This is a genomic window from Dawidia cretensis, assembly GCF_018598175.1.
In the GTDB taxonomy this organism is placed as follows: domain Bacteria; phylum Bacteroidota; class Bacteroidia; order Cytophagales; family Cyclobacteriaceae; genus Ohtaekwangia; species Ohtaekwangia cretensis.
The window spans coordinates 115,343-173,013 of sequence record NZ_JAHESE010000009.1; the positions used below are offsets into that span (position 1 = coordinate 115,343).

Genomic DNA, 57,671 nt, shown 5'->3' on the forward strand with positions numbered 1-57,671 from the left:
ATCGACGCTGCCAGCGTCCAACCGGCGCCGTCGATCGGATCGCGCTACAAGTCCGGGTTTATCAGCGGCATGGTCAAACATCATGACCAGTTTATCATGCTGCTCCACATCGGTCTGGTCTTCAGCACCGAAGAGCTCTCTATTTTACAAAACACCTCCGACCAGGAGTCAATCACTCACTCGTAACCTCCATCACTCATGAAACTCACCGTAAAAGCCCGCCTGATTACCGCCTTCGTCGTCTTGATCGGCCTGTCGGGCGCTATCTACTATATGGGTCTGAATAACATCGGCATGCTGAACGACCGTATCAACACGCTCGTAGACCTCAACGTAAAACGGATCATGCTTGCCTCGAAGGCAGCGGAAGACATTCAGCTTATTACAAAACGGGAAAAAGAGCTTATCATCACCAAGAGCCCCGAAGAAATACAAGAGTACGTCAGTGTGATTGAAGATCGCACCACCGAAATGTTGGGCCGCATGGATGATCTTAAAAGCATATCCGACGAGACCGGTATTGAGATCATGGAAGAGTTCACGACCAAGTGGAACGAATACGCCAAGATCTATGGCCGCATCAAATCACTGGCCATGCGCAATACCGACTCGACTTCTGCCGAAGCGTACAAGCTCTCCTCCGGTGACGGGCGCGCGGCAGCACTGGCCGCCATCAGCACGTTGGCAAAAATCTCGCGTAAAAATGAAAATGCCCTGGCCTTGGCCAAGACCGAAACCGACAAGTTGTATAACGAAGCCAAAACACAAATGGCCTTCCTTCTTATTACGGCAGTATTGATCTCCATCGGTATTTCGATCTGGATCATCACAGCTATTACGCGATCGATCGGCTATGCCAAGGCTGCCATCAAGAGCGTTTCTGAAGGTGACCTCACGGTGAATATCGAGAACACGTCGCATGACGAGCTGGGCGAGCTGATTGACTATATCAAAGCCATGGTGGACAAACTCCGCGAAGTCCTCACGTTTGTTTCGACCGCGTCTGACCACATCGCCACCGCCAGCGCGCAGATGAGCGCTACATCGCAGCAGATGTCGCAAGGCTCGCAAGAGCAGGCTGCGTCGGCGGAACAGATTTCGTCATCGATGGAAGAAATGGCGGCAAACATCCAGCAAAACACCGACAATGCACAGCAGACCGAAAAGATCGCTCTGAAAGCAGCCGACGATATTCAAGATGGTAGCCGATCCGTTAACCATACCGTTGAGTCCATGAAAAAAATTGCCGAGAAGATCTCCATCATCGGCGAGATTGCCCGTCAGACCAACTTGCTGGCGCTGAACGCCGCCGTAGAGGCAGCCCGTGCCGGCGACCATGGCAAAGGCTTTGCGGTTGTCGCCGCCGAAGTACGCAAGCTGGCCGAGCGTAGCCAGGTGGCTGCCGCGGAAATCAATGAGCTTTCCTCCGCGAGCGTGGCGATTGCCGATCGCTCCGGCAAAGTACTCGACCAGATCGTGCCGAACATCCAAAGCACAGCCAAGCTGGTACAAGAGATCTCTGCCGCCAGTCTCGAGCAGAATACCGGTGCCGAGCAGGTAAACAACGCCATCCAGCAATTCAACCAGGTGATCCAACAAAACGCGTCGGCGTCAGAAGAAATGGCCAGTGGTGCCGAAGAGCTGTCAAGCCAGGCCGACCACCTGCGCGAAACCGTATCGTTCTTCCGCCTCGATAAAAACGCACAACGCGCCGCTGCCACGACGCTCTATAAATCGCGTCCCGCACAAGCCGGCGCCGGCGCACCGAACCTGTACAAAAGTGCTGTGAAAAATGCCCCGTCCAAGATGGGTGGTATAAATCTCGACATGGGCAACCACGAGAACGACCAGCTCGACAAGCGCTACGAAAACTTCTAATCCATGGCCGCACTCGCGCAGCCACAAAAACTTTCCGACGCTGACTTCAGCCGGCTCAGCAGATTCATTTACAAGGAGTGTGGGATCAATCTCACACCCTTGAAAAAGATCCTGCTGGAAAGCCGGCTGCAAAAGCGACTCGAGCATCTACACATCGGCACGTTCTCGGCGTACTGCGATTACGTCATGAGCCCTGCCGGCCTGCAACAAGAGCTCGTGTATATGATCGACGCGGTCGCGACCAACAAGACCGATTTTTTCCGCGAGCCGGTACACTTCGACTTCATGCGCGAGCACCTTCTGCCCGCCTGGTATGCCAACCGTCCGTCGGGTACTTTTAAAGTATGGAGCTCCGCCTGCTCGTCGGGTGAAGAGCCGTATACGATCGCCATGGTGCTCGAAGAGTTTGGCATTGGTCATCCCCTCAGCTACCGTATTGTAGCATCCGACATCTCTACAAAAGTGTTGAAGAAAGCCATACAGGCCATCTACCCCATGCAAAGCGTCGCCCAGGTCCCCATGGCCTTGTGCAAGCGATACCTGCTACGAAGTAAAGACAAGGAAGGCGAGCGTCCCACCATTCGCATGGGCCCACGGCTACGCACCAGGGTGGAGTTTAAACGTATCAACCTGATCGAGGATATCACCGGCATTGACAACGACTTCGATCTGATCTTTTGCCGCAACGTCTTGATCTACTTCGATCGGGCCACCCAGGAAACGGTGCTTCGCAAACTGCTGTCGAAATTGCGCCGGGGCGGATATTTGTTTATCGGACACTCGGAGTCCGTGCACCATCTCAACCTGCCCGTACAACAGGTCAAGCCAACTATTTTCCGAAAACTATAATATGTCTATACCCAAAAGACTATCTTCAACCAGGAATTGAACCCTCTCGTACTTCCATGTTGAAGAAAAAGATCAGCGTACTGATCGTAGACGATTCCGCGCTCATGCGCCAGGTATTGTCCGAAATACTACAAAGCGATCCTGAGATCGAAGTCATGGCCACGGCCGCCGACCCGTACATTGCCGCCAAGAAGATCGGCGAGCAGGTGCCCGACGTCATTACCCTCGACGTCGAAATGCCGCGCATGGACGGGCTGACATTTCTGCAAAAGATCATGTCGCAGCATCCCATCCCTGTTGTGATTATTTCCAGCCTTACCACCAAAGGTGCCGACTCGGCCGTGTTGGCCATGGTATACGGCGCCGTAGAAGTGGTCCAAAAACCTGTTATGGTCGGTGGCATGGCCGCCGAAAGCAAACAACATATCATCGACGTCGTGAAGAACGCCAGCAAGGCCCGCCTCCGTCGTCGGTCCGCTGCCGCTCAGCAACAAGTACTCGCATCGGCATCGGCCATCCATGGCGGCAACACCAAAAGCCTGGTACAAACCACTGACAAGGTGATCGCGCTCGGCGCCTCGACAGGTGGCACCGAAGCTATCCTCGCCTTCCTGCGCGAAATGCCCATCGACTGTTACGGCATCATCGTCGTTCAGCATATGCCCGAGCTCTTCACCCGCTCGTTCGCACAGCGCATGGACTCGATCTGCCGCATCAGCGTTAAAGAAGCCGAGCACGGCGACAGTGTCTTGCGTGGTCGTTGCCTGATTGCTCCCGGAAACCGCCACATGGAGCTGCGGCGCAGCGGCGCACGCTACTACGTGCACCTCGACGACGGCCCCCCGGTAAATCGACACCGTCCCTCCGTCAATGTATTATTCAAATCTGTCGCCAGGTTCGCGGGCAAAAACGCCATCGGCATTATCATGACGGGCATGGGCGCCGACGGCGCCGCAGGCATGCTGGAAATGAAAAGTGCCGGCGCCCATACCATTGCCCAGGACGAAGAATCGTGCATCGTCTTCGGCATGCCCAAAGAAGCCATTAAGCTCGGCGGCGTCTCTAAAATCCTCCCGCTTTTCCGCATCGCTTCCTACGTCAGCAGCCTGCCGTAACGCTATCGTTTAACAACCTTTATCACTTTCCTCCTGGCTCCATTCTCCAACGAAACAAAATAAGTCCCCGACGGCAGCGCCACCAGCTGCAACGTAACTTCCTGACGATGCGCATCAATGACCTGCTGATGCTGCACGCGCCCTAATACATCACGCACGGATACCGTCCGAAACACAGCCGGGGGAAAGTTAACGGTAAACATATCTTGTACAGGGTTAGGCGAATATGTAATCTTTTCTTCCTCACGCAGTACGTCCGCCACTGCCGCCACGCGGCCTGTGCCATGGCTCACAAAGTTTATATAGTTGATATTAAAATCGAACCCATCCATAAAGATCCGCAGCACTTTTACCCCGGTCGTCAACGCCGGCGTCGTCACGGAGACCGTCTGATATAGCTGCCAGTTGCCGGTATTCGGCACCGCCACAGGTCCGGAGATATTAACACCGTCCAATTCTACATGAAAGATCTTCCCCGCATTGGGCGTCGCCACCCGGGCCTGCAAGGTATAGGTACCCGCGCTCATAACATTCACGGTGTACTCCAGCCACTCTCCCGTACCGATCCATCCAACATTATAACCACCTTCCGAACAAGTCTCAATATCGACACGCTCCGCAGCTCTGTATTGTCCACCGCTGTTGACTACATCCTGATCTGAGTAGGCAATACCCTGTCCTCCCGTATCATAATTTTCCGCCTCGATACGTCCCGGTATAACCGCCGGCGTGCCGGTATACGGACCCTGTCCCGGCGTACTCAACACAAAGTTGAGATCGTTCAGATTGAACCCGTCCGTATCCATCACAATGCGTACCACCTTTTGGCCCGTGCTGATCATCGGCGTCGTCACGCGCACGGTTTGGTACACCTGCCAGTCGCCTGTAGCCGGCACGGCAATGCCGCCTGATATATTCACACCATTCAATTCTACGTGAAAGCTTTTTCCCGAAGCCGGTGTCGCCACACGTGCCTCCAGGGTGTAGACACCTGCCGACGCTACATTAACCGTATATGCCAACCACTCACCCTTCGACAACCATCCCACAAAATAACCGCCCGCCGGCGTCCCGCCGATATCGATCGGCTCCGATGTACGATACTGCCCACCGTTGTTCACAACATCCGTATCATAATAAGCAACTCCTTGTCCACCGGCATCATAATTCTCTACTTCCACGCGCCCCGGTATGGCAGCCGGGCTTCCATTAAAAGGCGCGGAGGCATGAAAGGTAATGGCCGCAGTAGCCGAGCCTATTGTATATCCTGATCCGCTGGCCAGGGTCAACTGCAGCGTCTCCCCCGACGTAATCACATGATCTGTAGCAGGCGCGACAGCAACACTTACCAACGGAGCCGAAGGAGTTAACGTAACAGACCCCGTCAATGCGGGAGTGGCCGTATAATCTGCTGCCGGCGCCGTACCGCCCAGCGTATAGGCAACCGTAACAGGCGAAGTAACATTCGTCGCGGCAATAGTAAAGCTGCCCGGCAACACACCACGCACAGCCGGACTTGTCGAAGACACATACACCACCGGAACACTAAAAGAAGGAACAATCGGAATAGTGCTCGTCAACGGAGTCGAGTGGTCAAGCATCTTCTGGCTCTCGTCGGCCAACCGGAGATACCAATCGCTCGGCAACGTATAGCCGTCGGCGTCCAGCTTCACGATCGTCCCCTGCGCGGGCGCACCTCCCGCATTGGGCGCAACCTTAAACATGGCCGTACCTTCGTCGACCTCATCAAACATGGCCACATACAAAAAGCTCGATCCGGCGCTGATCGCGTTGTATGCCTGGCGCCAGTAGTTATTCCCACCGTCGCGCGGGTTGTCATTGATCCGCTCGGGATATAGCTGATCTGTCTGGTTAAACCACGAGCCTCCCGGCCAGATCACCGGCATATAATCAATGCCGTTCGCATGACAGTCGGCCAGGTCTGGCACGATCATGTTTGTCTTCCACGCATCAACGCTGGTCTTATTATAGCGTCCTACTGTCCACGGAGAGATCATATCAAACGAGCGATAAACCGCGGCCCACTGCGGCTCGGTCTTTGTATCACTCTGTGTCCGCAACGTGCGCCAGTACGATGGCACACCGCCTACTACATACGCGCGGTATTTCTCCGGGCCATTGTGAAAGAAGTCGATCACAGCCTGCGCCGTTTGATACGTCACCGGATTATGCGAAAAACCCATCCCCCAGATGGCCACCACCGGTTTACCCTCCTGCCGCGCATGTCCCGGGCGATTCAACATATCGTACGTATCGACCAGGTACTTCCAGTCGGCGATGACCTTATCGTAAAAACCTTCTTCCGGCACACCCGTCACATCGTACATCACCGCGTAATGCCTGCCGTACGTCTGCGCGGCGTTCATCACATTTTCCATAATATGATTCCGATTCTGAAAGTTTTGCTGGTTAGATGCCGCCTCGCCCAGGAAACGTTGCACATAGACACCGTGCACATTGTAGTCACGCATCCACTTAAAGTGGACATTCACCGTACTTTGATCGTATGACGAAAACAGCCGCGCCATGGAACCATTCTGATACGTCATTTCCGTAGCATACTGCTGCGGGTATTCCACCATCTCCGGCCAGAAGTCAATATTGATCTTCGTTGCATTGGGTGTCTGATCCTTAAACCAATGCCGCCATTCATTCACCGGCGACCCATCACCCGGCGTATTAAACCAGCCCTGGTATCCCATCATGACCTTATTGGTCAAATCGTTCTGAGCATACGCAGTCTGGAGAGCACTTACTGTAAGCAACAGCAACACGGTGAGTTGTACATATCTTTTCATAGTCAGTCTTTTTGCATGGTTGATTCCATGATATCGACTGAAAAGTCGTCTCTGAAAAACGGCATTAAAAGCAGTAATCGACCAGAAGTTAATACCCCCGGCAACGAGAAGCCGATGTAGTGTAAACAGCAATCGACTACACGGTCTGAATTGGAAGGTGTAACGCTTATCTGGATTCAGGGATCTTCACAGAAACCAACGCGTAACTTCTCTTGATCTTGGCATTAATCGTTCCCGCGCTAACAACTAAATGTGTTGCACGTTCAAGATCGGCTCTATTCATAGTACCGATATACATATTACGATCAGCTTTTAATCTGGTAAGCAGCGACACCTTCGTGATTTCATATACCTGACTGCAATTCAGATAAGAATCGTGATCCAGATAGGATCGACCATCAGCCGACAGTTTCAACTGAAGATTTCGCAGCTCTTGCGTACCCAGGTAGTTGATATTAATTGCAGAGTTGATCAATGCGATCAGGATCGAATCTGTATTCTCAGCCAGTATAATGTAACGTTTTACTTTGGGCGGCGTGGTCGTCCAGAGAAATTCCCTGTACACCGTGCCCGGTGCATAAATAGCCAACATCGGTATAAATTCTAGTTTGCAAAAAAGTTCTTGTTCTCAATGCCTTCTTCAATAAACTTAATCATCTCTTCATTTGCACCACCCGCACGCGCAATCTCTACGAACGACATTGTATCATTTTTAGAGGTTTGAGCTGCCTTTTCCCAGGCGGCATCATGCGATTTTTCCGTCAGCTTACCAAAGGAGAGATCTTTATTTTCTTGCACTGACAACATCAACGACGCCAACTCAGTGTCTGAAAAAATGCTTTCATCAAATTCACCTACGGGCTGAATAAAATGCTCATCTTCGACCCGCACATATTGAGTAATCGTTTCTATATCTACCTCATACGGGAGGTCCTGGCGCAAGGCCTTTAGGATGTCATAGGTCTTGGACGGCACTGGCCCCTTGGGCATAGCTACATAGGAGTCTCCTATGATAAAGGAACCATACTGCGCAATATGTTTTTGCTCAGCAAAGTACAGTATCTTAAAAACCTGGTGAAACCCAGCCTCTTTGCCGGCCAGTCTTAATTGCTCAGCAACATACAATACGGCGTTTAGCGCCTTCTCTACATCAAATGTTGATTTTTTTGGCATAGTCATAACAAGCATCATATCATATAACATTTAAAATTGACGAAAATTCCGATTATTGCTAACAAGCGATCGAGAGATTATTATTCCACAACGTCTTCAGTTGCTCACATCGGTCCATAAATAACACACCAAAGTTATCGTTTAAAACGAATCCTCCACATTCCCCGAAATACTTTACCCCAAAAAACACAGAATATTTTATTCCTTAATCCGGTTATCTTTACATCACAAGCCGCCTGCATGCAAACACTAAAGATCCTGGCATATTCCATTATCGCCCTCTATTTCCTGGTCGCCCTGCTATTATACATCTTCCAGCAAAAAATGATCTTTTACCCAGGCAAAATGGCGAAGAATACCAATCTGAACCTGGCCAGCCACCAACGCGAAGTATTTCTCGAAACACGCGACAACGAGACCATCCACGCCCTCTACTGTGCCGGCACGCGCCCGGAAGTCATACTGTACTTCCACGGCAACGCCGGCGACTTGAGCGGCTGGAAGTTTGCCGCAGAAGACTTTACCACCCTGGGCTATGCTGTATTGATGATCGACTACCGCGGTTACGGCAAAAGCACCGGGCAACTCTCCGAGCAAGGCATGTATACCGACGGCGAAGCCGCCTATGAATACCTCACGAAAGAGTTGCACATCGCACCCGTAAACATCCTGGTATATGGCCGATCCATTGGCACGGGTGTGGCCGTAGAAATTGCCACACGATACCCGGTCCGTGGATTGGTGCTGGAGTCTGCCTACACATCGCTCAGCACGTTAGCCAACGAAAAAGTGCCATTCTTTTTCCCTTCGCTCTACCTCCGCTTCCGATTCAATAACCTGCAAAAAATTGCAAACGTTACGTGCCCCGTCGTACTGCTGCACGGCACCCGGGACGAGCTTATTCCCCCCGCGCACAGCCAACGTTTGCTTGCTGCGATTAAAAGTAAAAAGAAATTAATCCTGATCGACGGCGGCGGGCACAATGATCTCGCAGGCTTCCCGGAATATGGTCGGTCTCTACAAGAGGACCTGAATAATTTCTTCTAGCATCTTCAACGTGGCGGCGCATACACATCACCTTCAGGCACGGGTCCTGGAGCCACATACCCTTTCTCTATAACAGCGCGCAGTCGTGCCTGATTGTCATCCGCCCACTGGCCCAGCGCAGAAATAAATGGCAACAAAGATTTTCCAATGTCTGTCAGACTGTACTCGACTTTCAGCGGCACTTGCGGATAGATTACCTTTGAAACAAGCTCATGTGTTTCGAGCTCTTTCAACTGCGCATTCAACACACGAAGCGAAGCCTGCGGAATCTTTCGATGTAACTCGCTCGGCCGCTTATGACCTTCGTTAATGAAGTATAATAACCGAATTTTCCACTTACCATACAGCACTTCTCCGATCAGATCTAACCCGCAATTGAGCTCGATAGGAATCTTCTTTTCGTACATACATCAAAAATAAGCCCATGGTACCGGAAATACCAGTATGGATAAATTTATCCCTATAGGCATAATTACACCATTCTTGCAACACATCTTCCTGACACGGATTTTTGTGTAAAAAAAATAATGAATACGACAGCGATACACACCGGGCACGAATTGGCAGACAAGGTAGCACTGGTGACGGGAGGAACGAAAGGCGCCGGGCGCGCCATTGCCGAACGACTAAAACGGGCCGGCGCCCGGGTCATTGTAACGGCACGGAATCCGGCGGAAGAGAACCTGGACGGAATTGACTTCATCGCCGCAGACCTCAGCAAGCGGCTGGGAACGCAAAAAGTCATCGACGAAGTCAACGCCCGGTTTGGCGGCATTGATATATTGATAGACAATCTCGGTTCATCCGAAACACCCGGTGGTGGCTTCGCCGCGCTGACGGATGAAGATTGGGAAGAGACGATCCAGGCGAACCTGCTTGCCGCTGTCAGACTCGACCGCGGGTTCTTGCCTAAAATGCTGGAAAAGAAATCGGGCGTAATCATCCACATAGGCTCGATACAAGCGAAGATGCCATTATACGAATCAACGTTGCCCTATGCAGCCGCAAAAGCAGGACTGGTGAACTACAGCAAAAGCCTGTCGAATGAAGTATCACCCCAGGGCGTCCGTGTATTGACTGTCTCACCAGGGTTTATCCAAACGACTTCCGCCACCAGGATGGTGGAAAGACTCGCCGAGAGCAGTGGGACAAGCTTTGAAGTTGCCTTGCAAGGATTGATGGAAGCGCTCGGCGGAATCCCCTACGGGCGTCCTGCATGGCCGGAAGAACTTGCCGAGTTTGTCGGCTTCCTCGTCTCACCCCGCGCCGGCTACCTGACCGGCACCGAGTATATCGTCGACGGCGGCACAGTCCCGACAATCTAGCAAACATCCACGATCACTTGTGCGGGAACCGCTCCAAACATTCCTCCAGCGTAGACAGCGCCCGTTGGTAAAGCTCGGCATTCCCCTTATCGATCAGGGCCAGGATGGCCTGACACTCCCGCACATACACCGGAGCAAAATCCGGATCGTGTTGTGTGATATCAACGGCATTGTCGATAATATCCGCATACTTCACTGTCTGTGCATCGGCGCTCACCGTAGCCAGGCGTTCCGCTTCCCGTGCCCGCCGCTCCTTTCTTTTCATGCGCGGCTGACGCTCACGCGTATACACATCGGTGAGCTCCACCACAGTCCGTAGCGTGCGCGCTACCTCAGCCCCGGGCATCAACGTCTCCAGAAACCCGCCAATAGATGCTTCCCGGACGGGTGTATCTTCCAACACATCGTGTAGCAACGCCGCACACAATGTAGCGGTGTCCTGCGTATAGGCCCGGCACGTTTCCATCACTCGTACCGGGTGTACAATGTAAGGAGCATCAACGTACCGCCGGCGCTGATCACTATGCGCCCGATTAGCAAAATCCCGAACGGCAGACAAAATCGTATCTTGAGAGTTGTTCATCGTTGTACTCGCAAGTTACAATATGCTCTCAAAACCCATACCCCAACGTCACATAATAAAATCCACCAACACTGGGACCACCTAAGAACGAATTATAATAATGATTGAACACGTTACTACCCCCGACCTTCACCGACACCTGCTTCAGTCTCTTACTCACCTGCGCATCCACCGTTTGGTAGGCCGGCACATCACCGTTAACCAGGAACGATTGCCAATAATAGCTGTCTTGCCGCCGGTAGGTGACCATAAAGCCCAAACCCTGATAGAGATCACTATTGCCGACAGAAAGGTTCACGATCCAGGCCGGTGTGTTGAAGCCATCCTCTAGTCCATCATTTCCCGATCGACGTTGTAGACGTGCATAGGTCAGGTTCCCATTCATGGCAAAGTTTTTGCCGAACAGGTACTTCAGCCCAAGCCCTGCGCCATAGTTGTAGGCTGTAGTCTTGGAGTTCGTCCACATGCGGTAACGGTCTTGTAAGGTGCGGTCAGCCAGATAGTAGGAAATCGAGTCGGCATTTGCGGTGCGGGGAATATTCATTTCCACCTGGGCAATAAAATTGTTATAGCGGTTGTAATAGAAGTCTACATCAACTTGCAAATTCTCATCAAAGAACGAACCCCTATAGCCGGCCTCGAACGAGCGGATCTCTTCCGGCTCGACATAGGTATAATCATTTTTCTTATACAGTCCCTGGTTCTCGATAATAGCTTCGCTGCGGGACACGCCGTTCTGATTGACCTCGCGCAACACCGCCGCCTGAAAGGCATCGATCGACGCACGGTTGTATGCGCGCTCAAAGACACCGGACGACATCACCGGCAAGCCTCCGACACGCTTCACACCGCCACTGTTGACATTGGAGAATGCCTCAAACACGCTTGGAAACCGGAACCCGTTCTGAAACGCAAAGCGGACGTGGTGCAACGGCGACACGGAATATACCGCTGTGAACCGTGGATTCCATTTCAGCGAGTAATATTCGTTCTTGTCTGCACGCAGTGTGGCGCCGAGCTTGAGCTTGTGACCGAACGACCTGGACACCTGCAGAAAGCCACCACTCTTGCGATACAATAAATTATGTCCGTCTCCTTCGGGATTGATAAAGTAGTTGCCGTCGGGAATGATGATATAGGTGCGATGATCAAATCCCACCAATATTTCCAATCCAGTCGATGCTTTCACATTGGCTAGCAGCTCCTCCGTTACGTTCAACTGACCTTCTACATGCAGCATTCGCGATTTTACACGCAGGGCAGCACCGTAATCCCAATTATTGATATCACCCAATGCGCTAATCAGATTGTCGAAGGCCGCTGTACCGGACTGTGGCCGCCCCGTGTCACCAACCACGCGCGCCGCCCGGTGCGCATCGGCCACGCTCATGCCCGACGCAACAGCATCCTGAAAGGCGGCCGCGTACTCGGTATACCAGGCATTGTCGGATTTAAACGTACGATCGATGTTCTCCCCCATCGACCGGGCATTGTAAGATTTACCGGTATTCTCGACATTCACGTACGCCAATGCCTGCACGGACCGCGATTTAAAAGCCAGCCCGTGTTGCTGCAGGCGGTAGTCTTCGAGTCGGAAGCGGTTCGCACGCTGATAGATATTATCGAGGTCGGCAAAGCGGTAAGTATAGATCAACTTCGTATCCGGGGTAAAGGCATAGTGCAGGGCTGCATCTGCCTTGGCATTGTGAATGCTATAGTCCACGAGCTCATTCTCATAATAGCCCGTCCGGGCGACGACATAGTTCTTACCAGCGAGCGATAATGTGCGGCGATTCGAGGATTCGTTGCCATAGCCGTTGACAGGATCGAACGCGGGGTTGTCAGCACCTAACAACCCCGTGCTGGCGTTGGCACTGCCGTTCAGATCAGCATGGCTGTTGGCAACCCAGTCGGTGCCCGTGATATAAGAGCCATTGATCTTAAAGGCGAAGTTCGAGTTGATCTTCTTTGCCCACCGCAGACTCGTTTCGGAAAATATCTTAGCGCCACCTTCGGTGTGAATGCGGTTGACACCGGTCTTTTGTTGCAGGCTGATTCCTTCTGTGGTGAAAGGATCTTTTGTCAGGAAGTTGGCCATGCCATTGATGGCATTCATACCATATAGGGCCGAGGCCGTACCCGGAATAATCTCGACGCTTTGTATATCGAGGTCGCCTGGACCGAGCATGTTGGCAATAGGAGCACCGAGGTGTGGTGCCTGGTTGTCCATGCCGTCTACCATTTGCACAAAGCGCACGTTGGTGGTATTGCCAAAGCCTCGGGTGTTGATTACTTTAAACCCTACACTGGGCACTAGCATCTGCACGCCTTTGATATTCTCTAGCGCGTCAAAAAAAGAGGGTGCTGCAGAATTGTAGATGGCTCGTGACGACAATTTTTCGACGCTTACCGGCGACCTCCCCAAATCCTCCTCCAAACGCGATGCAGTCAGTACCACATCATGCAGGATGACCACTTTCGTTGTATCCGGATCCGGCTGGCGTTGTGCCCAGCATTCGAACGAACCTATTACAAAAAGTAAAACACGTAAAATTCTATACATAGAAAAATTTACCGGCTATGGGTCGGCACAAATGAACAAAAAGTCATTCGAATTAACCGCCTGCCGCTACCGGCAGTACAAGGAAACCGCTGGAATATCAAAATATACCCCTGAAAGGCGCATTTCCCGTGACGTATGCGCTACCAAAATATCCTTTCGGACCGATATTTCCAATCGTACCTATCGGACAAACATCCAGGAGCTTCGATGAGCCATACCCGGTCCGCTACCGATACGTAACAAATTCTTTATTATACCGGCTCCGGTAGTCGAGTGGCAACAGGCCGGTGATCTTACGAAAGGTCTCGCGGAAAGCTTTGGCATCGGCGTACCCGGACTCGTACATCACTTCCTTTACCGTGCGGCGGCTGGTCTCGAGCATCTTTTTGGCCAGCTCGATCTTCAGCCGCTGCTGATATTCTAAGGGCGTATTGCCGGTGGCTTTGATAAAGCGCCGGTCAAAGTTGCGCCGGCTCAGTGTATACCGTTCGGCGACATCTTCCATCGAGATTCGTTCGCGCAGGTGCTCTTCAATAAACAACTGGGCTTTTTTGATAAGATCATCTTCATGATCCTTTTGTGCCTCAAAGATCACAAACGGCGACTGGCTGGTACGATTGATATCAACCTGAAAGATCTTCGCACAGAAAACAGCCGTAGCGCGATCGTAATATTTTTCGACCAGGTACAGCATCAGGTTCAAATATGAAAATGCGCCACCGTTCGTGTACAGACCGTTCTCGTCTGTGACCAGCTTATCGGGTAACAATGTAACCTCCGGGAACATCTGTCGAAACGCGCGCGCTGCATTCCAATGGGTGGAGCAGCCTTTGCCATCCAGCAGCCCGGTGGCGGCTAAAATGAAAGCGCCGGTGCAGATACTGGCCACCTCCGCACCGCGCTTGTATTGATGTTGTAGCCATGCAATGATTTCCTGGTTGTCGCGTACCAGTCGTTCAAAGTCATAGTGTCCCGCAGGGATAATGATCAGGTCTGTCTTTTTTACGGAATCGATGTGCGCATGCGGCGTGATGGAGAAGAGACCGTCGTATAGGTCCAGCCGCGACTGCACGCCCACCAGCTGCACGGTAAAGATCTTTTCTTCGCCGCGTTGCTCATGGTACTGGTTGGCCTTGATCAAAAATTTATAGGCCCCCACGATGCTACTCAGGTTGCTCTGCCCATTGGGGATAAGGATTGTCGCGTGCTTCATAGCGTCTTTTACTATAAAAATACGCACGCGGTCTGTCCAAATCAACCCGTCGGAATGTCCAGATTACACCCCCAGATCCGGTGCATTGCCGCATTTTGACTGGAAACGTCATTCCGCGTTGCTCTTTTTTTCATTTTTTCGTACGACTTTTTGCGTGCCACAACACTTTTTCGTACGACTTTTTGCAGTCCGTGAAGGGAGCCGATTGAGCGGGTTTATATTTCCGGCTTGGATGATTCGTGTGTAGATCCGTATTTCGTGGGGCATGAGAAATTACCAACGTCACACTTCGGCCATTCTGAAAGCATTGGGCATAGCCTTGTCGCTGAGCGCCTGTCAGACAAAAACTACTACCGAAACGGCCTCACCCTCCACGGCATTGGTACCCGCGCAAATGGACACTGTGCCGCCGAAGATGATCTGGGTGGAAGGAGGCACTTTTACCATGGGCTCTTCGGAAGCCGACTTCTGGGATGCCCATCCACAGCATCCCGTCACGCTGGATGGATTTTGGATGGATGAGCATGAAGTAACGAATGCCGAGTTTGCTGCTTTTGTAGCGGCCACAGGGTATCGTACGGTGGCCGAGATCGCGCCGGATCCGAAAGATTTTCCGAATGTGCCGGTAGAAAGCTTAGTCGCAGGCTCTGCGGTGTTTACGCCGCCTACCGAGGCTGTGTCACTGGAGAACCCGCTGCAGTGGTGGACCTATATGGCCGGTGCCGACTGGCGTCATCCGCAAGGGCCACAGACGACAATCAACGGAAGACCGAATGACCCTGTCGTACAGGTATGTTATGAAGACGCTGTGGCGTATGCCCAATGGGCAGGCAAACGTCTACCGACAGAAGCGGAATGGGAATATGCCGCCCGCGCGGGCAATGAGTCTCAACCCTACTATTGGGGAACGGAGTTGAAGCCGGGCGGTAAGTGGGTCGCGAATATTTTTCAAGGCGCTTTCCCGGAAGGAAATACCTCGGAAGATGGGTATACTACGTTGGCGCCGGTGAAGTCATTTTCAGCGAATGCGCGAGGCCTTTACGATATGGAAGGGAACGTGTGGGAGTGGTGTCAGGATTTTTACCGCCCAGACTATTACGCACAGAGCCCGGCGAAGAATCCGCAAGGGCCTAACGACAGCCTGGATCCGGATGAACCAGGAGCGGTGAAGCGCGTGCAGCGTGGGGGGTCGTTTTTGTGTAGTGATGCATATTGTATTCGGTACAAAGCAGGGAGTCGTGGGAAAGGGGAAGTGAAGAGTGCTTCAAATAATCTCGGGTTCCGGTGTGTAAAGGACAAATCTTAACGCTCTGCCACCACCAGGACAAGTTTCAAGATTTTTCGTTGCCCCTACGCGTAAGACCCTGAAAAATCCGGTATTATGTCCGTCAAATCACGGGATATAGAATAGATATCCAATAGTTAATGAAGTTATATCCAATAGATATCCAAGTATTATATAGGTATTGAATATCCCTTACTAAAGAGCTTCTGCTCATATCTTAAATTATTCAGTTAACTGGCAGTTGCTCGCACGCGTGCTTATTCTATTTCGGCACAGTTACAATTTTCAATGTCATCGTCGGCGACAAAAGCCCGCTAAAGACACTTTTGATACAAACGCTCGGCACCTTTTTCTACCTTTTAGGAGTGATCCTGCACGTATTTGTCTCACCTTTGAGAGGTATTATTTAGAAATATTCTAAATAATTATTGGAAGGAATGGGATTGCGCTTCATCTTTGAACCATCATTTAGCGATAAGTGACCCCGTTAGTACTCTCTCATAGGTTAGGTAATGAAGGGAATGCATGTGGGAATGCATTCCCCCTTTTTGAACTTGGGGAGCTCCCTGACTTGGAACATCGAATACCATTCAAGCAGGGACGCTCACCCGCCAAAAAATAAAAGAGAATAGGATCGGGACAGGCAAAACAAGCAAAACCTGTACGGTAAGCCCCTGCTCGCCATTCGTGTCTGTATGGCGGCAGGGAGCCTTACCTCCCAGCGTCTTGATGTTTTACTTTTACTATATACTCGCATGCTGTGCTCGGACATCACGTACCACCAGAATTCTTTCGGTTCCAGCAAGAAATGTACTTGTCACAATGCCGTGCACCTTACCTTTGGGAATATCTCGTTGCTGTTGAGCCGCACGCAGGTCACTGATTTTACCACGTACATTCGCGAAACCCTCACCGCGGAATGCTGCCTGTCCGATTATGACGAGCGTGCTATCTATATCCCTACACGCGACTTTTCCATGATGTTTGCTATGACGTATAACGAGCTCCGGCTTTTATATGAGATCCTCGACCATACCCTCCTGATGATTGAAGTGGAAGAAGCGTTGAAATGCGAATAAGCGCCGGGCCGTTACAAGATGCTGTGCTCGGCTAAGTAATCAAAAAACTCACTGCTATAATTCTTGCCGATGCTGAGCTCTTTGCCGGCAATGGTGATGCTGCGCTGCTGCACAAACTCCAATTGTTCAACGTTGACAATATACGACCGGTGTACCCGGAAGAACGGCGGCGACGGCAGGATGTCGGCCAGGCGTTTGAGCGACATCAGTACGATGACCGGCTTGCCACGCGTGAGGTGTATGCGCACGTATTCCTGTAGTCCCTCCACATAGAGAATCTCGTCGAGGCTCAACCGTACGGTCTTGTAATCGGATTTGACAAAGATAAATCGTCGTGGGCTATCAGGTATCTCTGCCGGAAGTATTGCTGCCGGTGAGCCGTTCGTTATGCGTTTGCCTGTGATGTATTCCTGTGCTTTTTGAATGGCAACCCGAAAACGGTCGAAAGGGAACGGCTTTAGTAAGTAGTCTACGGCGTGGGCCTGGTAGGCCTCGTAAGCATGTTCGGTGTGGGCCGTGGTAAAGATGACGCGGGCTTTGTGTTTGGCAATGGTGCGCGCAAACTGAATACCGGATATATCCGGTATATGCACGTCTAACAGCAAGATATCCAGCACATCCAGATCATGTGCTTCATAGCAGGCGATGCAGTTATCGTACTGGCCGACCAGCTCCAGTTCAGGCATTTGTGTTATATACCGAACGAGCATGTTGCGGGCGAGCGGCTCATCGTCTACTACGGCAACGGAGAGCTTAACATCCTGCGAACGATCGGTCATACCTTAAAGCTATAGCATTGTGCGTAGATTTTCTTTATGCAAATGTTAACACTCCTTGAACTTTTCAGTGCCTGACAGGCGTATTCTTTTTGCTCATTTAGATTTATAGTCCGTTGGTTGGACGCAGGCATACGCCGATTGAATATCACGGCGGGGCTCCACGACGAGGTGTACGTTTGTGTCACTATGCAAAGCGCATGGTGACACTTGTATACCTAAAACCAATTCCATGTTTAACAAGTTTACTTTTTCCCTGCGCAGCACGGCGCTCCTCTCGCTCGTGTTGTTTGCAGTTACCGCCTGCTCTGACTCCGAATTTCAACGTATCGAAGAAACCGCCGCCGATGCCCAGGGCTCTGCCGCGGCAGTAGAAGCCAACCTCGCCCTGCGTTGGGCACCAGTACACTACCAGGATACCGACGTTACCGGCACCTATAGCCTGACCGGCAAATCCGATTATATTACCGCCATCAACTTCGACGGCGACTGGAACGCTACCAACAACTGGAACAATACTGCTAACGCGGCCGCTGCTGCGCATTGTTATTACTCGGTGGTAGAGACGTCTACCCATTGGTTTATCGTCTATGCGTTCTTCCATCCACGCGACTGGTCGGACAACCCGTTTGAATATTATCTCGGTCAACACGAGAACGACCTGGAAGGCGTGTTAACATGTATACAAAAAGACGGCTCCACTTATGGCAAGCTGGTTGCGGCTGTAACCGTGGCACATTCTGACTTTTACTCATTCCTCCCTGCCGGTGGCTCGGTACAAGCCAACCAGGAGGATGTTGACGGCACGCTGTCGTTTGAAAACTACAATGGTGAAGCGCACCCGGTAACGGCCCAGGAAGCTAAAGGCCACGGCCTGAAAGCCAATCCTTACTACAAGATCAACGGCGACGGCATTGGCTACTATCCGAGCCTGACCGTGGCAGAAGTACCGTCGAACGCCAACGACCGCGACGTGAAGTATAAGCTGGTAAACATCTTCGAAGCCGGTGGCCTGTGGGACCAACGTTTTAACACGGCTCTTTTTAACGGCACCGATGGCGGAGGCTCCTTCAAGAGCAGCTTCGGCAGCGGCGGTGCGAATGCACCCTGGGCATGGGATGATGGTAACGATCTGCCAGGTTGGGGTGAGTTGGCGACGAATCCTGCGCGGTTGATTGATGTCTATTACAAGAACCTCGGCAACTTCGACCTGAACTATAGTAATAACCGTTACCGCGGTATTAGCACCTCGGGTGTTATCGCACAGAATAATTAATTCCTACCTTCTTTTCCAACGTGATGAGCCGCCGGCATTCTTGCTGGCGGTTTTTTATTGTTTTGTAAAAACAAACTTCCATTCTCCTACAATACCAGTTATACGACCCGTTGTGGAGGGTTCCGCATAGGTAAATTCGAAGATCAGGGTGGTTTCGGTTACTTCGTAGGAAATGCGTACGTCGTCTTCGCGCGTTAGGTACTTTGTGGGGTCCTGGGCGTCGAAGAAGAGGCGGCCGCCGGAGGATACGCTCCAGGGGCTCTGCCCGGGATTTTCCTCGATGATGTAGCTCATATTGGTGCCGGAGGTCAGTGATGATAGCGTAAAGACGGTTTCGGCGTAGGCATCCTGGGTGGCGCCGTCTAGTGTTACAGTTGCTACTTTCCAGCGGCCGGTGAGCTTTTCGGCTTGCTCTTCGGCAGCGGTTTGGGCGGAGCTGTCGTCATCGCTGCAGCCGGTCTGTGTCAGCGCAGCAGCGAGTAGAAGTATAAAGATTCGGATGAAGTTGGTCATGATCTTATTGTTTTAAGTAAGCCCTGCCGGGCAAAACTGCCCGACAGAACTACACTAACCTAACTAACAGTATTTTTTAGTTGCCTAAGATGCCGGCAACGGTGAAGTCAACGTTTTCATTGCTATAAAGACCGCCGATGAGGTCGAAACCACCGGCGATGTAGGGTAAGGCAAAGGTATCGTCTTCGAGGTGTTGCAGCATGGTGCGCATCTCGAAGGAGATGATGTTGGCACTTTCGTTCGAACGCACCGACGTCAGGTCGAGCGTACCATCGGCCGAAATGGTATACGAATATACCCATTGCGCAATAAGCGGGTATCGGTTAATCCCATCCTGCACTTGGGACAGGTATACATTATACGCGATCTCCTGGTTGATCGGATCAAACACAAAAAACATTTCGTGCAGACCAATGGGAGTCGAGCGTTGATCCAACTCGGCGGCGGCCATGTCGTAGATGTCAACAAAGTCGCGGGATTGTCCCGGTATTCTGTTTACGTATGGATTTGCCGGGATGGCAATCACCTTGTAGTCCCGGCCGATGACGGACGCCAGCGTCGTGGTAGGCTCCAGGATGAGCGGGTCGGTGTCATTGTATAATGCCACCGGATTGGTCAGCTGTGCTGTGTAGACGCCGTTGTCTGCATCCCAGTGCAGTGCCTGAATGCTATAGCCATCGATTTGCAACGCATCACGCAACCACACTCCATCCAGGGATATGGTGAACGGCGTTCGGAAGGTAACGATCTGGCTATTGTCGGCCGAGAGGTACTGCGTGCCAAAGATCTTGCGTGTGACTTCGAAGCCGACGGGCAATACTTTGCCATTGGGCAACTCCAGGCGCAGGCCGGTGTTGGCTGTCGCGTACGCTTTGGTGGCTTCCAGGATGGCGTTTATCTGGTCGTCGGCGATTTGCGCCTTCTCTTCCGCGGTGGCTTTTATCAACACCAGCTCATTGGCGTAGCGCAGGCCTTTCATAATGACACTATCTCCCGCCGTACGGACAAATGTGAACTCGAAATCAGACAGGAGGCCCGCGCCGTTCGTGCCGCCGCTTGTCTCGCCGTCGGGATCCGCCGGCAGGTGAATATAGGAATAGGTCTCGAAGGTGAGCGTGATCTTTTGCAATGCTTTCAACACCCACGTACTGGATTTAGACGTAGTCGCCGTCGTTTCATTGAAGTCCGAAAACATCGTCACATTACCATCTTCATTAAACTGGAAGTGATAGAAGTAGCCGCCGCCCGCGCCGGTGTAAAGCATGGCACGCCAGCCATGGGGAGCGCTTGTGAGCAGTGTATCATATTCTACCAGAGCCTCGCGGATACGGTCGTCTGTCGACTCGCCGAAGATGGTTTCATAGTCCCGATCGCAGGCTGCCATAGACAGTGCGGCCGCTGCGATCACCAGGACATGAAGTATAGTGCGATAAGAAGGTATGAATTTATATAAAAACATAGTCATTGTCAGTTAGCAAGGATACCAAATGTGGAACCATTGTTCGGTTCGTTGACAGGGTACAATCCAACCCAACCACTGCCCGGGCAGGATGTACGTTCCCATTCGAACTTGAACTGGTTGAGAAAGAAGTAGTCGACCAGGTGGTAGGCTTCGTGCTCTTGCAGCCACTGTCCGGCTTCGTTGGGTGAATAGTCATAGAACAGTGAATAGGATCCGTTATCCTGGGGAACGATCTCGAAGTTGAACGTTGCCATGACATATTCGCGCTCGCCGGCAGCATTGGTACGGCGATAGTATCGTTGCAGTTGAAGGTGCGTTTCGTCGGTGAAGACGAGGCGGAAGTATAATTCCAGTTGATAGCCCTTCTGTTCTGCCACGGCGTTATAGTCCAGTACAAACGCTTCGCCGAAGCCTTGCGGATAGGTATATCGTGACAGGTCGAACTCCAGGGCGACGGAGTCTTTACCAAAGCCCCAAACATCGAACACAGGGGGCAGCTCGGGTTCCGGTGTGGCGGGTGCCAGCTCCTCCAGGGCTTCCTGAACACGCGTCTGTAGCGTTGTGAAATTGATATTGAATTTCTCCTGGAAGTAGTCTATCACCATTTGCTCTTTGCGGCGAATGAGGGCGCGGGAGGCGCCGCTTGTTTCACACGACAGAATGCGTTCGTAGCCTTCCTTGCCTTCGATCAGCATGGTGGCCACCATTTCCACAAAGTCTTCGTTGGGCGACAGCATCGCATACGAGGTAATATAACCGCGCAAGCGCGCTTCGGCTGTCGGTATAGTTGCCCAGTTCGCGGTATAGCTGCCGGCCGTCACTTCTTTAAACTCGGCCTGGTAGTTAATGGTTTGGTTCAGAATGTGACCGAACTCGTGCTCTACCGTGTGCATGAGGTCCTTTATTCCTTCGCGATCGTCGGCTTGAAATTCGTTTACCACAAACAATACGACTTTGCGCCCGCCTTCGGCTGTGCCGATGGTACGGGAGCCGTCCTGGTTATAGTTGGCGCTGCCGACAAGCAGGAATTGCTTGGGACAATATTCTTTCATGAACTCCGGATCGGCAACCTGGTTGTAGGTGTCGATCCATACCCGCCTGACGACATCCATGACGTTGCGCACTTTTGCGACGTCGGGAGGCGTAAGCGTTTTATAGGGGTCGAGCTCGGAGTTGTCCCAGCGGTATTTTACCTGAATGTTGTAAGGCTCGGTAAAGGTGTTACGGATCCACGTATCGAGCTCGGTTTCCGGGCGATTGTTGTCGCCGGTAACATAGTCGATGTCGCTTTCCTTTACATCGTTGTACGGGTCACTGCACGACGCGCCCAGTAGCGCGATCGTGAGGAGGCAGGTGAAGATCTGTTTATGTGCCATACGTTTATGCCGTTTCATGTTGATTATCGGGGATTGGGCTCAAGACCGGCCAGCGTGATCGCTTCTGCCGGCAGCTGTAGCGCACGACGTGGGTCGCCAGGCTTCAGCTCGTAGCGTTCGCCGTCACGCGTGGTATGTACCACGGTGATGTTGTGACGGCGGATGTCGAACCAGCGCATGCCTTCGTGTATAAACTCCGCACGACGCAAGTCGAGCACCGCGCGCAGTGTTGCTTTCTGGTTGTTGGTCTCGCCATAAAAATTATACAGTCTGTTAGCGGACAGGTTGTGATATTGCGGCACGTAACCGCTCACGCGCTTGCTTACCCAGAGGTTCATATCGGCCAGCGCCTCTTCGGTGCGCTCCAGTTGGGCATAGGCCTCCGCGCGGCTCAGCAATGCTTCCTCCGCAGTGAATAACGGAATGAAGGTATACGAGAAACCTGTATTCGCGTTTGTGCTCGTCCGTACAAAATGCTCGCGGTATTTGGGTACGGCATAGATTTGGTTGGAGTTGGAGATGAGCGAGTAGGCATAGTTGCCCCCCGTGGGGTTGGGTGCCATAATCTCACGCATGCGGTTGATGCCCGTGCTATACCGCAGGATGCGGAAGCTGACAAACCAGTTGGATATACAGCCTGTCAGCAACAGGTTGGCTTTTTCCGTCGAGCGTGTATAGGCTGCCATCATTTGTTCGGCCGAATAGGTACCATAGGTCGAATTCCACGGACGCAGGTTGGCGGCAAAGTCGCCATTGTTGAAAACTTTGCCGGCGTGCTCGATCACTTTATTCCAGTCGCGTTTGAACAGATAGAAACGCGCGGCAAACGTCTGGGCGGCAGCACGGGTAAAGTGATAGTGCGGCACGCCGGAAGCGTCGGCATCCTCCGTTACATATTCTTCGTCGTTGATCAGGGGAAGCGCCTCCACGAGGTCTTTCTCGATCATCTCATATACCGACTGTACGGTGCCACGGGTATAACCTTTCAGCGATTCCGTTTCGGGCTCCGTTACATACGGTATACCCGGCAGATAGGCCGCCGTAAGAGGATCGTACTGTTGCGAAAAGAGGTTTACCAGCATGAAGTGCGCATAGGCACGACAAATAAGCCCCTCTCCTCTTTCGGCGTTATATTCTGCGGAGCTGCCAGCTTGCTCGATCGCCTGCAAAGCATGGTTCGCCGCCGCAATGGCGGAGTAACACGTGTTCCAATAGTTCTCGGGCGAGTCTTGCGACGAGGCCGTGATGTCGCGCCAGAAGTAGGCGTCGGTATTGATTACGTCTTGTGACTGGCTGAGGTTATCTTCAACGTTGTCGGACATCGCCTCGCAGAACGGCATGTAGTTACCGTCGGGGTAGGCCGTAACCAACACTTCGGAGATCTTCTCCTTGGAGTCGAGCTGGGTGCGGTTGTCGGGAATCTTTGATAGAAAGTCCTCGCAGCCCGCCAGGACGATGCCTGTTACCAGTAGTATAGAGCGATATAGTTTCATCGTGCGTATGGTAAAAGGTTAGAGGGTCAGTTTTAACGTGGCCGTGATCTGTTTTGGCACGGGCATGGCCACACCGCCGGAGCTATAGAACTCGGGGTCCTGGCCATAAAGCCGTTTGTCTGCGTACAACAGCAACAGGTTCGTGCCGGTGACGGTAAGTGACGCTGCCTTCAGGCCGGTCGTTGACAACAACGTGGCCGGAAGGTTGTAGGCCAACGACACCGTACGCATGCGGACGAACCCCCCGTCGGCTACGCGGGCCGTAGAGTAGTTGTAGCTGTTATATGGGTAGCCCGCCGTGAGGTTGGCCAGCGACGTGCGGTCGAGAATAGACGGTATGTTGGTAAACCGTTCGTCACCCGGCAACACCCAGCGGTCGAGGAACTCGCGCGGCATGGCATCAAGGTCGGAGTACGCCGTTTTGAAGACTGGATTGAGGCGTATCTTATTACCAGCCTGGTACGTCAGGAATACGTTTAGCGTAAAGGCTTTATATCGGAAGGTATTCGACACACCGCCGGTCACGGTAGGATCAATCGCGCCTTCGTACTTCAGGTATTGCACATTGGGGTCCTGTAGAAACACATCGGAACTGAGGTTGCCTTCGTGATCGATGAACCGCGGCATGCCCGACTCCGGATCGAGCCCCTGGAAATCGACGGAAAATAACCCGCGTACCGGGTATCCATTCATCGCCCCCCCGTCGGGGAAGACCAGGTTGAAGATACGAGGCTCGTTCTTCAGCGAGGTGATCTCCGTCTTGTTGTAGCTGAACACATAGTTGGCATTCCAGCCCCAATCGCCGCGGTTCAAGAGTGTTGCACCCAACGTCAGGTCTACACCGTGCGACTTCATGTCGGCATAGTTGATGGCCTTGTATGGCTCACCCCCGATGCCCGATGTTTTGATGATGCTGATCAGGTCGAACTGGTTGCGCTTGTATACGTCGGCCGTCAGGACGAAGGTATTCAGGAAGCCCACGTTGACACCTACGTTTAGCTCGTACTGTTTCTCCCACGTCAGGTCGGAGTTCTTGAGACTTTCGATACCGATAAGCGACTCTGTGTCGGTAAGGTACGGGCGGCGGGTGGTGCCGCTGCGGAAAACAACAGTAGCATTGTTGGCATTGCCCGTGTTGGCAGTCAGGCCGTAACCAGCTTTGACGGTAAGGAAATCGATGGCACGAAGATTCTGCATAAACTTCTCCGTGTCGACGTTCCACGCGGCGCTGACGTTCCAGGTGGGCAGCCAGCGGGCCGTGGACGATTCGCCGAGGCGATTGGAGCCGTCCATGCGGACCGTGGCGTTTAATACATATTTACTGTTGTATGAATAGGTGGCCCCGCCATAGAAGCTGGCGTAGCGTTCGTAACCATAGCCCATGCCGAAGTAGTTGAAGTTGGCTTCCAGCATTTGCTTCAGGATAAGATAGTCCGTATACGGCACGCCGCCACGGCTGTACTGGTAACCAAAGCCGTTGTTAAACGATGTCCGACGGTCGACCTGCCGCAGCTCCTGCCCCACCACGAGGTTGGCGTTGTGAATACCAAACGTGTGGTTCCAGGTGAGCTGATTCTTGAGGTAGTAGCTGATCATCTTATCGTCTGTGCGGTTGTAGAAACCACCTTGCGGCAGTACCACCACGGGGTCGACGTTCGGATACTCGGGGTTCCAGTATAAGAACTTGTTTCCCTGACGGATGAGCTGTGTGCCATTGGCACGGTATGCCTCGGCCATATTGGAACCCTCCTCTACTTTGTGCTCGGTCACGGTGTTTACTGAACGGGCCGAGCCGACAAAGTCATACTTCAGACCTTTCAGAATCTGGTAATTGAGCTCTCCCTGCAGCTTGAAGTCGAGCTGGTCGAGGTCGATGTAGTTTTTATCTACTTCGTTGAGAATGTTGAACGGCGCATAGTTGCGGGTAAAATATTCGCGGCTGCCGTCTTCATTATACGCGGTGAGCGCCCGGCTGGTGTTGATAGCGTAACTGAAGGGGTTGATATCGAAGTCGCGATCATACCCACCTTCTACTACGTTGGCTTGTCGCGAAACGGTGCCGGGGGCGCGTTGGTCGCGTACGGAGCCGGTGGCAATGATACCAAAGCTGATCTTGTCGGACACCCGGAAGTTACCGCGCGCATTGGCGGTATAACGCTTGACGTTGTCGGCAATGGACCAGCCGTTGTCGTTGTAGTAGCTGGTGGAGAAGTATAGTTGCGACGACTCCGTGCCCGACGACACTCCCAGGGAGTGTTCTTGTACGAACGAGTTATCAAAGAGCTCGTCGAACCAATCGGTGTTGGCCAGTGCGTAGCGATTCAGGTAGGCCCGGCGGGCGGCGTCGGTATTGTCCAGCTGGAAGCCATCCTCGCCGTCGTAGGTACCGTTGATGAGGTCGTACATCTTGGTATAGATGCCCCCGTCGCGCAGGTTGGAGACATCGGCGTGGTTGAGCAGACCTTTGCGCTCCATTTCCGTATAGACCGACATCTGGTCTACCGAATTGAGAATGTTATAGCTGTTGTAGCTGGGCTTGAGGTATGATGAGAAGTTACCGGTATAGGTAACGAGCGGCTTACCCACACGGCCTTTTTTGGTGGAGATCACGATCACACCGTCTTTCGCGCGGGCACCGTACAATGCCGTGGCCGAAGCGTCTTTCAGAATGGTGATCTTCTCGATGTCGTCGGCATTCAAGCCGGCCACGGAGGACCCGATCAGGGTGCTGGGGTCGCCGGTGGTGAGTTGCTCCGCCGATACATTGACGACGTCTTCCAACACCACGCCGTCGATTACCCAGAGTGGCTTGTTGTCGCCGGTAATAGACGTTGCGCCACGAATGCGGATCTTGGGTGCGGCACCAAAGGTACCGGATACGTTTTGTACGGACACACCCGCAGCCCGGCCTTGCAGCATGCGGCTGACGTCGACGGTACCTTCTGTCTTGATGTCTTTCGCATCGAGGCTGACGACGGAACCGGTAAACAGACGCTTGTCAACTTCCTGGTAACCGGTGGATACCACGGTGACTTCGCTCAACGTAGCGATGTCTTCTTTCATCGGTACGTCTACCGTTGTTTGCGACTGAATCAATATCTCTACCGGTGAGTAGCCGATAAACGTAAAGACGAGTATGGAGCCACTTTCCACTTCCAGGGTATACTCGCCGTTGGCGTTGGTAATAGTGCCTTTACCCGAGCCTTTGACGGTGACGTTCACACCGGGCAATGGTTGACTGTCGGCAGCCCCTGTAACACGGCCGCGTACGATGACGGGCGGGGCATTGCGCGGGGCGATGACGATGAGCTTTTCATCCAGCATTTTATAGGTCAGACTGGTGGGCGCAAGCAGGCGTGACAGCACGCTTGCCAGCGGTTCGTTCTTCGCCGTGACCGACACGCGTTTGTTTAAATCCGTAAAGGCGTCATTGAAAAAGAACGAATACTCACTTTCCTTTTCAATGGCCCGGAAAGCTTCGCGCAGGGTTACATTGTTTAGCTCCAGGCTAAGGTTTTGCGAATGGGCGTTGCTTGCCACGGCAACCCCTATCGGAATCATGAGTAAAAGCCAGATTTTCATAACCACCGTTATTTTATTCAATACCGACCAGGCACAGGCTTGGCCGTATCTTAAATTTTTCATAGAATTAAGATGGGTTTTGGTTAACAAAAAGAAGGTAGGCCTTCGCCCGAAAGGACGAGGCAGACTGTTTTCCAGCCCTTCAGGATCAGAAGATGTGACAGCATCTTTTGGTCCCTTTTTTTGAGCTCTGGGACTATGTGTGGTGGCTGTACAGATGGTTCATAGTTGGTGTTTTAGGTTCGTTATGATAAAATGGTTTTACGGATTTTGCAGCGACCGATACTTCGAGGTCGATGACTTGTCTTCGCGCAACGTCACTTTTTTCTCATCGATGGTGAAGGCCACCGGCGATGTAAGCGACAGGGCTTTCAGCACCTGCTCGAGGCTTAGTTGCCGTAGGCGACCGGTGTACCGGTAGTTCTCCAGCGTCTTCCCCTCAAAGTTTATTTTGATATCATACAGGCGCTCCAGCTTGCGGGCCAGTTCGAGCAGCGACTCGCCTTGTACGGACAACCAGCCATCTTTCCAGGCTGTTTCCATTTCAGCATCGACTCCCCGATCCACGGTATAGCGGTAGTTGCCGGAGAAGGCCGGCCCGCTGTTTGTCGTGCGGAATGCCGTTACTTTTTCGTTAGGCTTGAGCATAATCACTTCGGTAGCGCCGGTGTCACTCTTGCGTTCGATGCGAACAGAACCATGCACCAGCGTGGTAATGACACGATCATCATCGGCATAGGCCCTGACGTTAAAGGCCGTACCGAGCACGGCTACATCGTAGAGCGGCGTGCGTACGCGAAAGGGCATGGTGCTTTTCACAACGTCGAAGAAGGCTTCTCCTTCGAGAGCCAGGTTGCGATTGTCTATACCAAAACTTTCATCAAACGATAGGCGGCTTTTGGCATTGAGCCATACCGTCGAGCTGTCGGGCAGGGTGATGCGCGTCTTCGAGCCGGGTGGCGCTTCAATGACCGTTAACGCAACGGCAGCGCCTGTGCCCGATGCCGGGCTGCTCAACTTCCAGCCGGTGAAGAATGCGACGCCTACACATATGGCAATGATGGCGGCATACCGAAACCACGGTGCCACCAGGCGCCTGGATTTACTGTCGGCAGGTACCTGATGTTGAATACGGTTCCAGACGGTCTGCCAGTCCTGGCCGGTGTCGATCTGGCCATACGGCAGCCCTTCGAGCTGCTGCCAGTATTTTTTTACCTGGGCATACTCCAACTGGAACTGGCTGTCGGCCTGTAACGCTTCCCAGGCCAGCTGTTCTTCCGGATCGAGGCTGCTGCCGCTGAGGACTTTGGCCGCCAGGTGCCACTTGCGCTCGTGTTCATCGTGCTCTTGCATAACTTATAAGAATGGTTGCTCTGTTTTCTCTAAGGGGATCAATGTGTTATGATCAGCTTGCGCGTAGCGCTCGTACCGTAGCCATCGGCTTGCAGTATATACATACCAGCCCGTGCCTGCGAAACGTCCAGCGACACGCGGCGTTTGCCGGCCCCGACGGTATATTCCTGCGCCTGCACCGTGTGACCCAGCAGGTCGCGCAGGTATACTTGCACCGTTCCTGGTCGACCGGTCGCCAGGTCAAATGATACTGTATTGGACGTTGGATTGGGGAATGGTTCCGACAGTTGCAGCAAGGCTTTTTCTTCTTCCGTGCCGACGGGGCGACCATACGTAAAGTCCATAATCACGACGCCGGTGCCATCATATTGGTTGTCATTGTCTTCGCCGCTGCCCAGATCGCTTACGCGGATATAGATTTTGCGGCCGGCCGTGACGGGAAAGTCGGCGATGATGGAACGTGTCTGGCCGTCGTCGATGTCGTCACTACACGCCAGTTGTTTCATATTTTCATCGACAATGGCGGCGATTGTATTAAACCGCGAGTTGGTGAGATCGACGGTGATGATACCATCCTGGGACGGCACAAAATAATACCATACCGAGTGGATCCGTCTGTGGCCGAAGTTATGACAATATACCACGGAGTCATATTGGGGTTCATACGAGGCCATCATCGTAGAGGTGCCATAGCGGGCCGACACCTGCGAGAGCTCTGCGGCATCAGCGAAGTTATCGTTGGGGACGACCGGCGGCACAATATCAACGGTTCCAAAATACGACGACACCGAGGGTGTGTATTCCACACCATTCACGACGTAGCGGAGGACGCTAATGTCGAACTCAGGATACGGATATGTCAGCTGGCGCGTTTCGTCCACCTTGAATCGGATATACATATACGGGTCGCCTCCCAGGGGGATATTCATGTCGCCCGTAATGGTAAAGGTTTGCCCGGGATTTTCGATCGAGCCAAAGCGTGGCACCAATTCGTTTATGAAATCGTCATTGGTTACAAGCTCGTAGGGTGTTTGGTAGAAAATGATCTCTTTAATAAACGAAAGATCGGTTGTGCCGTCGAGCGAAAAAGTCATCTCCGTAAGGTGGGCTTCATCATAGTCGCCGGCCATAACCAGCTCTGCCGCGCCACCGATAATTACTTCACGGCCTTGTACGACGGGTGGCTGCGGTGGCGTCGTGGCCTGACGCAGAATAGCATCTTTAATGTATACACGCTGCATGGGGCGCACCTCTACGTCGTCAATCAGCCAAATGCCGGACGTGCCTTCGGGCCCAACATTCGCCGAATGCACAAAGGCAAAGTGTATTGGCACGCCTTCATACGCTGATAAGTCGATGCGTAGTTTGTATTCGTCGCCGGCGGATGGCGGCATTTCAGCCTCTGTATAGGCCTTTAAAATTTCTGTAAAAGACTCCGGCGCACGTGCGTCGGTACGCGAGATCCGTACATAAAACATATCACCCGTCTCAAAGTAAGAGCGGCGCGCATTAAACATCAGGTAATCGCCGGCGACGGGTGTGATCTGCGGCGACATCAGCCAATCTTCGTCGACCATGCCTTCTTTGGTAGCCTCTTGCGGCGAGAGTACATATTGATTGATGCCCAGGCCCGGCCGGTCTACAAACCAGGAAGGCGACGGGTCGCCAATACCGCCCCCATTTTGCCAGACGGCCCAACCGGGAGGCAAGGAGTAAGCATAGTCGCGATTATTAAAGTCCTCGAAGAAAGTTTGCTGCGCATGTACCGCGGAGCCTGCCATCATGAGCAGGAGCCATGCGAGGCGGGAAATGTTGTTATACCACGGACGACAGGTATGCGGGCCAGAGTAGAGTTGCTGCATAGAAGTTCTTAGGCTTAGGAATACGATAAACTGTCCCCAAGACAGGAAATTTTGCAGCACCCCCTAAAGACCTCCAGAAAATTTTCCTATTTCTTTTTTAACCCCACGAAACGAGCATCAGGAAAAGCGATATCAATATCTCCCGTAAACGTTTTAGTGCGATCGAGATCTGGGCTTCGACGGTTTTGACGGATAGTTGCAGGCGATCGGCGATGGCCTGGTTGGAAAGTTTCTCCATGCGGCTGAAGTAAAAGATCTGCCGGCATTTGTCGGGCAGGCGGTCGATGGCCTGCATGAGCAAGTGCTCTTGTTCGGCCACGAGCATCAGCTCGAGGGCGTTGTCGTTGGATACTTCGGACACGGTATAATCACGCAGTTTGCGTTGTGCTACTTTGGACGATGCGAGCACATTGAGACACGCGTTGCGCACGCCCGCGTATAAGTATGTCTTGAGGGAGAAGCGGATGGTGACGTCGTGACGTTTGGACCAAAAACGCACAAAGAACTCTTGCACGATCTCTTTCGCCTCTTCGACGTCGCCGCCGGTATACTTCATGGCAAACAGGGTCAGCGGTCTATAATAGGTATCGAATATGACCTTAAAAGCCTGCTCGTGCCCTTCGCGTAAATGCCTGATCAGATCCTCTTCAGAATACTCTTTCACCGTGCTGTTCGCGTTTGTCTTTAGGAGGGTGGGGTCATCCAAACGATAAAATTATCAATCTTACTCTTTAAACCGTAGAAAAATTTTGTAAAAGACTTGCCGGCGAAATTAAAAGGCGCTGCAATTCCTTTTCTGCTAACGTTGTTATGACATCTGTTTCCGCGAACAGGCTTGTTATTCCAATTTGGAGACCAGACTCATGCCAGGGGTTAAAGAGCTGCGCCAGCAAACAGGTGAGCACGTGCCAGCAGATAAAAAGACTGGTGTAAACGGTGTATTTGCAGTATTATGCAGCAACATTAACCAAACTCTTTTCGAGCAACGACATGAATCTCATCAAAATCCCATTGTTCTTCTGCTGCCTGCTGGCAGCGACGTTGGCGGCATTTGCCCAGCAATCTTCGCCGTACGATCAGCACCAGGCCTTTGCGCCTTTTTTCTACCCCAGCTATGGTGATAAAGTGCGTGCGGCCGACGGCACGCCCGGCCCCGAATACTGGCAGAACCGCGCCGATTATAAAATAGACGCCACGCTGAACGATGCCATTCACAGCATTACGGGCAGTGTAACGATTACGTATACCAACAACAGCCCGCAGGCGCTGTCGTTTGTGTGGCTGCAACTGGACCAAAACATCTACAACCCCAAGTCGCGGGGTGTAGCGACTACCGCGATAAGCGGCGGCCGTTGGGCTAACCGCAACTTTGACGGTGGCTATACGCTGCAGGCTGTGAAAGTAGAGCAGGATGGCAAAGAGACGGAAGCCAATTATACCGTAGAGGATACACGCATGCAGATCAAGCTGGCCAGGCCCATCAAGGCGCAGGGCGGCAAACAGGTCTTTAAGATCAACTTCTCGTTCTCCATTCCGGAATATGGCACCGACCGCATGGGCCGCCTGCAGACACAGAACGGCTGGATCTATGAGATCGCACAGTGGTATCCGCGTATGTGTGTTTACGACAACGTAAATGGTTGGAACACGCTGCCCTACCTGGGCCAGGGCGAGTTCTACCTGGAGTATGGCGACATTACCTATAACATCGACGCACCGGTGGGTCACATTGTGGTAGGCTCGGGTGAGCTGCTGAACCCCAAGGAAGTTTTGACCGCCGAACAGCTGAAACGTTGGGCACAAGCCCAGGGCAGCGACAAGACCGTCGCGTTGCGCACCGCCGCCGAAGTAACGGACCCGGCTACACGCCCCAGTGGCAAGACCCGCCTGACCTGGAAGTTTAAGTGCTCCACCACCCGCGACGTAGCATGGGCAGCTTCGAAGTCTTTTGTATGGGATGCTGCCCGCATCAACCTGCCGCAAGGCAAGAAGGCGCTGGCCATGTCGGTATACCCTGTAGAGAGTGCACAAGACACTGCCTGGAACCGCTCAACGGAATATGTGAAGCATTCCATCGAATTTTACTCGAAGTATCTTTACCCGTATACCTACCCGGTTGCCGTGAACGTAGCCGGAGTTGTGGGCGGTATGGAGTATCCGGGCATCGTGTTCTGCGGGGCCCGCGCTGTAAAAGGACAGCTCTGGGGCGTGACCTCGCACGAGTTTGGCCATAACTGGTTCCCGATGATTGTCGGCAGCAACGAGCGCAAGTTTGCATGGATGGATGAAGGCTTCAACACCTATATCAATACGCTGGCGGACGAGCAGTTTAACAACGGTGAGTACAGACGGAATGTTTTCCCGATGCAGTTCCAGACCAACTATGTGTTTCACGACAGCATGGAAACGATCCTGAATATACCGGACGTGGTAGCGGGTCGCAACCTGGGCGGCGTGGCGTACCTCAAGCCGGGTCTCGGTCTGACGCTGTTGCGCACGCAGGTATTGGGCTCGGAGCGTTTTGATAGCGCGATGCGTTATTATACGCACCAGTGGGCATTCAAACATCCTACCCCCTGGGACTTCTTCCACTGCATTGAGAACTACACCGGCGAAACACTGGATTGGTTCTGGCGTGGATGGTATATGTATGACTGGAAGATCGACCAGGCAGTGACCCGCGTGGAGTATGTGGACAACGACCCGGCAAAAGGGGCGATCATTACTATCGCAAACCAACAGAAGATGCCAATGCCGGTGACAGCAGAGATCGTGGAGAGCAATGGTAAGACCAGTCAGGTGAAACTGCCCGTGGAAATTTGGCAGCATGGAAGTATATGGAAGTTCGTCCACAAATCCACAAGCAAGTTGACAAGCGTAACGTTGGATCCGGCGGTGAAGATGCCGGATGTGAATCGGAAGAATAATCAGTGGAAAGGACAGTAGGCAGATAATGAAAGCACCCATGCTGCTATAGGGCAACATGGGTGCTTTGCGGTGTGCTCTTGTGTGTACCCGTTATTTTTTAGGCTGCGGTTTCGCGTTGGGTTGCGGGCTGGTATTGGGGTTCGCGCTGGGTTGTTGTTGAGGTTGCGTCGATGGCGTTGTGCGTTGAGACTCGGGGGTCGGGCTCTGCATCTGTGAGCCTGCAGGCGGGTCTATTTTTGTGCCGCTCTTATCGAAATAGAAGCTACGGGTGTCAGCACCTTCGCCCATGCGCAGCATGTAGCCGTTGTCTGTACGGTTGCGATACAGCATGCCGTTTTCCCAGCCGCTATAATCGTTACCTTTCAGCGTCGAGCGGAGTGAAGACGGTGCTTCGTTTGCGCGAATCTGCATGTAATCACGCTGGTTGTACTGATTGCCAGGCTGCGTGGGTGGATTGTAGGTTGGATCTGTTTGTTTAACACGTGTGGTATCTGTCACCTGTGCTTGTGCCGAAGCCAGGCCCAGGGCCGCCACAGCAACGAATGTAATCATGAAAGTTTTCATAGCATCTTTTTTTGAGTAGAAGAGATATTGTTGTTATTACTGCTGGTAAGTGTAACAAAAGCATGCCACTACCCGCCAGCCATACCGCTTTCCCCACCCGCCGGATGAGCCGGCATTTTTCCCCTAACTGACCGCTATCTTCCACACCTATCATGTTCCACAGTATAATGTGTCGTTCGATTGCATCCACCGTCTCGACGAGTGTTGGCTGTTTTCGTTCAGATGTATGAAAAGCGGACCAATTGACGGAACTCCTCCGCGAGAAAACGGTTATCTTATTTAGAAAATAACTGGAATCATTTTTCAGTTAAGTAATTATCACCATCAGAAAAAACAGCGCATGAGAAGTATTGTATTGCTAGTGGTCGCCGTCTGCTGTCTTGATCTGTGTCCGCAGACCTACGCACAGGATACCACCCAAACGCCTCCTCCCACATTGACGCCCACGTCGCTGCCGTCACCCAGGGTTCTACAGGATACATCCAAGCGCGACTCGCTGGAGCAGCTTACGTCTGCGTCAGTACCGGCGGGTAACTCGCAGTCGATGGCACCGCGTAGCTCAAGTTATTACAGCATTGTCAAGCCAGGTACCATTACCCGCAAAGGGCTTTTCAGCGTGCATAAGCTAGAGGACAAATATTATTTTGAAATACCCGATAGTCTGCTGGGTCGGGACTTGCTGATCGTAAGCCGTATTGCGCAAGGTGCTGCGGGCATTCGCCCGGAATATATCGGCTATGCGGGCGACCAGATCAACTCGCTTATTATACGTTTCGAGAAAGGTCCTAATCATAAGTTATTTCTGCGCCGCATTACCTATGAAGACAACGCCGGCGATAGCAGCACGTCGATGTACACTGCTGTGGTCCGCTCAAATCTGCAACCGCTGACAGCGGCGTTTGGTATCGGTGCGTATGCACCCGGTGGCAAGGGCAGCCTGATCGATGTCACCGAGTACCTGAACGGCAGCAACGATATTTTCTTTTTTAACGCTGCTTCCCGACGGACGATGAAGATCGGCGACGTGCTTTCGAATATGTCCTATATCAAGTCGGTAAATGCTTTCCCGATGAACGTCGAGATCCGTACGATCAAGACGTATAGTCAATCTTCCGGCGATGCCACCTTTACGCTCGAGCTCAATACTTCCATCGTACTGCTGCCGAAGAAGCCCATGCGCAAGCGCTTTGCGGATAAACGCGTTGGTTATTTTACAGAGCGTTATACCGATTACGACGCCAACCCACAAGGTGTCAAGGTGGTGAACTACATTAAGCGTTGGCGTTTAGAACCCAAGCCCGAGGATGTAGAGCGATACGAACGCGGCGAGCTCGTGGAACCACAAAAGCCGATTATATACTACATCGACCCGGCCACGCCGAAGAAGTGGGTGCCTTACCTGATCCAGGGTGTGGAAGACTGGCAGGCCGCTTTTGAGCGGGCGGGATTTAAGAATGCGATCCAGGCGAAAGAGGCACCGAGTGCAGAAGCTAATCCAAATTGGAGTCTCCAGGACGCACGGCATTCGGCCATTGTCTATAAACCTTCATCGTTTGCCAACGCGGCAGGACCGATCATTACCGACCCGCGCAGTGGTGAGATCCTGGAAAGCCACATCAACTGGTATCACAACCTGATGTCTATTCTGCACGACTGGTATATGATACAATGCGGCACGACCGACAAGCGCGCGCAGAAGATGAACTTTGACGATGCGCTGATGGGGCAACTGATTCGCTCGGTTGCCTCGCACGAAGTGGGCCACTCGTTGGGACTTACCCACAACTTCGGCGCCAGCTCTACCGTACCGGTGGCCAGGCTGCGCGACCGGAAGTGGTTGGAAGTAAATGGCCATACCCCCTCCATCATGGACTATTCGCGTTTTAACTATGTAGCGCAGCCCGAAGACAGCGTGACGGAAGCGGGCCTCATTGCCCGCATTGGCGAGTATGACCACTGGGCGATTGAATATGGCTATCGACTCTTTCCCGACATCTCTACATCCGAACGGGAAATTCCTTTTCTCAACGGCCGGATCATTGAACAGATGAAGCAGCCCCAGATGTGGTTTGCGTCGGAATTTTCTACGGACGACCCGCGGGTGCAGACCGAAGATCTTGGGGACAATGCTATGCAAGCCGGCGACCTTGGCATTAAGAATCTCAAGCGGATCGTGCCCCGGCTGGTGGCGTGGACCTATCAGCCGAACGAAGGGTATAAGAATCTGTCGCAGCTATACGGCGGCCTAACGGGGCAGTTTACATACTATATCAGCCACGTGCTGCGTTATGTCGGCGGCACGTACGAAACGATCAAGTCGGCGGAGCAGATTGGTCCCATCTATCGTATTGTACCCGCCGCTGTGCAGCGCGACGCCATGGCTTTTCTCGGACGGCACGTGTTTACGCCCCCAACGTGGTTGCTTGACACGGCTATTCTGGCGCGTACGGGACAAAGCCCAACACAGATCATCACCACCAACCAGGAAATGGTACTCAACACGCTGCTGAGTCAGAATACACTGACCAAGCTTGCGGAATCAGAGGCACTCTACCCTACGCGGGCGTATACGCTGAATGAGTTCATGGACGACCTGGACCGCACGATGTGGACGGAACTGGCAACCTTCTCTACGATCAGTCCGTACCGGCGTGCCTTGCAGCGCTACTACGTCGACAAGCTGGTCGAGCTCAGTAAGAACTCACGAGATATATACGATGCCGACGTGGTGATCCGCAACAAAAAGAGCGAGGTCTTGATTCGTATCAAAAAAGCTTTGACACGCACCAAGGACGCCATGACGGTATATCACCTGCGGTATCTGCAGGACCGGTTGGAAGCGAAATAACATTTCCCTTTATTCGACCGGCAGCGGTACTTCGCGTTCGAACGCGATGAAATGTGTAACGATGTTTTTAGATGTGCTGACGGGCAGGATGTCTACTTCGCAGAGGTACTCGGTACCGTCTTTGCGGTAGTTCATCAGAGCGGCGCGTATGGGTTTCCGTTCGGCTACGGCCTGCCGGATGGCAGCGCGGGTTGCGGTACTGGTGTTGCGCCCTTGTAAGAAGGAGGGACGTTTGTTTTTGGCGAAGGTGGGCGTGTAGCCGGTCATGGATAAGAAGCCCGGACTGGCCCAATGGATGCGCTGTTGCAGATCGGTCACGACAATGGCCTCGTACGGTTTTTTTATAAGATGAGGGATGTCGATCGTCCAGTCAAACCTGGTAGCCAGCGTTGTCAGCATGCGGATCTCCTGGTTTGTATAAAGCTTTTGCATGCCCTGCGCTGCAATATCCCAGCAAAGCAGGGGAAACATCTTGGGTAGCTGTTTCTTTTTTCGCTTCATCACCTTGTACCGTGACTGTTGTGGCTTAGTTGTCAGCCTTATAAAACATGCCCACTATTTTCCTGAGCTTTCTTCTAAACTGCCCTGCATGATACTCTTTTTTTAACTCTTCCATGCATGCGGCACACAGACAATCCGTATACTCCTGACGGAAGTAGGCCAGCTCTTCGTCATTTACGTTTACGGCACTGCATTGGCAAAGCAGGATCGATCCCACTTTACACTCAAACGTTGTCCGGCATCGCGGACAGGATTTTGGCTCATGTTTTACTGCCTCCTGCATTGGTTGGGCAAACATACAGAATTACCTGGAGCCATTACAAAAAGACTCGCCAGCCACCCCTGCCGGGCGTTACACAGCAGGGAATCATGCGCTATAGACCACGGACTTTTCTGTATCTTTGGACACTTTTTTTGTATCATGAGCCTTCGATTTGCAGCCTTAGTCTTTACCTTCTCGTTCTTCACTTTTTCATCTTCCGCCCAGATTGCCCGCGACTTTATGGCAGGTGGCGCCGTTGACCTGATCAAAACCGACAACAACAAGTTTTTGGAGAAGACCCAGGTGAGCCTGGAGTGTAATTACTTTGTGACGCAGCAGTTTACAGGCTCGGCGGGGTTTGAGATCTGGACGAACCAGGGGGTGAGCTTTGCTGTAGGGGGCCGTTGGTTTCCGGTGGAGGAAGCGTTTGTACGGTTTCGGGGGCTCATTGGCGAGAACGACCTGTCGCTGGGCGCCGGGTGGGCCAAGCCCATTAACGACCGGGTGAAGTTCGAAGCCATGGGAGACTTCTATTTTCAGGGCGACTTCGCGATTCGCGCCGGCATTCAGTACATCATACGTCGGCGGAGTTAGTACCCATTGCGGGGAAACCGTTAACTTTAATGTCACTATTAGCATCTTATACAATCTTGAACCGAACGTTTCTTTTGCTGCTCTTTTTACTCGCCACGCCGGCCGTACGCGCGCAGACTACGTCTGCCCGCCTGAGCGGATTTGTCTATGACGAGGCGGGCAGCCCCCTGCCCGGCGCCTCGGTGCGGATATACCAGTTGGGCAAGGCTACCACCGCGGGAGAACGCGGGCAATACGAGCTTGACGTCCCTGCCGGTACTTACTACGTTGCGTTCTCTTTTGTCGGCTACGACCGCGACTCGGTGCAACTGAACGTTACCCACTTGCATACTTATACCATGCGCCTGAGAGCCGCCGCAACGACGATGGAGGCGGTAACGGTATCGGCCCGGCCCGGCGACGAACAGGTGACGCAAACGGAAACAGGTCTTGTCACACTGCAAAAGAAAGACCTTGCAAACCTACCCTATTTACTCGGCGAGCTTGACCCCATTCGCATCATTCAACTGATGCCCGGTATACAAACGTCCGGCGAAGGGAGCACGGGTTTCTATGTACGCGGGGGTGCCGTAGACCAGAACCTGATGCAGCTCGACCACACGACGGTCTATAATCCAAGCCACCTGTTCGGTTTCTTCTCGATCTTCAACGGCGGCACGATCGAGAGCATCGATCTCTATAAGGGCGGCATCCCCTCCTACTACGGCGGGCGCCTGTCGTCTATTACCAATATCACGACACGCCAGGGCAGTACGGACAAGGTCAAGGGAGAAGGAAGCATCGGGCTCATCGCCACCGGTCTGCTGTTGGAGGGTCCCCTCGGGAAAAAGAAGAAGGCATCGTTTATGGTGGCGGCACGGCGTACCTATGTCGACTTCTTTGCCAGCGGCCTGCGCCGGTTGGGTGCGTTGAAGCAAGACATCAATTATTACTTCTACGACCTCAATGTAAACTTCGACTATTCACTCGGCCCCAGGGACCACCTGCGCCTACGCTCGTATACCGGGCAGGATGACTTCCGGTATAATACCAGCAGTACGTTCAAGAATACGATCGACTGGCGCAACACGACGGCCTCGCTCTCGTGGTTGCATACCTACAACGACAATCTATATTCAGAGCTGATGGTCAACACGTCGCTTTACGACATGTCCTTCGGCGCTGCCATCACCACCTATGCGTTTAACATCAAGTCGGATATACGCGATTGGGGGTTTACGTATCAGGTCAACCAGCAGCAGGAAAAACATACACTGGCGTGGGGGCTGACGTATACACACCATATGCTGCGCCCGAACAATATCTACGCGTACAGCGAAGACGTGGAGCTGAGCATCAGCCCGCGTATTAAGCTGCAGGGGGAAGAGGCCGCGTTGTTTATCAACGACAAGATCAGGTTTTCCGATAAGCTTGAAGTGAATGCCGGCCTGCGACTGTCGGGGTACCGGCAGTTGGGACCCTTTGACCGGTATGTGGAAGATGAGAATATGCAAGTACTCGACACCCTCCACTACGGCCGTGGCAAAACAATCAAGCAGTACGGCAACCTGGAACCCCGCCTGGCCCTGCGGTATAGCCTCTCTTCATCGTCGTCTGTTAAGCTCTCGTACGACAAGACGTACCAGTACTTACACCAGGCTCCCTTGTCGTCGGTATCGCTGCCGCTCGACATCTGGGTGCCCAGCTCCTCCACCATTCGGCCACAGTCAGCAGACCAGGTTTCGGCAGGATATTTCCGAAACTTTCGCGACAACATGTTCGAGACTTCGGTAGTGCTGTATTACAAAACCATGCGCCAGCAGTTGGAGTACCGCGAGGGGGTAATCATCGGCTATAGCAAGGGGTATAATTTCGACGACAACTTTGTGTTTGGCAAAGGGCTATCATACGGCAGCGAGCTCTCTATAAAAAAGAACGGAGGCAAGCTGCACGGACAGATCTCGTATACGCTATCGCACACGACGCGCAAGTTTGACGCCCTGAACGAAGGCAAGTCTTTTACGGCCAAGTACGATCGGCTGCACGACCTGTCAGTACTCGCCAACTATGTCGTGAGCCCACGCTGGACAGTTTCCTGTGTCTTTGTTTACGGCACGGGCAACGCGCTGAACTTGCCGGTGGCGCGGTATATTGTCCAGGAGAACGTGGTGAACGAGTATGGCGAGCGTAACGCTTTCCGGATGCCCCCGTACCACCGCATGGACCTGGCGGCCACGTATACCGTGCACAAGTCCGATAAATTCGAGTCGAGCTGGATATTCTCGGTGTATAATGTTTATAACCGGAGAAACCCCTACTATATTTATTTTGAGACGACCGGCAACCTGGACGACTATGAGCTGAGCACCAGCATCAAGCAGGTGTCGCTGTTCCCGATCATCCCGGCCGTTACATACCGTTTAAAGTTTTAGTCTATGAAGCACTACCGTATTCTTTTGCTTTTGGTACTGCCCGCGCTCGGCCTGCTGAACGGGTGTACGCCGGAGACTGATCTGGACGAATTGCAATATACTCCCAAGCTTGTCGTGGATGGCTCGATCGAAAATGGCCAACAACCCCGCGTGGTATTGAGCCACAGCGCGTCGTACTTTGACAACATCGACTCTGCCTCCATCCGCAAGCTGATGGAGACCACGGCCAAGGTGACGGTAAGCGATGGTGAACGCCAGGAGGTTTTGACATTAAAGCCTAACGAGGGATTTTTCCCACCCTATGTCTATGAAGCCAATACATTACGCGGAGAAGTCGGCAAAACCTATACGTTGACCATCGACCTGAAAGGCAAGCGGTATATTGCCACGACCACGATCCCAACACCACCCCGGCTCGACTCAATCTGGTTTGAATTGGTGCCCGGCAAGGACTCACTGGGCTATCTTTACGGACGGTTGTCTGACCCGCCCGATGTGGTCAATTATTACCGCGTATTTACCCAACGACAAAATATTGACGACCGGTACATTCCGATGTATCAGTCAGCCGTCGGCGATCAATACTTTAACGGCAAGCGTTTTACGTTCTCCATTCTGCGGGGTCCGGACGACTTTACCAACGTCGTGGACGACCTTTACTTTTCGCGAGGCGAAACAGTGCTGATAAAAGCCTGTTCGATTGACCGTGGTCATTTTGATTTTTGGCGAACACTGGAACGTGAGCTATATGTCGTAGGAAATCCGTTTGCGTCGTCGGGTAATGATATCCTTTCAAACATTGACGGAGACAATGTGCTGGGCGTCTGGGGTGGCTACGGGTCAACCTATTACCGCGTGCCCATACGATAAAGTATAAACAGAAAAGGCTGCCTTTCGGGGCAGCCTTCCTGTACAAAAATCAACTCAGGTGTTAGAAAAAATATTATTCTCCAGCGAGGTCTTTCAGTTTTTCAGTCAGCTCGTCAAAACCTGTTTTCACGAACATATCCATGGACATTCTGGATTCGTCAGCGAACACCAGTTGCACCTCTTTGGCTGTGAATTCTTCGTCATACGTCGGGCATTCCCACTGGTCATTCTCATTCCAGCCACACTCTTCGCTCCACCAGTCGGTAACCGTGCGTGTTTTGGTAACCGCTACAACTTCGCCTTCAGCAATCTTCGTCTTCGAGTCTGCGTAGAAGACTACCATCGTGCTATTTTCGTTCCAGGCAGTAGCTTCTTCTGCGTCACCGCCTTCATCAGGAATCGCTGCGATATCAGTCATCAAGGCTTCTACGTCGATCTCACCGGAGAACTTGATGTTCAATACCTGGAAGTAGATAGTTCCTTTGTTGATCACGTCGTCGCCACCGCTTGAGTTCTCGATGTTGTCTGTATCGAAGTTACCTTCGGCATCAGCACCCAGAACATAGAGGTTCTTGTCGTTTTCTTTCAGTGAGTATTTTACCGATGCTTTTGTGCCATCGTTGCTTACTTCGTACGCTAATACGAAAGCGTCTACTTTAACCGAGATAGTCAGGGAAGTAGGCTCGCCTTTGCTGTTGTAGCCAGCGGTAAATGTATACTCGAGTTTTTTCTGACCGTCGATGGTCAGGTCGATTTTCAGACCGGCAGGATATTCGCCAGCATAGTCTTCACTCACAGCGCTGTTGCTTACATTAACGCCTTTGTAATCATAGATGGTATATTCAGCGTTGTTAGTCGTGCCGTTTTCTTTCGAAGGGAATTTGAACACAATCTTACCTGAACCACCGCCTGGTACAGAATCCCAAACCTGTTCCTGGCTGTTGTAAGTATAGGTACCGGCAACGTTGTTGAATTCAGTCTGGATCGACTCAATGTCTTCACTTGTACGCATGCCAGCCAGTGTTTTGTCCAAAGGCTTGTTTGAACGACCGAAGTCTCTCAGGTTATTTACCAGATCGAAGATAGGAAGGGAAGATTTACGACCTATTGCCAGATCGCCGTCGCTTGCAAAATTAGAGAAAGCAATGCTTGTCTCGATACCCGAAGAGTTCTTCAGGGCTTCTACGCTATTGGCAAACTCGATACCGTTATCCTCGAGATTTGATTTATTTTCTTCAACACTCAGGTCAGCGTACTCGGTGGGGAATTCCGCGCCAGTTTCTTCTTCATTACTCTTAGAAGCGTCATCGTCGCTACCGCAAGCTACTAACATGGCACCTGCCAGGACGAATGCACTAAATTTGAGAAAAGGTTTATTCATAAACATGGTTTAATTTTAAGCAAGTATACGGGCATGAACTAAATTGTGCGAATAGTTGTACAAATCGGCGCCTCGCTCCTATGTATAGCTATGTCAGACTGTCGCAGAGCCTGTATAAAAGCGAAGTATAGTCTGCAAAACAGTAATCTTTTCAAAAGCCATGCTGCTGTTCGGTAACGGTCGTGCCCTTGCTAAAAACCTGAAAGGAGTGAAAATTGGCCTGTTGGCCATCCCGGGGGTTTTAAAAATCTGCTTATCCTGCCAGCAATATTACATGCGTTATTCTATTCGATGGGATACGAAGTTTGTCGACAAGCGGCAGGCACCTTTTCCTGTATACGTACGTTGCAACATTCATTGCTATAGCAATAAAAAGGCCCCTGCCGGTTTGGCAGAGGCCCATTTATACTGTGAAAACAGCCGTTATTACCTGGCTGTGTCAAAGCGTTTTGTTACTTCCGCCCAGTTTACTACGTTCCAGAACGCCGCGATATAGTCGGGGCGACGGTTTTGGTAGTGAAGGTAATAGGCGTGTTCCCAAACGTCAAGGCCGAGAACGGGTGTGCCTTTTACTTCGGCAACATCCATCAGGGGGTTGTCCTGGTTGGGTGTTGATGTGATCTGCAGTTTCTTACTACCATCCACGATCAACCAGGCCCAGCCTGAACCAAAGCGACCTGTGGCCGCTGCGGCAAATTTGGTTTTGAACTCATCAAAGCTACCGAAGGCAGCATTGATCGCTTCAGCCAACGCACCGGTTGGAGCACCGCCGGCGTTGGGGCCGAGGATTGTCCAGAACAGGCTGTGGTTAAAGTGGCCACCGCCGTTATTACGAACAGCAGCAGGATACTTGGAAATGTTTTTATTGATCTCCTCCAGGCTCAGCTTCTCGGCGTCCGTGCCGGCAATCGCTGTGTTCAGATTTGTAACATACGCGTTATGATGCTTACCATGGTGAATCTCCATTGTTTTGGCATCGATGTGTGGTTCAAGTGCAGTAGCTGCATACGGCAGCGCAGGCAATGTAAAAGCCATAGTTGTTGTTATTTTATGGGGTTGAACATAATCTAGTCCCCGTGGCATCCAAAACAATGGATCCGCTGGGGATGTCAAATATACAACCCGGCACGACCGAAGAAAATTTCAAGGCCGTGATGATTTTATAAAATTTATTTTGCGCTTGGGTTAAAACGGCAGGTCGTCCGATGCCTGGCTGTCGCTCGCAAACGGCTCATCGCCCGGAGGGGGGAAGTCGTTACCACGGGCGCCTTGGCTGCTGCCCGCGCCAACCTTATCCAATTTCCACGCGCGTGCCTCGGTGTACCAACGACCGTTATATTCGCGGCTCTCGAGGTCTACCGATACATTTACCACGTCGCCGACTACGAGCTTATATTGATCTACCTTGTCACCCCATGCCGAAAGGCATACTTTCTTGGGGTATTGTGCCTGGGTCTCGATGATAAATTCCTGTTTCTTCCAGGGGCCTTTTTTCCCCATGCCGGTTTGCATCTGCAGCAGTTGGATAACTGTTCCTTTTATTTCCATTGTTTATTGATTTTTCGCGGTTGTTTTTGTCAGGGACCCCAAAAGTATAGATAACCGGCTAATTTCGTATACGCCGGAAGAAATCCTCGATCAGTTTTTTGCTTTCGTCTGCCTGTATCCCCCGCACGACCTCGGTTTTGGGATGCAGCAAAGGACTGGACACCAGGCTATAACCCCGCTGCACGTCCGATGCGCCAAATACGAGCTTTTGCAACTGCACCCAGTGCAGCGCGCCCGCACACATCACGCACGGTTCGAGGGTGACGTATAACGTACATTCCGACAGGTATTTCGAGCCCAGGTAGTTGGCAGCAGACGTGACGGCCAGCATCTCAGCATGAGCGGTGGCGTCGGTCAGTTTTTCCGTCTGATTGTGGGCGCGGGCGATGATGCGGTTCTTGCAAACCACCACGGCGCCTACGGGCACCTCGTCTATAGCAAAGGCTTTGGCGGCTTCTTTGAGCGCCTCGCGCATGAAGTATTCGTCTGAGTACAGATCCATGGCTACAGGCTATTTTATTTTGATGCGCTTCATCATGTCGTCGGCGGTTTCCCTCCAGTCGTCTTTCATGCGCCGGGGAGCATTAAAAGAAAATACCAACGTGCGTCCGGGCTCGAGGTAATACTGTATGTAGGTATACTTGCCGATGGCATCGCGTTGTCCTTCCTGGCGTTGGTTGCCATTCATACGCGACTCGATCTCGAAATAAATAAACTTCTTTTTATTCACCTCACGCACACCTTCTTGCAGGAAGGTGACCTGGTCGAACATGTTCCGTAGGCTGGCCTTAAAAAATTGTTTGGCAATCTCGTGGTTGGTATCGGGCCATTGCGTGGCCGAGATGTTCACGCTGAAGTCGACCTGGCGGTCTGCGTCGGTATAGGCCGCCAGTGGCGCGCGCACAGAGGGATACCGCTGCGTGAAATCCATGGCATCCATAGGATGCCAGTCACGCGGTACCGAGACGGTGATCTGGTCGTTCACCTTCATTTTCATGAGCTTGGGCTTGTCGGCGGCCAGACAAGTCAACACCAACAGCATCAACCCCTTAAAGAGTGTACTTTTAATTTTTAGCATAGCGCGGTGAGAGACAAAGTATTGTTAAATTCGCGGCTAAATTAATTAAAACTCACATGTTACGAACCCACACTTGCGGTGAATTGAGAATTACTGACGTCAACAAGCAAGTAACCCTTACAGGCTGGGTACAGCGCCTGCGCGACAAAGGCAGTGTGCTTTGGATCGATCTACGCGACCGTTATGGCATTACACAGCTGATTTTTGAAGAAGGCAAGACAGACCCTGCCCTGCTGACCAGCAGCCGTGACCTGGGCCGTGAATATGTGATACTGGTAGAAGGCACTGTCGTGGAACGTCCTGCCAAAAACGACAAGATTCCCACAGGCGATATCGAGATAAAAGCAAGCAAGATCACCGTGCTGAATGCTGCTAAATTGCCGCCCTTTACCATTGAAGACGAGACGGATGGCGGCGACGAGCTGCGCATGAAATACCGTTACCTGGACCTGCGCCGGAACATCGTTCGCGAGAAGCTGCAGCTGCGCCACAAGATGGCCCAGCAGACGCGCACCTACCTCGACGCGCAGAGCTTCATCGAAGTAGAGACGCCGGTGCTGATCAAATCTACCCCCGAAGGTGCACGCGACTTTGTTGTGCCTTCGCGTGTACACGGCGGCGAGTTTTATGCGCTGCCGCAGTCACCGCAGACGTTTAAGCAGTTGCTGATGGTATCAGGCTTTGATCGGTATTATCAAATTGTTAAGTGCTTCCGCGACGAGGACTTGCGCGCGGACCGTCAACCGGAGTTTACGCAGATCGACTGCGAAATGTCGTTCATCACGCAAGAGGATATTCTCAATACATTCGAAGGCCTGGTGCGTCACTTATTCAAGAACGTGAAGGGCATTGACCTGCCGTCGGTGCCGCGCATGTTTTATGACGACGCCATGAAGCTCTATGGATCTGACAAACCGGATACGCGCTTCGACATGAAATTTGTGGAGATCACCGAGCTGACAAAAGGCAAAAGCTTTCCGGTATTTGAAAGCGCCGAGCTGGTTGTCGGAATCTGCGCGAAAGGTTGCGCGGAGTATACCCGCAAACAAATCGACGAGCTTACGGAATATGTCAAGCGCCCGCAGATCGGGGCGAAGGGCCTGGTATACGTACAATACAAAAGCGATGGCAGCCTGAAGTCTTCTGTGGATAAATTCTATAGCGCAGACGACCTGAAGGTATGGGCGGATAAAGTCGGCGCACAGCCGGGTGACCTGATCCTGCTGATGGCCGGGGAAACAGACGTTACGCGCAAGCAGCTGAACGAGCTTCGCCTGTTGGTGGGCGAGCGTTTGGGCCTGCGCGACAAGAATACGTTCTCCGCACTGTGGGTAATTGATTTCCCGCTGCTGGAGTGGAACGACGAGGCCAAACGCTACCACGCCATGCACCACCCGTTCACGTCGCCGAAACCTGAAGACATGGCGTTGCTGGATACTAATCCCGGTAAGGTACGTGCGAATGCATACGACATGGTGATCAACGGTACGGAAGTGGGCGGTGGCTCGATCCGGATACACGACGCCGCTACACAAAAACTGATGTTCAGCCATCTGGGCTTTAGCGAAGAAGAAGCGCGTAAGCAATTCGGCTTCCTGATGGAGGCTTTTGAGTACGGTGCGCCGCCACACGGTGGTATTGCTTTTGGTTTCGACCGCTTGTGCTCCATCTTTGGCGGCGCCGATTCAATCCGCGACTTTATTGCGTTCCCCAAAAACAACGCGGGCAAGGATGTGATGATCGACTCCCCCTCCACCATTTCACAGGAACAATTGAACGAGTTGTCGCTTAGCATTAAACTTTAGACCATGCTTCGCCGTTATCCGCTACAAAGGCCCGCCGTGTTTTGCGCGGGCTTTTGTAACAGATAACACGTCTGGCGATGGAACACAAAGACTACTTCTCAGGACACGCCAAAGTATATGCGACCTTCCGGCCGGCATACCCGGCCGCCCTGTATGATTTTATTTTCCGCCACCTGCCCCAGCGCCGTCGGGCATGGGACTGTGCCACGGGCAACGGACAGGTTGCACGACACCTGGCACAACACTTTCAACAGGTAGACGCCACCGACATCAGTCAGCAACAACTCGACAACGCCTACCGTGCCGATAACATTGCCTACTCCGTTGCGCCCGCGGAAAAGAGCGGCTTTGCCAATGGACGATTTGACCTCATTACGGTAGCGCAAGCCCTGCATTGGTTTGACACCCATGCGTTTTATCAAGAGGTACGACGCACCGGTGCACCCGGTGGGCTACTGGCCGTGTGGGGATATGCCTTCCTCCACATCGAGCCCGTCGTCGACGAGATCATTACCGATTTTTATAGCCGTATTGTCGGTCCGTATTGGGACGATGCGCGCAGGCTTGTGGAGGAACGCTACCTGACTATCCCATTCCCGTTCCCCGAAATACCGTCGCCTGGATTCCACATCGACGTGGCGTGGACGCTCGACCACCTGGCCGGCTATTTGGAAAGCTGGTCCGCCACGCAGAAGTACACCCGGGCCACGGGCATCAACCCGGTGCCAGAATTGTGTGGGCGATTGCGCGCGTATTGGTCCGAAAACGAAACCAAAACGGTACGCTTTCCCATATTCTTACGCCTGGGCGAGATCGGCTGATGCAGATCACGGGTGTTTCTTACATCGCGTTTCTTTTCTCGGCAATCCTTGCTATCATCGTACACTTTTTACACTTACCCTCATGCGTTATTTTATTTGGGGCGCAGCTGCCGTTTTAGTGGCTTTAGCCTGTGTACCCCGACCTAAGAAGCAGTACGACCTCATTCTGCGGCAAGGCACTATCTATGATGGCACCGGTGGTGCGTCGTTTGTAGGCGATGTAGCGATACAGGGCGATACCGTTGCTGCTGTCGGCAACTTACAAGATGCCACTGGCAAGAAGGAAATCAACATTGCCGGCCTGGCCATTGCACCGGGCTTTATCAATATGCTGAGCTGGGGTGACCAAAGCCTGCTGAAAGACGGCCGCTCCATGAGCGACATCAAGCAAGGTGTTACGCTCGAGGTGTTTGGTGAAGGCTGGTCGCCGGGTCCCATAAAACGCAAAAGCAAAACGCCGCCGGATAGTTTGTGGACTACACTCGGTGGATATTTTAACTGGGCGATGAAAAAAGGTGTGACACCCAACATCGCTTCGTTTGTGGGACAGACGTCTGTACGCAACTACGTCATGGGCTACGCCGCCCGCAAGCCTACGGACGCTGAGCTGCAGGAGATGAAGCAGCTGGTGCAGCAAGCCATGGAAGAAGGCGCGATGGGCCTGGGCACGTCTCTCATTTATCCGCCCGCGACCTATGCTTCTACCGAAGAATTGATTGCATTGGCCAGTGTAGCCGGTCGCTATAAAGGCATGTATATAACACACATGCGTAGCGAAGGCGACTTTATTGTCGATGCGCTGAACGAGACGCTGCGCATTGCACGCGAGGCGGCTATACATGCGGAAGTTTATCACATGAAGATCAACATTGCGCGTAACTGGAATAAGATCGATACCCTGTTGAACAAGATTGACAGTGCGCGTCGGGCAGGGTTAAGGGTTACAGCCAACATGTATCCGTATGACGCGAGCGGCACAGGCCTCACCTCGCGCTTGCCCAGCTGGGTGCAGGAAGGGGGCGCGAAAGAAATGCGCGCGCGCTTGCGCAAGCCAGAGATCCGCAAAAAGGTGCTGTATGAAATGGAGATGGGCATTCCTTATAAAAACTCTGATCCGGCCAATGTCGTGCTGATGGGCTTTCGGCTGGACTCGCTCAACCGGTTGTATAAGGGCAAACGCCTGAACGAGGTCGCTCGCCTGCATGGTAAGAATGCCGACGAGACTGTCGTGGACCTGATCGTGCGTGATAAGTCGCGGATCGAGGCAATCTATTATTTGCAATCAGAAGAGAACATTCGCCGGATCATACAGTTGCCTTATGTAAGCTTTGGTTCCGACGCGGGCTCGGAAGCGATCAGTCCGCAAAATTTGGAAGAAGGTACACATCCGCGCACGTACGGAACTTTTGCGCGTGTGCTGGGACATTATGTACGCGACGAAAAGCTTGCGCCGCTGGAAGACGTCATACGACGGCTGACCTACCTGCCGGCCACCAACCTGAAGATCAAAAAACGCGGGCTGTTGAAGCCTGGCTATTTTGCCGACCTGGCGATCTTCGACGCCGGGAAAATTCGGGACCACGCCACGTTTGAAAAACCGAAGCAATACGCCACCGGCATGGTGCACGTATTTGTGAACGGGGTACAGGTTTTGAACCAGGGTGAGCATACCGGCGCCAAACCGGGACGCGTGGTCCGGGGGCCGGGATATAAAGAAAAGAAAAAGGCCTGATCTCTTACCGGAGTAATGAAATCGGTCGGTAAAATAGGTCCAACGGTCGCCAGACGCCGAAGCAGACACCTATTAAACGCCTATTTCTCAGTATATTTACGAGATTTTTTCGCCCTTAAAACACTATCCATCACCATGGATAAGCTACTCATAACGCTAACCCTCCTGTGCTGCCTGACCGTGTCCGGCATGTGCCAGTCCGCTATGGAAAAGGGTGATCGTTATTTTAATAAGAAGGATTATGCCAATGCCCTGGACGCTTATCTCTCGCTGGGCAACACCGACGACCCTGACCTTAACTACAAGATCGGATATAGCTACCTCTTTACTGAAAAGAAGTCACGCGCCGCGGCATACCTGGAAAAGGCCTACCAGGCCAAGCCCACAGTCGACCCCGACATAGACTATTACCTGGGTATGGCGTATCAAAACGACCACAAATACGCCAAGGCGCGCGAGCACTACGAGGAGTTTCGCCGCAAGAATAAGAAACTGGCGGAGCTCACGACGGAAAAGATCTTTGAATGTGAGATTGGTGATTCGCTTACGCGCAAACCTATAAACGCGCTGATCGAAAACGCAGGCGGTGAAGTAAACTCTGCCTTCCACGAATATTCTCCGCTGGTGACTGGCGATGGTAACACCATGATCTTTACGTCTAACCGTTCGGACGACGACTATAAGATCAAGAGCGGTACCAACTTCGAAGATATTTATATCTCTCCAAAGGTGGGTGAGAACTGGGGACCACCCAAAAAGATCAGTCCCAACATCAACATCAAGTTTAACGATGCGGCGGCATCGCTGTCAGCCGACGGCAATACGCTGTTGTTATACTACGAAGAAGGTGCAGGCGACATTCTGATGTCCACGCGCGAGAATGGTGACTGGTCGAAGCCCGTGCCGTTGAACAAGAATATAAATACACCGATGTTTTGGGAGACATCGGCCTGTATCTCGGCCGATGGTAAAAAGCTTTTCTTTGCCAGCAACCGTCCCGGTGGCCGCGGCGAGCTTGACATCTGGGTGAGCGAGCTTGACGCGAAAGGCCAATGGGGCAAAGCTGTTAACCTGGGGCCTACCATTAATACACCGGGTAACGAAGATTCTCCCTACATTCACCCCGACGGGGTGACATTATACTTCTCGTCTGATGGGCACCCCAGCATGGGCAGCAATGATATCTTCATGACCGAATTAAAAAACGGTAAGTGGACACGTCCCGTCAACCTGGGCTACCCGGTAAACTCCATTGAATATGACGGGTTCTTTTCCATTTCCGCCGATAAGAAGACGGGCTACTACTCTACACTGCGTGCCGATGGTTTGGGCAGTGCCGACATTTACAAAGTAACATTCCTGCCGCCGAAGGAAGAGAAGCCCATTCTGCTGGCCAGCAACGAACCGCAGGTACAACCCGCGGTACAGCCGGTAGTGGAGCAGCCCAAGGTCACAGAGCCCGTGGTCGTGGTAACTCCGCCGCCGGTAGAAGTACCGGTAGTAGTCGAAACACCAACGGTAGAAACACCTCCCCCGCCCGTGGTTGTTGAAGAGCCTAAGAAAGAAGAACCGAAGCCGGTGGAGCCCGCCCCCGTGGTGGCAGTCGTGGAGCCGCCGAAGGTTGAAGAATATATTGACCCCAGCATTCAGCAAAGCAAGGAAGCAAAGGTTGTAACAATTCTGAAGGGTAAAGTCATTGACGAGACGACAGCGAAGCCTCTGGGCGCGGTGATCTCCCTGGTAAACAACGAAACGGGTAAAGTTGTAACCCGGATCAATTCGAACGCCGAGACCGGCGACTTCGAGCTGACCATTCCGCACGGCGGTAACTACGGTGTATCGACCGAGCGCAGTGGCTACCTCTTTAACTCCATCAACTTTAACCTGCCGGCGTTTGCCGAGTTCCAGGAGATCGACACACACATCATTATGGTGAAGGCCGAAGTAGGTTCTATTGCCGTCTTGAAGAACGTGTTCTTTGACGTGGGCAAGTCGGAGCTGAGGACCGAGTCAGTAACCGAAGTGGAGAAGATTCGCGAGCTGCTGACGTCGAGCCCGCACCTGGTGGTACAGATCAACGGCCACACCGACAACACCGGTAACGCTGCCAACAACAAGGTCCTTTCCCTGAAACGGGCTTCGTCGGTAGTAGACTATCTGGTCCAGCACGGCATTGCTTCCACGCGAGTATCGGCGAAAGGCTTTGGCGCGGAGAAGCCCATTGTAAGTAACGACGATGAAGAGGAAGGACGTGCCATCAATCGCCGTACCGAGATCGAAATCCTCGAATCTAACGGCGGGTAACCAATAAAGCGTCACCGCCCGGGGGTGGCATATCTGCCAGTTGCCGATTAATAATAATTTTACTTCATTTCGGAACCAAACAACAACTACTACAGGCCCCCATGAGCAATCGCTTTCCTTTCATACTCCCGGTTCTACTCCCCCTGGTCCTTTTGTCGTGTACCAAGAAGCAAACTTCGGAAGAGGAAACTTCGTCCAATCCCATGGACATTCATTACACGCTTATCAATACACTTCCACACAATACCGATGCGTGGACGCAAGGCCTGGTGATCTACCAAAACAAGATCCTGGAAAGCACCGGTCAGCCCAACCGCTCGTGGATTGCCGAAGTGAACGCCAGCTCGGGTGAGCACGACAAAAAAGTAACGCTGCCGGGCCAGTATTTTGGCGAAGGTATTACGGTGTTGAACAACAAGATTTACCAGCTTACCTGGGAAGAAAAGACAGGCTTTGTCTACGATGCGCGCACATACAAGAAGCTCCGGGAATTTTCGTATGACATACAAGGTTGGGGCCTTACCCACGACGGCAAGAACCTGATCATGAGCGATGGCAGTGGCTATAAGCTACACTTCCTGGATACTGCAACGCTGAAAATTGTACGCTCCGTTACCGTCATGGACGGTGGCAGCCGCGTGAAGGACCTAAACGAGTTAGAATACATCGATGGCTATGTCTTCGCCAACGTGTGGAACACCAACTGGATCTTAAAGATCGACCCGGCTACGGGTAAAGTTGTAGGACGCATCGATCTGTCGGCCATTGGCGAGCAGATTCGTGTGATGTACCCGGAAGCCAATGTACTGAACGGCATTGCCTACGACGCGAGGTCCAAGGCTCTGCTCATTACAGGCAAGCTTTGGCCGAAGAGCTATCTCATTCGCCTGCAATAGGCCTGCCTGCCGGTAGGCGTCCTCCTTTTTTATGTTAAATCATTGTGTTGGCCAGGGCCGAAAGGCTCTTGGACACTTTGATGGATCGCTTCTCTAAATCGGTGTTGTTGACATCGAAGCGCAGTGTGCTGTTGTCCATCACGACAAAGCTGAAGCCAGCGCCTTTTTTATACAATCCTTCGCGCTCCGTAATGATCATGACGGGTTTGCCTTGCGTGGCTTTGATGATCTCATCCAGGCTGCTGCTTTTGCCGTCGGCGAGGTATAGCACGTGCGGCTGGCCGATGTCGGTTACGTTTTCTACTTGCGTAACTTTCACCAGGTGGCCGTTGACGTGCTTGCCATTTTGTTTGAGCAGCTCGTCATACGCTTTTGACTTACCAAATACCGTAATGCGTAGCTCGCCGTCGGGGTTGGGCCACGATGAGTATTTGGCGATGTTCATGACGAAGAGTGCGTATACCTGGTAGTTGGTGGTCTGGGCGCTGGCCGATACGGCTGCCAGGCAAAGGGCCAATACAATATATAGTTTGAGGGTCCGCATAGGTCTTACTTCTTAAAGTTGATCTGGTAGGCAAGCTTGACAATATACTCCCGGCTACGACCGGGGGTAGGCGCATACCCGCCGTTGTAGGCTTGCGCAATGGCCGGGCGCTCGTTGAACACATCGTATGCACCGATGCCGGCCGTAAGACCCGGCAGCACGTCGCGGTAGTTTAAGAAGACGTTGGCAAGCAGGTAGGGATCGAGCTTGGTGCTGACGGGGTTTTCGTCTTCATCCAACGCGGCGTAGGCATACCGCTTGCCTGCATAGATGAACGTGGGATTGACGGTGAAGCGGGGCGTTACATTGATGTTGGTGCTTAACGTTACTTTGTGCGCCGGGAAGCCGGCATACTGTTTGTCGGTCTGCGGCACTTCGTATACATCTACGGTGTTACCGCTGATGGCCTGGCTGTAGGAATAGGTCAGGCTGGCATACCACATCTTACGGCGAATGCTATAGACCAATTCCAAGCCCTGGCTGCCACTCTTGGTAGCATTCTCATACCACTCCTGGAACGTATCGTCTGCACCTTCGGAGCCGTAGATCATAACACGGCGGGTGCTGATGCTAAAGGCATTCAGGGCCAGCAACATCTCCGGCGTGAATTGATAGCCTAATTCCAATTCAAACACATCAGACTTCTCGGGCTTGATCTTGCCGGTCCTGGCAATGTTTATATTCTGCAGCGATGGCGCGCGGAAGGCCTGGCTATACAATACTTTGAAGTGCAGGTTCTCGATCTTCTTCGTCAGCGCCAGACGCGGCACGAAGGCGGCGCCGTAGCGATTGTTCTTTTCGTAGCGGAAGCCTATGGTAGCATTGGCGAGGCGGTGCTTGAAGAGACCTTGTGCGTAGAACGCAACATTGTCGAGGCTCAGGTCACGGGAGCCGGCGAAGCCATTGAGTACGGTTTTATAGTCGCTGTTGTCGTGGAAGTATAAAGCACCAAAATTTACGCTGGCTTTGCGCGAGAACTCATAGGCGGCGTCGACTTCGGTGAGCAGACGTGTAGCACGGGTTTTAAAGTCGGGGTCTTCTCCTTTTGAGCCATACGTCCACGGCACCTGGTTGTAGTATTTTACCTGGGGGGTGAGCTTCAATTTATTCGTCAGCGCCCACTCGTAACGCAGGTCGGCAAAGAAGTTTTTGAACGACACGTCTACCATCGGGTCGGATGTTTCGAACTGATCGTACATCGTACGGAAGGCGAGCTTCTTATAGCGTAGGCCCAGGTTCAGGTTGAGTGGGTCGGCTTTGGTGGACCTGGCCAGATCGGACGCGTCGTATTGCTGGATGGCGTCGGCATAGTGTGTGGCGTCGCTGACGATGCCCTGACCTGCGAAGGCTGACAGGTCCCACGCGAAGTTGTCGCTTTTGCTGGCGGCCATAACGCCACCGTTGGTGCGTCCTACGGCGTCGGCATGAAAGCCCCCGGTGCCATATACGGCTACGCCGTCGAGGCTGTTCGCGGCTTTTGTGAGGATGTTTATCACACCATATTCTGCGGAGCCACCATAGATGGCCGAGCCCGGGCCGCGGATGATCTCAATGCGCTCGATGGCATCTACCGGAAAGCGATTGCCTAAGGCAACGCCCTGGTACAACAGATCATTGAAGGGTTGTCCGTCGACCATGACCAATACTTTGCCTTCGTTGGCCCAGCTCCCGCGCAGGCCTATGCCCATGACAAACTGCAGATCTTGCAATACGTCAAAGCCGGGTATCATGCGCAGCACGTCGGTGAGGTCGCGGGCGCCGCTGTTCTGAATCTCTTCGGCCGTGACCAGGCTAATGATGCCGGGGGTCTCGCGGGCGGAAAGCTTTTGCGCCGATACCGCTACGTTTTTATTGAGAATCTTTTGCAGGTCGCTCTCTTCGGTGAAGGCATTGAGATTCAGGAGAGAGTCCAGGTCCTGGGCGCCGGCCCAGCAGGCGGAAAGTAGGAGCAGAAGTGTACAGGTATACTTCTTTATCATATCGGGGTACAGTTAAATCGTCTAAGGGGGTTTCTGGCCATACAGGCCGCGGACAAGAATAAGAATTATGCCAGATGCAAAAAGGCGTATAGCGTGTAAAAGAACTGACTCATCAAAGCCAAACACCTCCCAAATTAGAACTATTTTTTCGATTAAAGAAAGCTCTATCTTTGAGGCCCATGACAGATTCCGTATATACCTACCGTCAGCTACAGGACTTTACGCTGCAGATTTTTGACAAGATCGGATGCCCCCCGGCGGAGGCTACGCTGGCGACAGACGTATTATTAAACGCCGACCTGCGCGGCATTGACTCGCACGGCATTGCACGCCTCTCCGGGTATGTACGACTGTGGGAGGCCAAACGGATCAACGCTACGCCTGCTGTACGCATTGTACACGAGTCGCCCAGTACGGCGGTCGTTGATGGCGACAGTGGCTTGGGACTGGTCGTCGCGCCCAAGGCCATGGAGATCGCCATTGCCAAAGCCAAAGTAGCCGGCACCGGCTGGGTGGCCGTCAAGAACTCCAACCACTTTGGCATTGCCGGCCACCACGCCATGATGGCGCTGGAACACGACATGATCGGCATTGCCATGACCAATGCCAGCCCGCTGGTGGCGCCTACATTTTCCATCGAGCGACTGTTGGGCACCAACCCCATTGCCGTGGCTATACCGGCCGGCAGCCAGCCGCCGTTTGTGGCGGACTTTGCGACCACCACGGCCGCCAACGGCAAGCTGGAAATTCTGCAACGAAAGAATCAGCAAGCGCCGATCGGCTGGATCCAAACAAAAGACGGCAAACCTTCTACCGACCCCAACGAAGCGAAGAGCGGCGGCGCGCTCATTCCGCTGGGGAGTGACCGCGAGCACGGCAGCCACAAAGGCTATTGCCTGGGTGCGTGGGTGGATATATTCTCAGCGGTGTTGTCGGGTGCTAATTATGGCCCCTGGGTGCCTCCGTTCGTGGCATTCCTCAGTCCACCGTCAGACCCCGTGGGCGATGGTATCGGTCACTTCTTTGGCGCCATGCGCGTAGACGCATTCCGGCCTGCGGCGGACTTCAAACACCACATGGATAATTGGATCACGCGCTTCCGCGCAGCCAAACCTATAGAGGGACAAGAGCGTGTGCTTATACCCGGTGATCCCGAGCGTGAGATGAGCGCGCAGCGTATGCACGAAGGAATTCCACTCAACCCGAAGGTTGTCGAAGATTTAAAGATTCTGGGAGAGCGCTTCGGCCTGGTACTGGCCTGATTAAAAGCCTGCGGTTACACCCGCGCGTAAGACCAATGGACTGTCGTATGGGCTGAACTCACCCGGATCGGGATCGGTATAGCTGAAGTTATACAGGGCCATCAGGTAAAAGCCGGCAAAGCGGCCCAGCGGCTGGAAGAACCCACCCCCTGCCAGGAAGCTGTTGTACGAACGGCGTACACTCTCGTTGGCCGAGAGGGGAAACTCATAATTCAGGTATTCATACTCGGCGTGCAGGAAAAATGGACCTGCCACGCTATAGCGCACAAAGGGGCTTACACCGTAGTCGTTGGTCGAGAACTTGAAGGAGTATTGTTTGTATTTGGTATAGCGGTATTGCACCTGTAAACCTGCCGCCAGCTTCGGCGTAAGACGGTAGCCAATCAATGGCGACACCGATACATAGTCGTAATAATTGGAGAAGCTTAGGCCAAAGCCGCCACCGGTAAAGACGCGGTCGCGCCAGCTGGCATCCTGGTCCATCTCTTCGTCACCCCATTGTGCCAGGGCCAACGTGCTACATAACGTCAGGCCAACCAGAGTAAGTAAAACCTTTTTCATACAGGCGATTAGTCTTTTTCTTCTACGATAAAAATATCTTCCGTCTTCTTTTTCATCAGATACTTTTCGCGGGCAAACTTCTCGATCGACTCGCGGTCGCCAAAAAGCTCGTTGTGGTCCTTCTCTACTTCCTCAATCTTCTCCTGGTAATACTCTTTTT

48 protein-coding genes (2 of these 48 running past the window's edge) are annotated in these 57,671 nt (G+C 52.6%); 20 read left to right on the forward strand and 28 right to left on the reverse strand.

What is annotated here, in order from left to right; genetic code table 11:
* The 4 genes in view from KK062_RS11630 to KK062_RS11645 are tightly spaced (at most 56 nt apart) and all read left to right on the forward strand, a layout consistent with a single transcriptional unit that may run on beyond the window.
* A protein-coding gene (locus tag KK062_RS11630) for a chemotaxis protein CheW (protein ID WP_254084469.1) crosses the window boundary here: on the forward strand, positions 1-186 show its end. 318 nt of this gene lie to the left of the window's left edge; only the last 186 of its 504 coding nucleotides appear in the window; the start codon falls outside the window, past its left edge; its stop codon occupies positions 184-186.
* Between the two features lie 12 nt (positions 187-198).
* A complete protein-coding gene (locus tag KK062_RS11635; protein WP_254084470.1) occupies positions 199-1,878 on the forward strand; it encodes a methyl-accepting chemotaxis protein in 1,680 nt (559 codons plus the stop codon).
* 3 nt (positions 1,879-1,881) lie between these two features.
* On the forward strand, positions 1,882-2,727 hold the full coding sequence (locus KK062_RS11640; protein ID WP_254084471.1) for a CheR family methyltransferase: 846 nt from the start codon (positions 1,882-1,884) through the stop codon (positions 2,725-2,727).
* A gap of 56 nt (positions 2,728-2,783) precedes the next feature.
* Positions 2,784-3,842 carry a protein-glutamate methylesterase/protein-glutamine glutaminase gene (locus KK062_RS11645; RefSeq protein WP_254084472.1) on the forward strand — a complete coding sequence of 353 codons (1,059 nt, stop codon included), beginning with the start codon at positions 2,784-2,786 and terminating at the stop codon, positions 3,840-3,842.
* Positions 3,843-3,844: 2 nt separating this feature from the next.
* On the opposite strand, the gene KK062_RS11650 is transcribed toward KK062_RS11645, so the two are convergent.
* The 3 genes from KK062_RS11650 to KK062_RS11660 all read right to left on the reverse strand — a co-directional run bounded on the left by KK062_RS11650 (position 3,845) and on the right by KK062_RS11660 (position 7,852).
* Entirely contained in the window at positions 3,845-6,661 is a 2,817-nt protein-coding gene (locus KK062_RS11650; protein WP_254084473.1) for a carbohydrate-binding protein, read from the reverse strand.
* Between the two features lie 166 nt (positions 6,662-6,827).
* The gene (locus tag KK062_RS11655; RefSeq protein WP_254084474.1) at positions 6,828-7,253 is read right to left on the reverse strand and encodes a hypothetical protein; all 426 of its coding nucleotides are present in this window, start codon (positions 7,251-7,253) and stop codon (positions 6,828-6,830) included.
* Positions 7,254-7,264: 11 nt separating this feature from the next.
* On the reverse strand, positions 7,265-7,852 hold the full coding sequence (locus KK062_RS11660; protein ID WP_254084475.1) for a Panacea domain-containing protein: 588 nt from the start codon (positions 7,850-7,852) through the stop codon (positions 7,265-7,267).
* Between the two features lie 222 nt (positions 7,853-8,074).
* Here KK062_RS11660 and KK062_RS11665 point away from each other — a divergent pair, with 222 nt between their 5' ends.
* On the forward strand, positions 8,075-8,881 hold the full coding sequence (locus KK062_RS11665) for an alpha/beta hydrolase (RefSeq protein ID WP_254084476.1): 807 nt from the start codon (positions 8,075-8,077) through the stop codon (positions 8,879-8,881).
* A gap of 5 nt (positions 8,882-8,886) precedes the next feature.
* On the opposite strand, the gene KK062_RS11670 is transcribed toward KK062_RS11665, so the two are convergent.
* Positions 8,887-9,288 (reverse strand): winged helix-turn-helix transcriptional regulator, encoded by a 402-nt coding sequence (locus tag KK062_RS11670; protein ID WP_254084477.1) that lies wholly within the window; start codon positions 9,286-9,288, stop codon positions 8,887-8,889.
* A 120-nt stretch (positions 9,289-9,408) separates the two neighbouring features.
* Here KK062_RS11670 and KK062_RS11675 point away from each other — a divergent pair, with 120 nt between their 5' ends.
* Complete coding sequence (locus KK062_RS11675; protein WP_254084478.1) at positions 9,409-10,206, forward strand: SDR family oxidoreductase; 798 nt, start codon at positions 9,409-9,411, stop codon at positions 10,204-10,206.
* 13 nt (positions 10,207-10,219) lie between these two features.
* Here KK062_RS11675 and KK062_RS11680 read toward each other — a convergent pair whose 3' ends face one another.
* The 3 genes from KK062_RS11680 to KK062_RS11690 all read right to left on the reverse strand — a co-directional run bounded on the left by KK062_RS11680 (position 10,220) and on the right by KK062_RS11690 (position 14,565).
* Entirely contained in the window at positions 10,220-10,789 is a 570-nt protein-coding gene (locus KK062_RS11680) for an HD domain-containing protein (RefSeq protein ID WP_254084479.1), read from the reverse strand.
* Positions 10,790-10,817: 28 nt separating this feature from the next.
* A complete protein-coding gene (locus KK062_RS11685) occupies positions 10,818-13,352 on the reverse strand; it encodes a TonB-dependent receptor (protein ID WP_254084480.1) in 2,535 nt (844 codons plus the stop codon).
* Positions 13,353-13,578: 226 nt separating this feature from the next.
* On the reverse strand, positions 13,579-14,565 hold the full coding sequence (locus tag KK062_RS11690; protein ID WP_254084481.1) for a GlxA family transcriptional regulator: 987 nt from the start codon (positions 14,563-14,565) through the stop codon (positions 13,579-13,581).
* Between the two features lie 265 nt (positions 14,566-14,830).
* Between KK062_RS11690 and KK062_RS11695 the strand changes: the two genes are divergently transcribed.
* Both KK062_RS11695 and KK062_RS11700 read left to right on the forward strand, forming a co-directional pair.
* Entirely contained in the window at positions 14,831-15,871 is a 1,041-nt protein-coding gene (locus KK062_RS11695) for a formylglycine-generating enzyme family protein (RefSeq protein ID WP_254084482.1), read from the forward strand.
* A 734-nt stretch (positions 15,872-16,605) separates the two neighbouring features.
* Positions 16,606-16,929, forward strand: a complete 324-nt coding sequence (locus KK062_RS11700; RefSeq protein ID WP_254084483.1) for a DUF6686 family protein — start codon at positions 16,606-16,608, stop codon at positions 16,927-16,929.
* Positions 16,930-16,940: 11 nt separating this feature from the next.
* Here KK062_RS11700 and KK062_RS11705 read toward each other — a convergent pair whose 3' ends face one another.
* On the reverse strand, positions 16,941-17,708 hold the full coding sequence (locus KK062_RS11705) for a LytR/AlgR family response regulator transcription factor (protein WP_254084484.1): 768 nt from the start codon (positions 17,706-17,708) through the stop codon (positions 16,941-16,943).
* 229 nt (positions 17,709-17,937) lie between these two features.
* Between KK062_RS11705 and KK062_RS11710 the strand changes: the two genes are divergently transcribed.
* Positions 17,938-18,981 carry a hypothetical protein gene (locus KK062_RS11710; protein ID WP_254084485.1) on the forward strand — a complete coding sequence of 348 codons (1,044 nt, stop codon included), beginning with the start codon at positions 17,938-17,940 and terminating at the stop codon, positions 18,979-18,981.
* A 54-nt stretch (positions 18,982-19,035) separates the two neighbouring features.
* Here the strand turns inward: KK062_RS11710 and KK062_RS11715 are convergent, their stop codons facing one another.
* The 8 genes from KK062_RS11715 to KK062_RS11750 form a co-directional block, all read right to left on the reverse strand.
* Positions 19,036-19,494, reverse strand: a complete 459-nt coding sequence (locus KK062_RS11715) for a hypothetical protein (protein ID WP_254084486.1) — start codon at positions 19,492-19,494, stop codon at positions 19,036-19,038.
* 76 nt (positions 19,495-19,570) lie between these two features.
* A complete protein-coding gene (locus KK062_RS11720; protein WP_254084487.1) occupies positions 19,571-20,953 on the reverse strand; it encodes a DUF4302 domain-containing protein in 1,383 nt (460 codons plus the stop codon).
* 8 nt (positions 20,954-20,961) lie between these two features.
* Complete coding sequence (locus tag KK062_RS11725) at positions 20,962-22,332, reverse strand: zinc-binding metallopeptidase (protein ID WP_254084488.1); 1,371 nt, start codon at positions 22,330-22,332, stop codon at positions 20,962-20,964.
* A 23-nt stretch (positions 22,333-22,355) separates the two neighbouring features.
* A complete protein-coding gene (locus tag KK062_RS11730) occupies positions 22,356-23,825 on the reverse strand; it encodes a RagB/SusD family nutrient uptake outer membrane protein (protein ID WP_254084489.1) in 1,470 nt (489 codons plus the stop codon).
* Positions 23,826-23,843: 18 nt separating this feature from the next.
* Positions 23,844-27,407 (reverse strand): SusC/RagA family TonB-linked outer membrane protein, encoded by a 3,564-nt coding sequence (locus tag KK062_RS11735; RefSeq protein WP_254084490.1) that lies wholly within the window; start codon positions 27,405-27,407, stop codon positions 23,844-23,846.
* A 261-nt stretch (positions 27,408-27,668) separates the two neighbouring features.
* Complete coding sequence (locus tag KK062_RS11740; protein ID WP_254084491.1) at positions 27,669-28,760, reverse strand: FecR family protein; 1,092 nt, start codon at positions 28,758-28,760, stop codon at positions 27,669-27,671.
* A gap of 38 nt (positions 28,761-28,798) precedes the next feature.
* The gene (locus KK062_RS11745) at positions 28,799-30,622 is read right to left on the reverse strand and encodes a T9SS-dependent choice-of-anchor J family protein (protein ID WP_254084492.1); all 1,824 of its coding nucleotides are present in this window, start codon (positions 30,620-30,622) and stop codon (positions 28,799-28,801) included.
* A gap of 97 nt (positions 30,623-30,719) precedes the next feature.
* A complete protein-coding gene (locus KK062_RS11750; protein ID WP_254084493.1) occupies positions 30,720-31,286 on the reverse strand; it encodes an RNA polymerase sigma-70 factor in 567 nt (188 codons plus the stop codon).
* A gap of 326 nt (positions 31,287-31,612) precedes the next feature.
* Here KK062_RS11750 and KK062_RS11755 point away from each other — a divergent pair, with 326 nt between their 5' ends.
* On the forward strand, positions 31,613-33,568 hold the full coding sequence (locus tag KK062_RS11755; protein WP_254084494.1) for a M1 family metallopeptidase: 1,956 nt from the start codon (positions 31,613-31,615) through the stop codon (positions 33,566-33,568).
* A gap of 72 nt (positions 33,569-33,640) precedes the next feature.
* On the opposite strand, the gene KK062_RS11760 is transcribed toward KK062_RS11755, so the two are convergent.
* Positions 33,641-34,114, reverse strand: coding sequence for a hypothetical protein (locus KK062_RS11760; protein ID WP_254084495.1), 474 nt, complete (start codon positions 34,112-34,114; stop codon positions 33,641-33,643).
* Positions 34,115-34,454: 340 nt separating this feature from the next.
* On the opposite strand from KK062_RS11760, the gene KK062_RS11765 reads away from it, so the two are divergent.
* Positions 34,455-36,962 (forward strand): zinc-dependent metalloprotease, encoded by a 2,508-nt coding sequence (locus tag KK062_RS11765; protein ID WP_254084496.1) that lies wholly within the window; start codon positions 34,455-34,457, stop codon positions 36,960-36,962.
* A 9-nt stretch (positions 36,963-36,971) separates the two neighbouring features.
* On the opposite strand, the gene KK062_RS11770 is transcribed toward KK062_RS11765, so the two are convergent.
* Both KK062_RS11770 and KK062_RS11775 read right to left on the reverse strand, forming a co-directional pair.
* On the reverse strand, positions 36,972-37,463 hold the full coding sequence (locus tag KK062_RS11770; RefSeq protein ID WP_254084497.1) for a PAS domain-containing protein: 492 nt from the start codon (positions 37,461-37,463) through the stop codon (positions 36,972-36,974).
* Positions 37,464-37,488: 25 nt separating this feature from the next.
* Positions 37,489-37,761: a cysteine-rich CWC family protein gene (locus KK062_RS11775; protein WP_317195770.1), complete on the reverse strand. Its 273-nt coding sequence runs from the start codon at positions 37,759-37,761 to the stop codon at positions 37,489-37,491.
* A gap of 123 nt (positions 37,762-37,884) precedes the next feature.
* Between KK062_RS11775 and KK062_RS11780 the strand changes: the two genes are divergently transcribed.
* Genes KK062_RS11780 through KK062_RS11790 form a run of 3 tightly spaced genes read left to right on the forward strand, consistent with a single transcriptional unit; the run spans position 37,885 to position 41,600 of the window.
* On the forward strand, positions 37,885-38,319 hold the full coding sequence (locus tag KK062_RS11780) for a hypothetical protein (RefSeq protein WP_254084498.1): 435 nt from the start codon (positions 37,885-37,887) through the stop codon (positions 38,317-38,319).
* Positions 38,320-38,375: 56 nt separating this feature from the next.
* Complete coding sequence (locus KK062_RS11785) at positions 38,376-40,730, forward strand: TonB-dependent receptor (protein WP_254084499.1); 2,355 nt, start codon at positions 38,376-38,378, stop codon at positions 40,728-40,730.
* A gap of 3 nt (positions 40,731-40,733) precedes the next feature.
* Positions 40,734-41,600, forward strand: a complete 867-nt coding sequence (locus tag KK062_RS11790; RefSeq protein ID WP_254084500.1) for a DUF4249 domain-containing protein — start codon at positions 40,734-40,736, stop codon at positions 41,598-41,600.
* Between the two features lie 73 nt (positions 41,601-41,673).
* Here the strand turns inward: KK062_RS11790 and KK062_RS11795 are convergent, their stop codons facing one another.
* The 5 genes from KK062_RS11795 to KK062_RS11815 all read right to left on the reverse strand — a co-directional run bounded on the left by KK062_RS11795 (position 41,674) and on the right by KK062_RS11815 (position 45,607).
* Positions 41,674-42,981 (reverse strand): hypothetical protein, encoded by a 1,308-nt coding sequence (locus KK062_RS11795; protein ID WP_254084501.1) that lies wholly within the window; start codon positions 42,979-42,981, stop codon positions 41,674-41,676.
* A gap of 426 nt (positions 42,982-43,407) precedes the next feature.
* Positions 43,408-44,016 carry a superoxide dismutase gene (locus tag KK062_RS11800; protein ID WP_254084502.1) on the reverse strand — a complete coding sequence of 203 codons (609 nt, stop codon included), beginning with the start codon at positions 44,014-44,016 and terminating at the stop codon, positions 43,408-43,410.
* A 150-nt stretch (positions 44,017-44,166) separates the two neighbouring features.
* Positions 44,167-44,529, reverse strand: coding sequence for a DUF3127 domain-containing protein (locus KK062_RS11805; RefSeq protein WP_254084503.1), 363 nt, complete (start codon positions 44,527-44,529; stop codon positions 44,167-44,169).
* Between the two features lie 58 nt (positions 44,530-44,587).
* The gene (locus KK062_RS11810) at positions 44,588-45,031 is read right to left on the reverse strand and encodes a nucleoside deaminase (RefSeq protein ID WP_254084504.1); all 444 of its coding nucleotides are present in this window, start codon (positions 45,029-45,031) and stop codon (positions 44,588-44,590) included.
* Positions 45,032-45,040: 9 nt separating this feature from the next.
* Positions 45,041-45,607 carry a hypothetical protein gene (locus KK062_RS11815; protein ID WP_254084505.1) on the reverse strand — a complete coding sequence of 189 codons (567 nt, stop codon included), beginning with the start codon at positions 45,605-45,607 and terminating at the stop codon, positions 45,041-45,043.
* Positions 45,608-45,663: 56 nt separating this feature from the next.
* Here KK062_RS11815 and aspS point away from each other — a divergent pair, with 56 nt between their 5' ends.
* The 5 genes from aspS (at position 45,664) to KK062_RS11840 (ending at position 53,165) form a co-directional block, all read left to right on the forward strand.
* The gene (aspS, locus tag KK062_RS11820) at positions 45,664-47,412 is read left to right on the forward strand and encodes an aspartate--tRNA ligase (protein WP_254084506.1); all 1,749 of its coding nucleotides are present in this window, start codon (positions 45,664-45,666) and stop codon (positions 47,410-47,412) included.
* Between the two features lie 77 nt (positions 47,413-47,489).
* Positions 47,490-48,233 (forward strand): class I SAM-dependent methyltransferase, encoded by a 744-nt coding sequence (locus KK062_RS11825; RefSeq protein ID WP_254084507.1) that lies wholly within the window; start codon positions 47,490-47,492, stop codon positions 48,231-48,233.
* Positions 48,234-48,315: 82 nt separating this feature from the next.
* Positions 48,316-49,965, forward strand: coding sequence for an N-acyl-D-amino-acid deacylase family protein (locus tag KK062_RS11830; RefSeq protein ID WP_254084508.1), 1,650 nt, complete (start codon positions 48,316-48,318; stop codon positions 49,963-49,965).
* Positions 49,966-50,100: 135 nt separating this feature from the next.
* A complete protein-coding gene (locus KK062_RS11835; protein WP_254084509.1) occupies positions 50,101-52,269 on the forward strand; it encodes an OmpA family protein in 2,169 nt (722 codons plus the stop codon).
* A gap of 101 nt (positions 52,270-52,370) precedes the next feature.
* The gene (locus KK062_RS11840; RefSeq protein ID WP_254084510.1) at positions 52,371-53,165 is read left to right on the forward strand and encodes a glutaminyl-peptide cyclotransferase; all 795 of its coding nucleotides are present in this window, start codon (positions 52,371-52,373) and stop codon (positions 53,163-53,165) included.
* Positions 53,166-53,199: 34 nt separating this feature from the next.
* On the opposite strand, the gene KK062_RS11845 is transcribed toward KK062_RS11840, so the two are convergent.
* Positions 53,200-53,709, reverse strand: coding sequence for a YfiR family protein (locus KK062_RS11845; protein WP_254084511.1), 510 nt, complete (start codon positions 53,707-53,709; stop codon positions 53,200-53,202).
* 5 nt (positions 53,710-53,714) lie between these two features.
* Positions 53,715-55,688, reverse strand: a complete 1,974-nt coding sequence (locus tag KK062_RS30725) for a TonB-dependent receptor plug domain-containing protein (protein ID WP_262899201.1) — start codon at positions 55,686-55,688, stop codon at positions 53,715-53,717.
* Positions 55,689-55,867: 179 nt separating this feature from the next.
* Here KK062_RS30725 and KK062_RS11860 point away from each other — a divergent pair, with 179 nt between their 5' ends.
* On the forward strand, positions 55,868-56,950 hold the full coding sequence (locus KK062_RS11860) for an Ldh family oxidoreductase (protein WP_254084512.1): 1,083 nt from the start codon (positions 55,868-55,870) through the stop codon (positions 56,948-56,950).
* Here the strand turns inward: KK062_RS11860 and KK062_RS11865 are convergent, their stop codons facing one another.
* Both KK062_RS11865 and KK062_RS11870 read right to left on the reverse strand, forming a co-directional pair.
* Positions 56,951-57,511: a hypothetical protein gene (locus KK062_RS11865; RefSeq protein WP_254084513.1), complete on the reverse strand. Its 561-nt coding sequence runs from the start codon at positions 57,509-57,511 to the stop codon at positions 56,951-56,953. It lies immediately after the preceding gene.
* An 8-nt stretch (positions 57,512-57,519) separates the two neighbouring features.
* Positions 57,520-57,671, reverse strand: partial view of an FtsB family cell division protein gene (locus KK062_RS11870; protein ID WP_254084514.1) — the 3' portion only. The gene runs 142 nt beyond the window's last position; 152 of the gene's 294 nt are visible here — the last part of the coding sequence; its start codon lies beyond the right edge, outside the window; its stop codon occupies positions 57,520-57,522.

Bases quoted from the DNA above. Each gene is read 5' to 3' on its own strand.
- KK062_RS11810 (WP_254084504.1), bottom strand. From the start codon at position 45,031: ATGGATCTGTACTCAGACGAATACTTCATGCGCGAGGCGCTCAAAGAA.
- KK062_RS11790 (WP_254084500.1), top strand. From the start codon at position 40,734: ATGAAGCACTACCGTATTCTTTTGCTTTTGGTACTGCCCGCGCTCGGC.
- KK062_RS11720 (WP_254084487.1), bottom strand. From the start codon at position 20,953: ATGTTTTTATATAAATTCATACCTTCTTATCGCACTATACTTCATGTC.
- KK062_RS11830 (WP_254084508.1), top strand. From the start codon at position 48,316: ATGCGTTATTTTATTTGGGGCGCAGCTGCCGTTTTAGTGGCTTTAGCC.
- KK062_RS11660 (WP_254084475.1), bottom strand. From the start codon at position 7,852: ATGATGCTTGTTATGACTATGCCAAAAAAATCAACATTTGATGTAGAG.
- KK062_RS11835 (WP_254084509.1), top strand. From the start codon at position 50,101: ATGGATAAGCTACTCATAACGCTAACCCTCCTGTGCTGCCTGACCGTG.
- aspS (WP_254084506.1), top strand. From the start codon at position 45,664: ATGTTACGAACCCACACTTGCGGTGAATTGAGAATTACTGACGTCAAC.
- KK062_RS30725 (WP_262899201.1), bottom strand. From the start codon at position 55,688: ATGATAAAGAAGTATACCTGTACACTTCTGCTCCTACTTTCCGCCTGC.
- KK062_RS11865 (WP_254084513.1), bottom strand. From the start codon at position 57,511: ATGAAAAAGGTTTTACTTACTCTGGTTGGCCTGACGTTATGTAGCACG.
- KK062_RS11675 (WP_254084478.1), top strand. From the start codon at position 9,409: ATGAATACGACAGCGATACACACCGGGCACGAATTGGCAGACAAGGTA.
- KK062_RS11860 (WP_254084512.1), top strand. From the start codon at position 55,868: ATGACAGATTCCGTATATACCTACCGTCAGCTACAGGACTTTACGCTG.
- KK062_RS11805 (WP_254084503.1), bottom strand. From the start codon at position 44,529: ATGGAAATAAAAGGAACAGTTATCCAACTGCTGCAGATGCAAACCGGC.
- KK062_RS11780 (WP_254084498.1), top strand. From the start codon at position 37,885: ATGAGCCTTCGATTTGCAGCCTTAGTCTTTACCTTCTCGTTCTTCACT.
- KK062_RS11725 (WP_254084488.1), bottom strand. From the start codon at position 22,332: ATGGCACATAAACAGATCTTCACCTGCCTCCTCACGATCGCGCTACTG.
- KK062_RS11715 (WP_254084486.1), bottom strand. From the start codon at position 19,494: ATGACCAACTTCATCCGAATCTTTATACTTCTACTCGCTGCTGCGCTG.
- KK062_RS11670 (WP_254084477.1), bottom strand. From the start codon at position 9,288: ATGTACGAAAAGAAGATTCCTATCGAGCTCAATTGCGGGTTAGATCTG.
- KK062_RS11710 (WP_254084485.1), top strand. From the start codon at position 17,938: ATGTTTAACAAGTTTACTTTTTCCCTGCGCAGCACGGCGCTCCTCTCG.
- KK062_RS11680 (WP_254084479.1), bottom strand. From the start codon at position 10,789: ATGAACAACTCTCAAGATACGATTTTGTCTGCCGTTCGGGATTTTGCT.
- KK062_RS11690 (WP_254084481.1), bottom strand. From the start codon at position 14,565: ATGAAGCACGCGACAATCCTTATCCCCAATGGGCAGAGCAACCTGAGT.
- KK062_RS11635 (WP_254084470.1), top strand. From the start codon at position 199: ATGAAACTCACCGTAAAAGCCCGCCTGATTACCGCCTTCGTCGTCTTG.
- KK062_RS11705 (WP_254084484.1), bottom strand. From the start codon at position 17,708: ATGACCGATCGTTCGCAGGATGTTAAGCTCTCCGTTGCCGTAGTAGAC.
- KK062_RS11825 (WP_254084507.1), top strand. From the start codon at position 47,490: ATGGAACACAAAGACTACTTCTCAGGACACGCCAAAGTATATGCGACC.
- KK062_RS11730 (WP_254084489.1), bottom strand. From the start codon at position 23,825: ATGAAACTATATCGCTCTATACTACTGGTAACAGGCATCGTCCTGGCG.
- KK062_RS11765 (WP_254084496.1), top strand. From the start codon at position 34,455: ATGAGAAGTATTGTATTGCTAGTGGTCGCCGTCTGCTGTCTTGATCTG.
- KK062_RS11740 (WP_254084491.1), bottom strand. From the start codon at position 28,760: ATGCAAGAGCACGATGAACACGAGCGCAAGTGGCACCTGGCGGCCAAA.
- KK062_RS11645 (WP_254084472.1), top strand. From the start codon at position 2,784: ATGTTGAAGAAAAAGATCAGCGTACTGATCGTAGACGATTCCGCGCTC.
- KK062_RS11770 (WP_254084497.1), bottom strand. From the start codon at position 37,463: ATGAAGCGAAAAAAGAAACAGCTACCCAAGATGTTTCCCCTGCTTTGC.
- KK062_RS11745 (WP_254084492.1), bottom strand. From the start codon at position 30,622: ATGCAGCAACTCTACTCTGGCCCGCATACCTGTCGTCCGTGGTATAAC.
- KK062_RS11840 (WP_254084510.1), top strand. From the start codon at position 52,371: ATGAGCAATCGCTTTCCTTTCATACTCCCGGTTCTACTCCCCCTGGTC.
- KK062_RS11685 (WP_254084480.1), bottom strand. From the start codon at position 13,352: ATGTATAGAATTTTACGTGTTTTACTTTTTGTAATAGGTTCGTTCGAA.
- KK062_RS11640 (WP_254084471.1), top strand. From the start codon at position 1,882: ATGGCCGCACTCGCGCAGCCACAAAAACTTTCCGACGCTGACTTCAGC.
- KK062_RS11735 (WP_254084490.1), bottom strand. From the start codon at position 27,407: ATGAAAATCTGGCTTTTACTCATGATTCCGATAGGGGTTGCCGTGGCA.
- KK062_RS11650 (WP_254084473.1), bottom strand. From the start codon at position 6,661: ATGAAAAGATATGTACAACTCACCGTGTTGCTGTTGCTTACAGTAAGT.
- KK062_RS11760 (WP_254084495.1), bottom strand. From the start codon at position 34,114: ATGAAAACTTTCATGATTACATTCGTTGCTGTGGCGGCCCTGGGCCTG.
- KK062_RS11655 (WP_254084474.1), bottom strand. From the start codon at position 7,253: ATGTTGGCTATTTATGCACCGGGCACGGTGTACAGGGAATTTCTCTGG.
- KK062_RS11845 (WP_254084511.1), bottom strand. From the start codon at position 53,709: ATGCGGACCCTCAAACTATATATTGTATTGGCCCTTTGCCTGGCAGCC.
- KK062_RS11665 (WP_254084476.1), top strand. From the start codon at position 8,075: ATGCAAACACTAAAGATCCTGGCATATTCCATTATCGCCCTCTATTTC.
- KK062_RS11755 (WP_254084494.1), top strand. From the start codon at position 31,613: ATGAATCTCATCAAAATCCCATTGTTCTTCTGCTGCCTGCTGGCAGCG.
- KK062_RS11695 (WP_254084482.1), top strand. From the start codon at position 14,831: ATGAGAAATTACCAACGTCACACTTCGGCCATTCTGAAAGCATTGGGC.
- KK062_RS11700 (WP_254084483.1), top strand. From the start codon at position 16,606: ATGCTGTGCTCGGACATCACGTACCACCAGAATTCTTTCGGTTCCAGC.
- KK062_RS11795 (WP_254084501.1), bottom strand. From the start codon at position 42,981: ATGAATAAACCTTTTCTCAAATTTAGTGCATTCGTCCTGGCAGGTGCC.
- KK062_RS11800 (WP_254084502.1), bottom strand. From the start codon at position 44,016: ATGGCTTTTACATTGCCTGCGCTGCCGTATGCAGCTACTGCACTTGAA.
- KK062_RS11775 (WP_317195770.1), bottom strand. From the start codon at position 37,761: ATGTTTGCCCAACCAATGCAGGAGGCAGTAAAACATGAGCCAAAATCC.
- KK062_RS11815 (WP_254084505.1), bottom strand. From the start codon at position 45,607: ATGCTAAAAATTAAAAGTACACTCTTTAAGGGGTTGATGCTGTTGGTG.